We start from the raw sequence: 56,419 nt of genomic DNA, 5'->3' as shown, positions 1-56,419 counted from the left end.
AGAGCAGCTGGCGCCCGGCGACCGGGTGCCCGAGGAAGGCGTGCATGGCGAACTCCCAGCCGTAGGAGCCCGCGTTGGGGAAGACGACGAGATCACCGGCGCGCACCCGCTCCACGTACACGTCGCGCAGCAGGGTGTCCTCGGGCGTGCACAGCTCGCCCACGACGGTGACACGCGTGTGTTCGGCGGCGGGCCTCGGACACTCGTCACCCGCCTCCCACGCGTCGACGGGCAGCACCGCGACGTTGTGCACGATGTCCCAGGAGGTGGGCAGCTGGAAGTGGTTGATTCCGCCACGCAGTACGGCGAACCACTCGCCGTACGAGGCTTTGACGTCGGTCACCTCGGCCGCGTACCAGCCGCAGTCCGCGACCAGGAACCGGCCGGGCTCCAGCACGACCTTCACCCCTACGGGGGGCTCGACGAGTGCGGCGAGTTCACCGAAGCGGGCCATGTCGAAGGGGCTCTCGCCCTCGAACGCCACGCCTATGCCGCCGCCGATGTCGATGTGCCGCAGCTCGACGCCGTTGGCGGCGGCCGTACGCACGCTCCACTCGACGCACCAGCGCAGGTACGCCGCATGGGTGCCGGCGTCGAGGTTGTTGGACGCGGCGTGGATGTGGAAGCCGACGACGTCGAGGCCGGGGAGCTTGCCCGCGGCCGCCAGCACATCCGGTACGCCGGGCTCGGCGACCCCGAACTGCGAGGGCGCGCCGCCCATGTGGAGCGAGCCGCTGATCGGGATGCCGGCCGGATTGACGCGCAGCGCGACGCGGGCGGTGGTGCCTTCGGCGACGGCGATGCGGCTGATCCGGTGGAGTTCGAGCAGGCTCTCGGCGTTGATCGCCTCGACGCGGGCGCGGACGAGCGCGGTGAGGACGGGTACGGATTTGGCGGGCCCGGCGGCGACGACGGCGGGTGTGTCCGCCGACTCGGCCGTGGCCAGGGCGAGTTCGAGCTCGCTGACGGAGGCGACCTCGAAGCCGTCGACATGCGGGGCGAGGGCGCGGACGACCCCGGGGAACGAGTTGGCCTTGACCGCGTAGTAGACGGCCGCCCAGTCGGGCAGCGCGGCGCGCAGCTCGCGGGCGCGCGCGGCGGCGACCTCCCCGTCGTAGAGATACGCCGACACGGGTTCGGCGCCCCGCGCCATCTCCAGCAGTCGGCTGCGGACGGGCGCCGGCAGGACGTCCGCGGGGTGGGCGGCGAGCGGCGCGGCGGATGGCGGGAACTGGACGGACACGTCGGTTTCAACCTCGGCTGGGGGGTGGGGAATCGGACGGGCACGGGTGGGCCTCCGTACGGGGCCGGCCGTGGCCGGTGGGACGGCGCCCCGGCGGGGTGGGTCCGGGGGCCGTGCCGGGCGCCGACTTGGGCTCCTTCGGGTAGGAACAGAGCGGCCGACGACTGCGGCACACCCGAGGGAACCGACCGAAGACTTAGGCGAGCCTAACCTAAAGGCTTGCCGGGTAGATGCCAAAATGGCCCATGTGCGAGGGGCGATTTCCGGACAGGAAGCCGGCGTTCACCCGCTTCCCTGACTGGCTCGATCGCACACACTCCGGCAGCCGGGACCGGCGCCGGTCCCCACCCCCGCGCAGTCACCCGGACCGCCAGCGGCGCCGTCACGCTTCGCACGCCCCGGACCCGGCGTACGGCGACACCCGCCGCTCGGTCGCGTCGATGAACTCCTGAAGCGTCCGGCGTGAGCGGACAAGCGTGTCGATGTGGTCGTCCAGTCCCCGCTGGCGCGCCCGGAGCATCTCCAGAACGTCGTCGCAGGGCAGGAGATCGGGCCCGGCCCCGGTGGCGCAGGGCAGCAGGAAGGCGATCTCCTCGGTCGAGAGCCCCGCTTCGAGGAGCCTCCTGATCTGCGTCACGGTCACGACGGCGTCGCTGCCGTACTCGCGGTAGCCGTTGGCGCCGCGCTCCGGTTCGAGCAGGCCCTGGGCCTCGTAGTAACGCAACTGATGGGCGTGGACACTCGTCCGCCGGCTCAGCTCCCCGATCAGCATGGCGGCCCCCCTTGACCTTCACATCGGTATGAACGTTGAAGATTCTGTCACGCGCACCAAGCCACATCGAGGAGCGAAGAATGAATGCTGCTGCACCCGTGACCGTGCTGGGCCTGGGCCTGATGGGCCAGGCACTGGCCGAGGCGCTTCTGCGCGAGGGGCACCCCACGACCGTCTGGAACCGTACGGCGGCCAAGGCCGAGCCTCTCGTCGCCAAGGGCGCGAAGAGCGCCGACTCGGTCGCCGAAGCCGTCGCGGCGAGCCCGCTCGTGATCGTCTGCGTCCTGGACTACGACGCCGTGCACGGACTCCTCGACCCGGTGGCCGGCGCTCTCGACGGCCGGGTTCTGGTGAACCTCACGTCCGGCACCTCCGAGGGGGCACGCGAGACGGCTCGCTGGGCGGCGGAGCACGGCGCCGGCTATCTCGACGGCGCCATCCTGACCGACCCGGACGGTGCGGGCTCGGCGGACGCCGTCATCCTCTACAGCGGGCCCCGCGCGGTCTTCGACACCCACGAGCCGGCCCTCAGGGTGCTCGGCGGGGCCGCGACGCATCTCGGCGACGACCACGGCCTGTCGTCGCTGTACGACGTCGCGGTGCTGGGCATGATGTGGGGCGTCCTGAACAGCTTCCTCCAGGGCGCCGCCGTACTCGGCGCGGCGGGCGTCGACGCCTCGGTGTTCGCACCGCTCGCGGCCCGGAGCGTCACGATGGTCGCGGACTGGGTGCCCGGCTACGCGGAGCAGATCGACAAGGGCGCGTTCCCGGCCTTCGACGCCACCCTGAACACCCATCTGGCTTCGATGAACCACCTGGTCCACGAGAGTGAATTCCTCGGCGTGAACACGGAGTTCCCCGAGTTCGTCAGGTCCCTGGCGGAGCGTTCCGTGGCGAACGGCCACGGCACCGAGGGTTATGCGTCGATGATCGAACTCTTCCGCAAGCCCTCGGGGACGCGGGAACAGCCGACGTCCCGTGACGACTAGGAGCCGGACATGACCACACCTTCCACGCCGTTCGACCCGCGCGCGCTGCTCGCGGAGAGCCGCCTCGGCGTCCTCGCCACCATCAAGTCGGACGGCCGCCCCCAGCTCTCCCCCGTCATGCCCTTCTACGACAGGGAGGCGGGCACCCTCTACGTGTCGATGACCGAGGGCCGCGCGAAGACGGCGAACCTGCGCCGGGACCCCCGGGCCGCCCTGGAGGTCACCAGCGCCGACGGCTGGTCCTGGGCGACGGCCGAGGGCCCGGTCACGCTCATCGGCCCGGGGACCGACCCCGACGGCCGGGAGGTCGAGGCCCTGGTGGATTACTACCGCCGCGCCTCCGGTGAACACCCGGACTGGGCCGAGTACCGCGCGGTGATGGTGTCCGACCGCCGGGTGCTGATGGTGATGACGGTGGACCACGTGTACGGCGCGAAGATCGCCTGACACCGCCAGACGGCGCGGTGCCGCGCCTCCGGGGCTGAGGGGTCCCCTGGAGGCGCGGCTGTCAGCGGCCCCGGGCGGTCAGCGGCCCGGGGAGGACGCCCCGTCCGTGCGGGCCGGGCCCAGGGACGGGATCGCGCCCAGGACCTCGATCGGGATCACCGCGCCGGTGTCGGTGGCCTCGGGGCGGGTCAGATGGACCGCCAGGTTCGCGATCTGCTGGGCGCGGTGGGCGCCGCCCTGCCGGCCGGCGCCGTCGGGGGAGCCGTATGTGATCACGTTGACGGTGATGTCCGAGCCGCGGCACTCGTGGACCAGGTGCCAGGCCAGGCTCATCAGGTCCGCGTACGGGGCGCCGCCGGACAGGGCCGAGCCGCGGCCGAGGCCCTTCGTGGAGGCGATCAGGACGATCCGCCCGTGGCCCGCCTCGCGCATCCCGGGGAGCGTACGGCCGATGATCGCGTTGGCGCGGGCCCGTGTCCCGGCCGCCGCCGCGTGGTCGGACTCCTCGCCGTACCGGTCGTGGCGGTCGGCGTCCACGACGAGGACGTCCACGGCTCCGTGGCCGGTCTCGAACTCCGAGACGGCGGCGTCCAGCTGCAGTCCGTCGCTCACGTCGCAGCGCACGTTGTACAGCTCGTCGGGCGGGGTGCCGCGCTCGTACAGGAACCCGACCCAGTCGTCCTGGCGGGCGTAGGCGGCGGCGACGCTCTCGGCGCTTCCGCTGGCGCCGCTGACGACCAGTACCGAACGGCTCACGTCTGCCACTCCCCCACCGTGCGTGACCCCGCGGTCGCGCACCGAGACCGGATCCGCGCTCTTCGGCCGGTACCAGGCCGTCCACCTGCGGGCGCGCGGAGGCCGCGGCAGACGGTGACCGGCGGCGAGATTCGCCGTGTGCGGAGCGTGCGCCGGGGGCGGCTGGCCGACGGCCGATCTGCTCGCGTGGCGTGCTCCGGTGTGCGCCGCGGTGGTCTCACGCCTGGGCCCCCACATGGGGTCGTCGGATGCGGCACCCCTCAGTGCGTCCACAGCAGCCTCTCCAAGACGGGTTGGTCAGGGCGGCCCGCCCGGTCGTGCTCGTCGGGCGGTGGTCCGGGGGCCGGCCGGCCCCTCAAGGGCGCGCGCCGACGCGGGGAGCCTCGGCCGGGAGGGTGGCCGAGGCCGCCCAACTGCCCTGCTGCGCGACGATGCTGACCTCGGTCCCGCACCGCTTCGTCAGTACGTTGGCCAGACGCGAGCTGTCCCCGTGCGGCTCGGCCTGGTCGCAGGTGCCGACGGCCCCGGAGAGTTCGGCCGGGCCGCCCTGCGGGGGCACCGTCGCCGACTCGGCGGGCGTGTCCAGGATCGTGACGCTGACTCTTATGGCGACGGCGTCGTCCTCGGGTCCGGGGCGTTTGGTCACTCCGAGGTAGTAGCCGCTGACGCCCACGACGCTGATGGCGTGCCGGGCCAGATGGACAGCGATCTCCTCGCAGGCGGCGATCTTCGCCGGCGGCCAGCCGAGACCGGCCAGCTCCTTGCGGACGATACGGCGCGCGACCTGGATCTGCTCCGGTACGGCCGGTAGTGAGACGTGCATGGCATCGGTTCTCCGTGACCCCCCGCCCTGTCACGCCTCTCGGTGTGTCCGGCGGGGTCGGTTCCCGAACCCTGCGCGGCGGTCTGGGGGGTACCGCGTAGGGGAACTCCAGACCTCACCATATCCACCCGACCCCACACTCTGCAACGTGACAGAGTTCGGTCGGCGGGTATCGTGGAGCGCGCTGAACGGAGAGGAAAGAGACCCTCCCCACCCGCGGACGCGAGGAGGGCCCGGTGAGTCAGCCACGATCCGGCCCCACGGTCGCCCTGCGGTGTTTCGGGGCGGATCTGCGCCGCCGGCGCGAGGCCGCCGGCATGACGCTCCAGAGCGTCGCCGACAGGATCAAGAAGGACCGGGCGACACCGGCGCGCTGGGAGAACGCGGAGACGGTGCCGAACCCCCGCATGGTCGGCGTCCTGCTGGACCTCTACGAGACGCCCCCCGACGAGCGGACCGAGGTCCTGCACGCGCTCTCGGAGGCGAAGAAGCCCGGCTGGTGGCACCCCTGGCGCGAGGTCGCCGAGGTCGGTGTCATCGACCTGGAGTCCGCGGCGACGAGCATCCGCTCCTACGCGCCCGGCGTGCTGCCGGACCTGCTCCAGACCACGGAGTACGCGGAGGCCCTGATGAGTCTGCGCAACCCGTACGAGGACCCCGCCGTGCGCCGTCTGCGGCTGGAGCTGCTGGAGGCCCGCAAGGAGCACACCATCGGCGACGGCAAGGGCGCGGACCGGGCCAGCCTGTGGGTGCTGCTGGAGGAGGCCACCCTGCGGCGCCGGGTGGGCGGTCCCGGAGTGATGGCCCGTCAACTCGACTACCTTGAAGCCCGTATCGCCGACGTACGTTCCTCGGTGGCCATCCAGGTCATTCCGCCGCGCGTACCGCACCCCCTGGCCATCAGCCTCTGCGGCCACCTGGAGATTCTCCGCTTCAAGGAGTTCGGGATGGGGGAGAGGCTGATCCAGATCGGCCTCCATCCGTCCATGACGCTCATCACCGACGACTCCGACGCAGTTGAGAACTACCGAATGGCGGTGGATGTGACCAGCGGGTTCGCACCGCCCCGTTTCACTCCCCTGCCCCTGACGAGTAAGGACTTCGGATGAGCGACTCCGTACGCCCCGGAACCAATGTCATGCCCACCGTCCCCAACTCCGCGCGGATCTGGAACTACGCGCAGGGCGGTCAGGACAACTACCAGGTCGACCGCGAACTCGGCGATGTGATGATGGGCGACTTCCCGGAGATCAAGACGGCGGCCATGGAGTCGCGCGCCTTCCAGGAGCGGGTGGCGGACCACGTCGTCCGGGAGTTCGGCATCCGCCAGCTGCTGGACCTGGGCACGGGCATCCCCACCGGCAGCGGCACCCACGGCACGGCCCAGAAGGTGGCTCCGGAGTCGCGGGTCGTCTACGTCGACAACGACCCCGTCGTCCTGAACCACGCCAGCGCGCTGAGAAGTTCGCCCGAGGGCAAGATCCACTACTTCCAGCAGGACTTCCGCGACGTCGAGGCCGTGCTGGAGGGTGTCGCGACGACCCTGAACCTGGACGAGCCGGTCGCCCTGCTGGTGCTCTCCACCCTCGGCCACTTCCCGCCCGCCGAGGCGGCCGACCTCGTCGAGCGGTACACGAGCCGCTTCGTCTCCGGCTCCTGTCTCGCGGTGTGCGACACGATCGAGACACCCGGCGTGCTCAGGATGCAGGAGCACTACCTTCAGGCCGACCCCGAGGGCGCCTATCTCGCCCGTACGCCCGAGCAGATCGCCGACTGCGCCCGCGGACTGACCCTGCTCCCGCCGGGGCTGGGCCCGCTGCCGGAACTGGTCCTGCCGGCCGGGACCAGCGCCCCCGCCGGCGCCGAGGACTGCGTGCAGTGGGGATTCCTGGCGGTCAAGCCGTAGGGACGGGCGGGACGCGCGGGGACACGGCACCCGCGGCCCCCGGGCGCGGGTCCGGTCCGCCCCCCGGCACCGGTACCGGGCGCTGCCGGGAGGCGTCGGCCGTTTCGCCGCGCGGGGCCGCCGAGCCCGGTTAACCTCGGCTCCGTGACCACCACTTGGGAGCCCTCGGCAGCGGGTGTGCTGCGCCTGCCCTCCGGCCGTCTCGTACGCGGCCGGGGACTGCGGCACCCCCTCCCCGCGGGCCCGGCGCCCGCCTTCGCGCTCTACCTCCTCGGCAAGGAACCGCCCGCCGTCGACTGGACGTCCCGCTGGGTCCGCTGGCCGGACTTCCGGCTGCCGGCCGACCGGGCCGGGGCCGCGGCGGCACTGCGCGAGGCGCTCGACCGGGCCGGGGACGAGCGCGTCGAGATCGCCTGCGGCGGTGGCCGGGGACGTACGGGGACGGCCCTGGCCTGTCTCGCCGTCCTGGACGGCGTGCCGAACGCGGAGGCCGTCGCGTACGTCCGTGAGCACTACTCGCGCCACGCGGTCGAGACCCCGTGGCAGAAGCGCTACGTGTCCCGCTTCGGGTAGCCGCCGGACGGGCCCCGGCCCCTCAGCTCACCACCGCGCCCGACGCCAGCAGCAGGTCCGGCAGTGTGCCCTCGAAGTCCGGGGCGAGCCGGAGCGCGAGCGCCCAGCCCTCCGGGTCGTCCGAGAGGTGCTCGGTGGCCAGTGCCGCGACCGCGCGGCGGGCGGCCCGCACCTCCTCGGTGCCGGGCGAGTCACCCGGCGCCAGCGCCCTGGACAGGAAGGCGATGCTCGCACGGGCCGGGAAACCGGTCCGCACCACCTCGTCCAGGGTGACCTGCCCGAGCGCGTGCGCCTTCTCCAGCCAGCGGCAACCACCGTTGTCGATCCGCAGCGGCAGCTTCCTCAGCATCTCGGGCACCGAGGGCGGCTGCGCCCCCCGGCGCGGCCGGTACTGCGGGTGCGACAGACGCAGAGCCGCCGCGTCCGACTCCCCCGCGAGCACGGCCGGGCAGCCGTCCATCGCGGCCAGCCGGACGAGGACCCGGTCGTGCAGGGGCTCCGTGGCGTGGGCCGCCGCCAGTTCGGCCCAGGGAACCGGTCCCGGACCGACCTCCTCGTCGAAGAGTTCGAGCGCCCTCGCCAGATCGTCCCGCTCGGGGCCGGCCCCCTTCTCCGACAGGAAGTCCGCCCGCCCGGCCGGGCTCGCGGCGGCCTCGTACGCGGCCCGCAGCAGGGCCAGTCCGTCCGGTCCGGCCGCCGCGTCCAGCGCCGCGCGTCCCGTCTCCAGGGTCGGCGGCGACAGCGGGTGCGCGGACTGCCGCCTGCGGCCCGGGAAACAGGTCTCGTCCAGCAGCTCCCGTACCGAGCCGGGCCCGTGGCGCTCCCAGAGCCGTATCAGCAGGTGCAGTTCGAGCGCGGGCGTGTGGATCTTCACCCGGGGGCTGCCGAGCAGGATGCGGCACGCAACCGGGTCGCCCGAGTCCGCGCACGCCAGCAGCCAGGGCCGCCGCGCGCTCTCCCCCAGTCCCTGGATCAGTCTCCTCGTCAGCGGGATCCGGTCGGCGTCCGGGGTGTCGACGGACTCCCCGCCCTGCCGGAGCCGGCCGGACAGCACATGGCGGCGCTGGGCGGGAGTCAGATCGGTGTGGAGGAAGAGCGCGGCGTTGACCTCGGGGTCGTTGTAAGGGATCAGCTCCTCGATCACCTCCGGCGCGGTCTGCCAGGTCGAGGCGATACCGGCGAGGACGGACGCGCCCCTCGACCGGACGATGTGCGCGCGCAGTTCGGTGGACGGCCGGTGCCACAGCAGCAGATGCTGAATGGCGCGCTGGTCCATGTGCGCGACGAGCGCGCACCGCGTGCCGTGATCCGCCGCGTCGTACAGCCGCAGCCATGCCGCGCGCCCGGCCGACCCCCCACGGCTGGGGAACTCCGGTCCCAGCGGCTTCGGCCAGGGCTTGCCGCGGTGCTTCGGCTCCTCGGCGAGCGCCGCGTCGACCAGTTCGGTGACGGTGCCCGAGAAACGGGTGAGCAGCGAGTACACGGCCCGCCAGGGGGCGAAGTCCGAACCCAGCCGGGCCACTTGGGCGGCCAGGGCGGTCCGTGTCCCCGTGTGCTCGTCCGGCAGGGCGCACAGGACGGCGCGGGCCGGGCGCGTCTCCCGCAGGACGCGATCGGCCGGGACGTTTCCCGAGACCAGTCCCCGGCCGAGGAGCTGGGACAGGGCGTACTCCTCCAGGCTGCCGAAAGCCGGACTCTCCAGCATCGACCAGTGGACGGCGCCCTCGGGCAGCCTGCTGTTCCAGTTGGCCTCGAAGGCGGCGAGGGCCAGCTCCTCGGGGCAGTCCGGGTGCGCCCAGAGGGTCACCAGTGCCGTGGGGCGGAACGGCTCGGCGCGGTGCTCCGCGAGCAGGACGTCCCAGTCCAGGGCGCCCGGTGTCCCCGGCAGCTCCGCCGTGCCGCGGAATTCCCGGTCCCTGAAGTCCCCGACGAGTTCCGCCGTCGTCCCCGGGTGGCGCTCCCAGGAGCGCCTGTGCACCGGGGGAGTGGTGCTCGGGGTGGTCATCCGGGGCCCGGAGCCCGCGCCCTTGCCATCGAGGACGCCGCGCGCGTGCGCCACCAGCTCGGGAAAGGGTGACAGCAGGGCCGGTTCCAGCATCGCCTGCTGCCGGGACGACAGCAGCTTCGCCGGCAGACCGTCCTCCGCCCGCCAGCCGGGGTCGTCGGCCGTGGCCACCGCGCCCTCCCACACCGCGGCGCGCTGGGCGGGCGTACGGTCCCGGTCGTGCTCGCCGTAGAGACCTGCGGCCAGCGCGGGATCGCCGCGCCCCGCCAGCCGCCGGAACACCTCGCCTCGGTGCCCCGCGCAGGCGACGAGCGCCCTGAGCAGGTCCGGGTCCCGGGTGGCGGTCAACTCCGCCAGCAGCGGCGGCGGCAGCGGGACGGTGCTGCCCAGCAGCCCGACCGTCTCCTCCCGGACGCGCGATATCAGCGCGCGGGTCAGCTCCCGGTCGGCGAGGGCGTAGGCGGCGGCTACGACGGTGTGGTCTGTGAGGCGCATCGGGGACTCTTCCGGGCTCTGCGGGCGGCGACAGTGGCGTGGTGGGGCGGCGGTCGGGGCGCGGGGTCCGGTTTCCCGGACACACTTCTCAGGACGTCGCCGCCAGCTCCTTCATCCGGGCGAGCACGCCCACCCAGTAGCTCTGCCGGGCGGGTGTCTGCCCGACGAGATGGGTGGCGCGCAGCTTCGGCGGCATGTGGCGCAGCAGCCGTGCCACGATCTCGCCGTGCCGTTTGAGCTGGGACAGTTCGGCGTTGGCCAGCACCCGGTGGACCACGTCGGTGTCGTTCGTCCCCTCCGGCGAGACCTCCGACGCGACGGCGAGCCGCTTCTCCCAGAGGTCGACGTCCCGGACCAACTCCTTGAATCCGAGGGCCACTTCCTGCCCGGTGCCGGCCAGCCTCGCTTCGAGGCCGGTCAGCGGCACCGGGGCGAACTCGCCCTCGCCGAGATAGATCAGGCCGGACATCAGCGGCTGGCCCGCCAGGTGCAGTTTGATCAGCCGCTCCAGCGTCCGCTTGGTGATCCAGTCGCGGGCCTCGTCGTCGATGTCGTTCTTCCACCATTCGATGACGGTCTCGGCCACCTCGCCGTACGCCGCGATGAGCCACTCGTTGGCCGGGATGTCCTCGGGCCGCACCTCGTAGCTGATCGTGAAGCGGCTGGCCTGCGCCACGTTGTTCCTGCTGACCTGGAGCTTCCTGCCCAGGTGGTACGGCGGGTTCTGGAGCGCGATCTGCGCGCGCAGGCCCTCCACGGGCCGCCCGGCCAGCGTCCACTCCTGGGTGATCTCCATCAGCTTGGCGAACGCGGCCTTGTCCTTGGGCCGGTTGTACTCGTCCCAGACGATCACCTTCTCGCCGGGGCCCGAGAGCGCGCGGGTCAGCAGGGTGTCCAGCCGGCCGTCCGGGGTGGGCACGGGCACGCAGAGGTCCTCGACGTTGGTCACCGGCAGGGAGAAGTAGACCGGCTCCGCGCCCAGTTCGTCCCGTACGACGCTCTTGGTGATCTCCGTCTTGCCACAGCCGGGCGGCCCTTGCAGCAGTACGGCCCAGTTCTCCCGCAGGGCGGTGCGCAGGATGCGGCGTACGGGATCGGCCACGGTCGGCGGATTCTCGGCGCCGACCGCGGTCGCGACGGCGTCGAGGATCTCCGCCGTACGGTCGCCGCCCTCCGTGCCGTCCTTCCGCAGGTCCCGCAGCCGCATCCGCACCCCGCCGACCAGCGGCAGCCCCCAGCTCAGCGGCAGGCCGGCGACGGCGCAGTCGAGCACGTGCTCCAGGGTGCGCGGGGAGAGCAGGGCGCGCAGCCGGGGTGTCAGTCCGCTCCAGAGCCGGAAGACGTCGCCGAGGTCGAGAGCGGGGTGGCGCGCGGCGAGCGAGTGGCGCCAGGCCGTGTCGTTCGCCGTGAGGCGCACGGTGACCATGCGGTCGAGGACGGCGAGGTCGCCGCGCGCGGAGCCGGTCTCGGTCAGGGACTCGTTGTCGGAGAGGAAGACGCCGACACAGCCGAGGGCCCGCAGGTCGTGTTCGCCGAGGGTCCAGTCGCAGGCGATCTGCATGAGCTGGGACTGAATGGTCTCGCCGGCCTGCAAGGAGTCGTCGATCAGCAGCACGAAGGGCTCACCGGGGGTGAGCTGACGCATGATCAGCTGGGTGAGGACCAGCTCGCCGGTCCTCTCGTCCCGCACGGGCGCGTTCATCAGGAGGTCGTCGGGCGTGAGGTTGGCCGCCGGGACGAGGACCACACGGGTGCCGGGGTGGGCCCGCGGTATGTGACTGAGGAAGGTGGAGGTCTTGCCGATGCCGTGCTCGCCGAAGACCTGGCCGGTCTGGCCCATGGCGATCATGGCGTCGATGAACTCGGCCAGCCGCCCGCCCGGTTGACGGCCGGCCGGCCTCTCGGGGTAGGTGGCGGTGACGGGCCAGTCCTGGTCGGGGCCGGAAGGGCTCGCGGCGCGGTCGGGGTCGGTCTTGATCACGGTGGTGGAGTCCAGTCCTCGGGTGGTGGTTTTCGAGCCCGTCCGGCCATGGAGGACGAACCGGCGGAACCGCCGCGAATGCCGGGCCCGGTGCCCGGGGGCGGGCAGGGCAGGGGTCCCGGCCTCAGCTGTCGCCGGTCGTGACGCGGTGGCAGGCCATCGGCGGACTGTGTCTGTCCGGCCAGTCGTCCCCGCCGTCGGTGATCAGCCATATCCAGCTCTCGGGACGGGCGGGCGTCACCGGTGGCGCGTGACCGTCGGTGACCATGATCACCGCGTCCGGCCGTATCTCGCAGCGCCTGCCGCCGACCTCCCGGCGCCCCTCCACGTACTCGACGACATTGCCGAAGTCCGTACCTCCGCCGCCCCGTACGCGCTCTCCCGCGACGAACGGCATGACCTCGCCGTCGAAGCTCAGCCAGTGCGTCTCGACGCCGTCCGTGCGGCCGATCAGTGTGACCAGCCAGTCGATCACCCGCTGGGACATCGAGCCGGAGGTGTCGATGGCGACGACCACGACCTTCGTACGCTCCCTGCCGCGCCGCGACAGCATCGGATCGTGGCCGAGCGCGAGCAGCACCGCGCCGTGCTTCCTGGGGTAGACGAGCCGCTCGCCGTCGCGGAGTCTGGAGGCGAGGGTGTCGGCGAGCCAGCGCTTCCACCACTCGACGCGGCGGGTGGGCTCGGTCCGGCCGCGCAGCGCGCCGAGGCCGAGACGGGCCCACAGCTTGCCGACCCGGTCGCTGCCGCCCTCGGAACGGTCCGCCAGGTGCAGGATCTCCTCGCGGGCGGGCCCCTCGCCGCGCAGGGCGGCCCGCAGCACGTCCGCGAGGACGCCCTCCGCCACCTCGCCCACGGTCTCGTCGTCCAGCGGGACACCGCCGATCAGCAGGTGCGGGCAGACGGCGCCGGCGGGGACGGGCGGGGCGCTCATGCGCTTCAGCTCGCCGTAGACGGTCATGTCCGTCTCGGTGAAGTGGTCGTACGACAGCGGCTCCAGGCCCTGCGCGCGCAGATCCGCCTCGTACATGGCGTGGATCGCGTGCGGATCGATCCCGACCGGTTCCCGTACGGGATCGGGCCCGTCGCCCGCCTGTCGCGGCATCGGGCGGGTGGGCAGCCCGGCGCGCAGCCGTCGCATGACGACATGGTTGATGGAGACCTCGGCGGCCAGCGCGAACACGGCGTCCCCGCGCAGCTCCGCGTCCACGTACAGATGCCGGTGGATGAGATGCCGCGCCTCGTGGAAGAGCACGAACCGCACACCGTCCGCGCCGATCGCCGCGAAGAACTCCGGGTTGTACAGCAGCACGCAGCTGCCGTCCCCGGGTGCCACCACCGCCGCCGTCTCCACGGCGAGCGTGGGGATCTGCCGGTGGCACTTGGTGTAGAGCCAGGACGCGATCGCGCTCTCCCGCACGCCGAAGTCGAGCATCGCGGCTTCCTTCAGGCGCCGGCCGCGCTCGGTCGTCTCCGGGTCGGGCGAATCGTCCAACAGCCGCCGCCAGTCCCGGAGATCGGCGGCGCCCGAGGACGTGGACGTGGTCACGGCCGCTTCGGTCATGCGCAAGACCCTAGCGGCGGGGTCTGACACCCCGTCGCGCACCGGACGACAGGCGGCTGAGCGCGCACCGTGCCGCTCGGACATGCGCCGACCGGGACGTCCGGCGGGACGTCCCGCCGGGCATCAGGCAGGCCACTGCCATGACATGCCGTGTATCCCCGCCGGGCACTTCGGCGGCAGCATGTGCGCCGTGTGCGAGACGTCCAGCGCGATCTGGCGGCTGCTCGCCTTCTCCGCGTCGATCCGCTCGCGGTAGTAGCGGTGGCAGCTCACCGGCAGCGCGTCCGGGTGGAAGTACACATGCAGCAGATACTCCCGCAGGCTCACCCGTGTGCGGCGCTCGTGGTACGTCGAGACCTCGCGGCTCGGCGAGAGCGAGATGGTGTAATCAGCCACCACCGTCTCGTTCTTGGCCAGTTCACCGCCGAACAGGATCTCCGTCACGATGCTCCGCCGCTCCGGCAGGAACTCCATCCGGCCGAGCCTCCCGCACCGTACGGCGACGTCGACCGACGCCGTCGCCGGGTCGTCGATCACATGCACGGCGGTCAGCCGGCTCGCGCCGTCGCGGGTGGCGCGCAGCACCTGGTTCACCGACATCTGCCGTATGCGGCGCTCCGCGTCGAGATGGACGGTCTCGTGGATGACCAGGGAGGTGACGTCCTCGTTGAAGCGGGCGAACTCCGCGCCGAGGGCCTGTTCCACGTCGGAGTTCTCACCGAAGACACGGTGGGACGCGGAGAGATCGAGCAGGTCCGACGCCGTACGCCCGCGCGGCCGGGCGGGGCGCAGCAGGGAGCGGAGGGTCCCGGCGGGCAGCGCGAGGATGTCCTCCAGCGCGTCGACGGCGCGCAGGGACCTGGCCCGTTCGGGCTGGCTGCGCCCGCGCTGCCAGTAACTGAGGGTGGCGAGGCTGACGCCGATGCCCCGTGCTTCGAGCCGGTCGCGCACCCGCTCCAGGGAGAGACCGCGGCGGCGCAGCGCCTCACGGAAGACGTCGGCGAACGTCACGTCCGGCTCCCCGGTGACATCCGGGTCCACTGCCGCGCCCATGTCCCCGGCCGCGTCCCCGCCCCTGTCCGTTTCCGTGTCGGTCATGGCGGCAGCTCCGATCGAAGAGGAGTCCCGGGCGGGCCGGACCCCGTTCTCTCCGCCGATGGTATGCGGACGACGAAAGCCGCCCACCGGTAGAGGTGGACGGCTCCGCCGCCGTCTCTCCGGGGGCATCGGAGAAACGAAAACCTGGTCAGTTGGTGTTGAGGGTCAGCTTGTAGTGCGAGAGCGCGTCGGTCAGCGGCTGGAAGTACGACGAGCCGGTGGTGTTCACACCGCCGCAGTTCTGGCCGATCGGGCCGCCGGAGGTCATGCCCTGCGCCTGGTTGCCGGAGATGTAGGCGCCACCGCTGTCGCCGCCCTCGGTGCAGACCGTGGAGCTGCCGAGGCCCGTGACGACCGTGTCGGGGCCGCCGTTGGCGTCGGTGTACGTGACGGTGACGTTGTACGACCGCACGGTGCCGCAGGTCCAGCCCGTCGTCTGGCCGGACTTGCACATCGCCGCGCCCGTCGCCGCCCGCGTACCGCCGCGGACCGCCACGTTCCCGGCCTGGCCGTACGTGGTGACCTGCGTGCCGATCGAGTCCTCGGCGTCCACCGCCGCTATGCCCATGTCCACGCTGCGCGTGCCGACGGCGAAGCGCGAGTCCGTGCCCTCGGCGAACTTGACGTTGTTGTAGGCGAGGTCCGGCAGGTCCTCGATGCAGTGCCCGGCGGTGACCAGGTACTGCTTGCCCGCGGCGTCACGCGCCCCGAACCCGACCGAGCAGATGTAGCCGTTGAAGGTCATGCGGCTGCCCGGGGGCACCACCGCCTGGGTCTCCAGGCGCTCCTGGCCGCGGACGACGCGGACGGCGTCGCCGTGCCTGCTCGCGGCCTTGATGAACGAGCGGGCGGCGGCGCCGCTGTCGCTGCTCACCTCCACCGTGACGGTGTCGGACGCGAGGTCGACCGACCACGACGAGACACCGGCGGGGGCCCGCTCGACGGCCGCCGCGTCCAGCTCGGCCTTTATTCGGTCCAGCGCCGACTTGCCGTGCTCGGGCACGCGGGCGACGAGGCCGGCGTCCGCCAGCCGGGCGGCGGACCCGGCGTCCGGCGCGTTCACCGTCAGCGTGCCCGCCTCGGTGAAGAAGGCGCCGTCCGTCTTGACGCCCTGCTTGTTCACGGCGGCCAACTCGCGCTGCTGCGCGGCTTCGTGGTCGAGTCTCTCGACGGCCTCCCGCTCGGTGCCGCCGAGGGTCTCGGCGAGCGCCGAGACCATCTCGGGCTGGTACCGGGGCGCCTGACCCGCGCGGGACGGATCGGCGGCCTGTGCGCCGGTGACGGCGGACGCCGAGAGCAGGACGCCGGTGACGGCGGCGGCGAGGTACTTCCGGGAAACCTGCACGGGTGCTTCCTCTCGTTTTCGGAGCAGCGCCGAACAGCGGCATGCCAAACCTGCGGGGAGTGGGGCCCGTTGCCGCGAATTCGTGGGTGAGTGCTGGTCCGGCGACGTGGATGGGGGGTGTGTGGGGCGTCGCGGGATGAACTCTCGCTGAACGCTCCCTTTCCGTACAAGGCCCGGCCAGGGAGGTATTTTCAACAGAGTTGCGGATAACTGTTGAGAGGAAGTCGGGGGACGAGAGGTGGGCGGGCCGTCAGCCGGCCGGGTCCCCGCCCGCCCCGTCGAACGCCTGGGCGACCGCGAGACTGTCCTCGTAGACGTGGTTACGGGTGATGAGGCCGTTCTCGACGGTGAGGTGCAGCGCGAACCGGCACCGGTAGGCGCGTCCGGTGGACCGCGCCGTCTGCCGGATCTCGCCCGTCACGACGGCGTCGTGCCCGTCGACCAGGATCCGCTCGATCTCGGTGGCGGCCTCCCCGGGCACATGATGCGCGGCGATCTCACGGTAGTTGGCCGCCGCGTCGGCCCGGCTGCTCCGGTGCCGGATCCAGGGCGTCGCGGCCCGCCCGTGCTCGGCCTCGGGCCAGTCCAGCCCCCAGTCGACCTCCTCGGCGTACAGCTCCCCGATCCGGTCCGGGTCCCCGCCCCCGATCCTGCGCAGCAGCTCCTCGACCACCCGACGCGTCCGCGCGCCCGCTTCACCCGACATGACTCTCCGCCCCTCACCTGCCCCGCACCCTGTCGGCGCGGCGTGTTCACCCCACCCTGACGGGGCGGACGGACGACGGCGATTACCCCGGAGGTAACACCCCCGAACCGGCCTCCTCAAGAGGAGGAGCTGATCCCCAGCACCGCGTTGCCCTTGTTCATGCCCCTCAGCTCCACGGTGACGGTCGTGCCGCCGCCCCGGCCGAAGATGCCCCGCGCCCCCTCGGCCGAGAGCCTGACCCTGACCGCGCCGCCCGAGGGATAGGAGTGGCGCACCGTGACCCCGGTGTCGTTCCGGTCCACTTCCAGCGTGAGGTCGCTGACCTCGATGCGGGTGGCCGCCTTCGTGACGCGGACCTCGCACGCCCCGTCCGCGCAGGCGGCGAGGGACGTGCCGTCGGCGGCGGGCAGCGGCGGCGGCGCCGGTGCGGACCGCTCGCGCTCGGCCTTCCGTATCGCCGTACAGCCCGGAGAGTTGGAGGCGGACTCGAACATCCCGTCCGACCGCACCAGTTGGTCCCAACTCGGACTCGGCTCCTTGATCGCCGCCACCAGCGAGGTGACCCGCTCGGCGCGGCCGATCCTCTCCCGCGCGGAGAGGCCGGCGAGACCGTCCGGGTCGGACAGCCGTCGCACCTCGGGCCGGACGCGCTCGATCTCTCTCACATAGGCGGCCCGCAGTCTCTCCGTGTCGGGTATCCGCGTCAGCGAATCCACCGCTCCGAATTCCCGGGAAATGGTGTCCAGAGCCTCGGCCGCCGACAGGAGATAACCGGAGGCGACCGGGCCGGCCGCCCGCTCGGAGAAAGGTTCACCGGCCTCTCCCCGAAGCCGGCCGGCCTGCTTCAGGCTGTCCGCTCGCAACGCCCCCAGGGACGCCCTGCTCCGGCACATCCCGTCGGCCCACTCCCACAGGCCCGGGTTGAAGAAGGGCCCCGAGGACTTCCCCGAGAGGTCGTCGCTCCCGCCGTCGTCCGTCTCCGAACCCGCCATGGCGAAGACACCGCCCACGGCCACGACCAGCCCGGCCGCCAGGAGCACGGCCTCCCGCCGGCGCCGAACCGACCTCTTGAACATATGAGTTCCCCGCCCCCCGCCGCAGACCCCGCCGCCGGAACGAGCCTAGGTCGTGTCTTGAGCCCGGGACGCAACGCCCGCACAAGACTTTCGTCCAGAACAGAAGCTGCCATACCAACCACGCCTGGAATCCCATACGTTCGGACGTCGTCCGGTCCAGTCCGCTCCCCCCACAGGAGTCCTCATGTGTGAGCCCCACCTCACCCGCCGCGCCCTGCTGCGCGGATCCGCCGGCGCGCTCGGTGTCGGCCTCGTCGCCGCCACCGGTGCACCGGCGTACGCCGACAGCGGTGCCGACCGGGCACCGCGCGACAACTTCCACAACCCGTTCAGCGGTTACGCGATCACCGGCACCTGGCAGGAGCACATCGACCGCGGCTCGCTGGGCGGTATCGACTACGGCATGGGGGTCGGAACGCGGCTTCCGGCGGCCGGCGGCGGCACCGTCACCAACATCCCGGAGAACGGGACCGGCGGCCACACCGTGACCATCACCCACCCCAACGGCTACCGCACGCAGTACATGCACCTGTCCCAGTTCCTGCTGGGCAACGGCGCCTCCATCGCGGCGGGCGGCATCGTCGGACTCTCCGGCGGCGCGCCCGGCGCGCCCGGCTCGGGGTCGTCCACCGGCCCGCACGTGCACTGGCACATGATCGATCCGAACGGCACACGCATCAATCCGCTCACCTTCCTGGGCGGTGGCGGTGGCGGCGGGCTGCCGAAGACCTCGACGGAGCAGGACGGCGTGCCGGGCACGGTGTTCTGGCAGCGTGCCCAGAAGTGGCTCTCGATCGAGTCGGGTTACACGGGCCCCGTCGACGGCGCGCCGGGCACCCAGACGTACGCGGCGCTGCAACGCAACCTGCGCGACCACCACGGCTACGGCGGACCGATCGACGGCGTACCCGGTCAGCAGACGTACGCCGCGCTCCAGCGCCTCGCGGGCGGTTACGGGTACACCGGTCCGGTGGACGGGGTGATGGGCCCCAACTCCTGGCGCGGTGTGGCCCGTTTCCTCAACGAGGACCGCTGGGACTGAGCGGACCTCGGCCCGCGGGCGCGCCCCGTGGGACCGGCGGGTGCCACGGGGCGGGCCGCGGCGGCCGCGGCGGCGGGCGCGGCGCAGGGCGCGGATCGTACCGCGACCCGTCCCACCTGCGCGTCTGTCCGTCGGCAAAGATTGCGTATGCCGATTGTCAGTGGTGCCTTCTATGGTTCTGGTCATGACCCCTGCACTGATCGGGCGTGACCACCCCGCAGGCGTCCTCCGCGCGGAGATCGGCCGGGCGACGGACAGCCACGGGGGGCTCGTGCTGGTCGCAGGCGAGGCGGGCATCGGCAAGACCACGCTCGTCACCGCCGCCGCGCTGGAGGCCCGGCAGCGCGGCGCCCTGGTGCTCGGCGGCTCCTGCTGGGAGGGCAGCGCTCCGGGGTACTGGCCCTGGGTGCAGGTCGTGCGCGGGATGCGGCGCGGCCTCGGTGAGCAGGAGTGGGCGAAGGCCGAGGAGGCGGCGGGCGGCCGGCTCTCGGTACTGCTCGGCGAGGCCGCGGGGGACGACGAGGCCAAGGACGCCTTCTCCGTGTACGACGCGGTGACGACCGCCCTGGTCACCGTCTCCCAGGACCGCCCGGTGATCGTCGTCCTGGACGACCTGCACTGGGCGGACACCGCGTCGCTCAGACTCCTCGAATTCGCCGCCCAGCACGCCTGGTTCGAGCGTCTGCTGCTCATCGGGACGTATCGCGACGTGGAGGTGGAGGCGCCCGGCCATCCGCTCCAGCAGCTGATCCTCCCCCTGGTCGCCCGGGCCACCACCGCCGTGACGCTGACCGGGCTCGACAGGGACGACGTGGGCGCGCTCCTCACGCTCACGACCGGGCGGGAGCCGGAGCCCGCACTGGTGGACGAGGTGCACAGCCGTACGGGCGGCAATCCGTTCTACGTGGAGCAGACCGCCCGTCTCTGGCACGGCGGCAGCCCCGTCAGCACGATCGCCCCCGGCGTGCGCGAGGCGGTGCGGCGGCGGCTGTCGATGCTGCCGGGGCCGGTGGGCGACCTGCTGGCCGCCGCGAGCGTGCTGGGCCGGGAGTTCCACCGCCAGGTCCTCGCCGCCGCGACGTCGGCGCCCGTGCCGCACGTGGACCGGCTGCTGGAGCGGGCCGTGTCGGCGCGGCTCGTGGTGACGCGCGGGAGCGGCCGGTTCGCCTTCGCCCACGACCTCGTCCGCGAGACGCTCTACGAATCCCTGGACGAGGCCGACGCGGCCCGTCTGCACGGCGCGGTGGTGCGCGCCCTGGACACCGCCCCGGCGCTGAGCGAGAAGGTCGTCCCCGCGGATCTGGCCCGGCACGCCCATCTCGCGGGCGATACGGTCGAGCGCGGCCACCGCGTCGACCTGCTGCTCGCGGCGGCCCGGGACGCGTCGTGCAGGCTCGCGGTCGACGAGGCCGTCGGTCACTTCCGGCGCGCCCTGGAGGTCGCGGAGACCTCCGGCGAGGGCGATCCGCGCCGCGCCGTCCTCATCGCGCTCGACCTCGCGGGCGAGTTGCGGCACCACGGTCTGGAGGAGGAGGCCCGGCGGTATTTCGACCGCGCGGTGACACCGGCGCGCGAGCTGGGCGATCCGGAGCTGCTGACGCGTGTCGCGCTCACCCTCCATCAGCAGCAGGACCTGCCGGGCCACGGCGCGCAGGCGGGGGAGCTGCTGCACGAGGCGTACCGCGCGCTGTTCGGCGAGCGCGACGAGGACCGTTCGGCCGGGAGCGGCGGCCCCGGCAGCAACGAGATGGAGCGGATGGCGCAGGACCTCGCCGTCCGTGCCACGGACCTCGCCCGGCGGGACGACGACGACGAGGCGCTGGCCTTCTCCCTCTGGGCACGGCACGACACCATCTGGGGCCTCGGGACGTCCGACGAACGGCTCGCCCTCACCACCGAGATGTCGACGGTCGCCCGCCGCACCCAGAATCTGGACATGGAGGTGCACGCCGCCGCGATGCGGTGGGTGACCCTCCTGGAGCTGGGCGACCCGCGCTATCTGGGCCAGTTGCGTACGTACGCGGGAGTGGCCGAGCGCACGGGCAAGCGCCGGTACGAACTGGGCAAGACGCTCGACCTGGGCATCGTCGCCGCGCTCAACGGCGACTTCGACCAGGCGGAGAAGTGGTACGCGGACACGCTCGAAGCCGTGCCCGACCAGGCGGCGTACGGATATCTCACCTCCCATCTGCGCTGGGCGCTGCACCTGGCGCGGGGCCGCTTCGACGAGGCCGACGCCGTCACACGCGACCTGGACGGTGTCGACCACTTCTACGTGCTGCTGCTCGACGGGATCTCCGCGGTCGAGCGCGGCGACACGGCGCGGGCGCTGCGGCTCCTGCGAGAGGTGTCGGACCGGCCGGAGCCCGTCTCGCGGGTCTTCGCACCGCTGTGGTTCCGGCTCCTGGCGCACACGGCCGCCGCGTCGGGCGACCCCGCGCTGATCGCGGAGGCCCGGGGCGCGCTCGGCGCGCACAGCGGGCGCTGGCTCGTCGCGCTGTACGGCTGCGACATCAGCGGGCCCGTCGATCTCTGGCTGGGGCTGCTGGACGCGGCGGAGGGTCACTGGGACGCGGCGGTGGCCTCCTTCACCGCCGCGCGTGACTCCGCCGACCGCCTCCAGGCGAGGCCCTGGTCCCTTCGGGCGGCCCTGGCGCTCGCGGACGCGCTGCGGGCACGCGGCGACGACGGGGACGCCGCGGCGGAGGCCGCCCTGCGTGCCCGGACGGCGCCGGCGGCGCGGTCGATGGGGCTGCGGCATCTGGAGAAGCGCTCCCCGGAGGTGGAGGTGGTGGCCGACGGGCCCGGCTCGGCCGGTTCGCCCGACCCGCCGGACCCGCGCCCCCGGCGCGGGCCCTGGGTGCGGGGCCCCTGGGGGGACGGCGTGGGCCCGCGGGGGCCGGGCAGACCGGAGGCGGGCGCGGACGCGGGGGCCGGCGCCCGCCCCGCCGCCGCCGCCCGTGCCGCTCCCGGGGAGGCCCGGCCGGTCCCGCCCGGAGCGGAGTTCAGACGGGACGGGGCCGTCTGGGCGCTCGCCTTCGACGGGCGTGCCGTCCATGTGCCCGACGCCAAGGGACTGCGCGATCTGCACACGCTGGTCTCGCACCCCGGCACGGACTTCCCCGCGGTCCGGCTGCTCTCCCCCGACGGCGGCGAGACGGCCGCGGCGGCGCACACCATGGGCGGCGACCCGGTGCTGGACGAGCGGGCCAAGGCGGAGTACCGCCGGCGGCTCGACCAGCTGGACCAGGAGATCGACCGCGCGGGTGAACGCGGCGACGACGAGCGGGCCGCCGCGTACGACAGGGAGCGCGAGGCCCTCCTCGGCGAGCTCCGCACCGCCGCGGGTCTCGGTGGGCGCACCCGCAGGCTGGGCGACGTGGCCGAACGGGCCCGTAAGACGGTGACGGCCCGGATCCGCGACACCCTGCGCAGACTCGACGCCCTCCACCCCGAACTGGCCGCGCATCTGCGCAAGTCGGTGACGACGGGAGCGACCTGCGCCTACCGCCCCGACCGCCCGGAGGGCGACACCTCACCCCCGCTCACCTGGCGTCTCTGACCCGGGCCGCCGCCTTACCCCGGTCGACACAGACCGGTGGCCCGCGGCTCTCCCCCGGGGAGTCGCGGGCCACCGAGCGGCTTGGTCACGGCCTCACTTGCGGTTGTAGAGCCGCATCGTCCAGGTGCCGAAGACGAGCACCAGTCCGACCGACCAGCCGAGCGTCACCGCGATGTCGTGGGCCGGCCAGTTGCCCGCCATCAACTCCCTTACCGCGCTCGCGAGTTCGGAGACCGGGCTGTTGTTGACGAACGCCTGGAGCCAGCCCGGCATCGTCTTCGGGTCGACGAAGACGTTGCTCAGGAACGTCATCGGCATGATCACCATCATGCTGACGCCCATCACCGACTTCTCGGTGCGCAGCATCAGGCCGAACATCGTCCAGATCCAGGAGAACGAGAAGGAGAAGACGAGCAGCAGCGCCACGCCCGCCGCGATGCCGAGCACTCCGCCGTCGGGCCGGTAGCCGATGGCCAGCCCCACGCCCAGGATCACTATCGCGGCGATCATGTAGCGGATCACGTCACCGAGCAGATAGCCGACCATCGGGGCCGGGCGCCAGATCGGGAGCGTGCGGAAGCGGTCGAAGACGCCCTTGGCTATGTCGGTGTTGACCGCGACGCCCGAGTACATGGTGATCATCACGACGCTCATCACCATGACGCCGGGCAGCAGGAACTGGATGTACTCGGAGACCGACCCCGCCAGCGCACCGCCGAAGAGGTACGCGTACATCAGCACCATCATGACCGGGAAGACGGTCACGTCGAAGAGCTGCTCGGGCACGTGCTTGATCTTCAGCATGGCCCGCCAGCCGAAGGTGACCGACGCGGAGAGAGCGCTGGGCCTCGGCGGGCGTTCCTTGTTCACCAGCAGCGCGGCGAGGTCGTCCGCCGTGGGTGTGGTGAGTTCGAGGTCGTCGAGGTCCTGGGTCTTCGTGGCTACGGTCGTCATACCGCCGCCCCCTCCTTCACATCGGTGCTCTCGCCGAGCGGCGTACACGACGCGTCGCCGGCCGGCCTCTTCTTGTCGGTGAGGGCGAGGAAGACCTCGTCCAGGCTCGGCTGGCCGAGCGAGAAGTTGTCCACGACGATCCCCTCGTGGGCCAGCTCGGCGAGCGCCCGCCCGGCCTGCTCGGCCGCGCCCTGTTCGGTGCCGCTCCCGCCGATGGTGGCGGTGAGGGCGAGGGGGTCCGCGTCGAGCACGATCTCCGCGCGCAGTGCGGCGGCCAGCACCCGCCGGGCGTCCGGCCGCTGGGCGGCGTCACGCAGCCGCAGATGCACCGCGCCGGAGCCGACCGACGCCTTCAGGTCGCCCTTCGTGCCCTCGGCGATGACCTTGCCCTGGTCGATCACGGCGATACGGGAGGCCAGTTGGTCCGCCTCGTCCAGGTACTGCGTCGTCAGCAGCACCGTCGTCCCCTGCGAGACCACGGCCCGCACGATGTCCCAGACCTGATTGCGGCTGCGCGGGTCGAGACCGGTCGTCGGCTCGTCCAGGAAGAGCAGGTCAGGGGTGTTCAGGATGGAGGCGGCGATGTCGATACGGCGCCGCATACCGCCCGAGTAGTTCTTGACCTGCCGGTCCGCCGCCTCCGTGAGACCGAACGCGTCCAGCAACTGCCCCGCGCGGTCGCGTGCGTCGGGCTTGGTGTGCCCGAGGAGCCTGCCGAGCAGGATCAGGTTCTCCGAGCCGGTCAGGTCCTCGTCCACCGACGCGTACTGCCCGGTCAGGGCGACGCGGCTGCGGACGGCCTCGGCATCCCTCACCACGTCCTTGCCGAAGATGCGGGCCTGGCCGCCGTCGGGGCGCAGCAGCGTCGCGAGCATGCGCACGACGGTGGTCTTTCCCGCGCCGTTCGGGCCGAGCACTCCGTAGACCGTGCCCGTCGGCACGGCGAGATCGACTCCGTCCACGGCGCGGTTCGAGCCGAAGACTTTCACCAGCCCCGTGGTCTCGATCGCGAGGTCGTCTTTACTCATCGTCATTCCTTCGTCTGTCGTCGTTCGTCGTTCGTGTGCGGGCGCGGGGGGTGTGTCGTTCCGGATCGTCTTCGGCGGGTTCCGCCTTATGACTCCCGGGATCCCGGAAACTCATCAGCAGATGTACGGGCGGACGGCCCGCGCCTCGCGGAGGGCCAGGCCCCACCACCCGAGCTGGTCGAGCAGCACGCGGGCCTCGCGCTCCCTGTGCTCCTCCGCCGCCGCGCCGACGTCGAGGACGTCGTCGCCGCAGTCGAAGAGGTTGATCGACACCCCGTTGCGCAAGGTGACCGTGTGCAGCTCCGTGAAGACCGTGCGCAGCCCCTCCACCGCGTACAGCCCGCCCGACCCGTGGCCGTAGCTGACGAAGGCGACCGGCTTCGTGTGCCATTCGTCGTACGCGAAGTCGACGGCCTGCTTGAGGGAGGCGGGGAACGAGCGGTTGTACTCCGGTGTCACCACCACGAACGCCTCCGCGCGGTCGACCTCGGCCGTGAACTCCGCCACGGGCCCCGTGGGCAGGTCGGGGTAGCGCGCGGGGAAGTCGAAGTCGGCGAGGTCGACGACCGACAGCTCCAGCTCGTCCCGCTTGGCGGCCCGCTCCACGAACCACCTCCCGACGGCCTCACCGAGGCGGCCCTCGCGGGTGCTGCCGATGATGACCGCGACGCGCAGCGGCGCCGCGGCCGTGCCGGTCCCGCAGTGCTGTGCCATCCGGGCGCCGCCTCCCCCCGTCGTCCGTCGTTTCCGCCCCCACCCACCAGGCGCTAGACGTGACCGCGCGCCCGCCAGATCAGATCTGGCGGGCGCGCGAGATGAGGAATGACCAATCTAAGACGGCGGGGCAACGGAGGCCGGCTTCAACAACTCGGGAGCCCGGAGCCCTGCCGTGCGCCATGATCCCGGTATGGAGAAGCGAGCGGACTCCGGAGTCGACACGGACGCGGACGCGGACACCGACGCCGGGTGGAAGGCACGGCTGGGCTGGGCATACGGGCTGATCGCGGACGACCCCACGGTCCGGGACGCGGCGCTGACGTCACTGGCGGGCGCCCGGGTACGCGTCGGGGAGGCTCTCGACCGGTTCAACGCGTTGTTGGCGGCGGCGCGGTCCGACTACGAGGTGCCGGGCGTCCGGGAGGCGTTGGCGGAGTATCAGTGTGCCGCCGGGTACGTGCTTCCGGACGCGTTGTGGAACCGGCGTGCGAGCATCGAGTCCTGGCCGGGGCTTCCCTACGCGTTGCTTTTCCTGGAGTGGGAGGCGAGGTATCCGGAGGACTGGACCGTGCATGCCAAGAAGTGGGGCACGAAGCAGGGTCTGATACGGGACCTGGCGGTGGCCGAGCACAGCGCGCCCGTCAGGGCAAAGCTCACCGAACTCGTCCAGATCGTCGTCCGACGGCCCTACCGCTGCAAGGACCGCGACTACGTGCGCGTCGCCCGCGCCGTCGACAGCCCCGGCCTCCGGGCGGGGCTCACCGCGGCCGCCCGGAGCGGCGACCCCTGGGCCGAGCGCCATGCCGGCTACGTACTCCGGCTCCTCGACCACCCCGAACTACCCAACTCACCACACGTCTGGCGCACCTGGAACGCCGGCACCTACGCGAAAGCCACCGCCGGAGGTGGGTGCGGCGCGTAAGCCGCCGGCCCGCGAATCGTGAGGGCCCGGCCGGCGGCGGTCGGCCCGCCCCCACCCTGCCGGCTCCCATTCGGCAGGTCTCAGTCCTCGCGCGTGTGGAAGTAGTAGAAGGTCGCGACCGCGCTCGCCACCCCCACCGCCAGCCCGATGCCGGACGATCTCAGCACGCTCGCGTAGGTCAGGCTGTGCAGGAACCCCACGGACACCCCCGCCACCACACCGAAGGCCATCGCCCGCAGCTCGGGGGCCAGCGTCTTCGGAAGCCGCATCAGTACGAAGACGAGCACGGCCACCGCGAGACCGGAGACCACGCCGAGGGTGATCTGGAGCGCGTTGAGCGGGCTGCCGTGGCGCTGGATGAACGGGGCCCAGATGCCGTAGAGGATGCCGAGCGCCACCGGCACCGCCACGGTGTGCAGGGGGATACGCCGCCTCCCGCCGCCGGAGGACCGTCCCGGGAAGTGCCCCGAGAAGCGCGACGGGCGCGCGTGCCGGGGCCCGGACGTGGTCCTGGGCGTGGACGTCGGTGCCTGTGTGGCCATGGCAGAGAACTCCTCCCGCTCGTCCCTCTTCCAGAGCACACCCGCCGACCGCCCCCGGCAACTCGGACCGCCGCGCCCGCCGCTCCACCCGGTCAGGGCTGACAGCCCCGCCCCCCATGCGTCACTGTGGCCACCGTGATCTCTCCCCGCCCCGACCGGCCCACCCCCCGGACCGGCACCCGGCCGACCGTCCGGCTCACGCCTCCGGAGTGGCTGCTCAGCGGTCTGCGGCCCAAGCCCGCCCCCGTCCCCTGGGCGGCCGTCGTCCGCGCCTCCGTCGCGCTGGCCGCACCGCTCGCCGTGGGACTGGCCGTCGGCCGGCCCACATACGGCGCCCTCGTCGCCATGGGCGCGCTGTCCGGCGTGATCAGCGACACCGCCGGCGCCTACCGCCTGCGGATACTGACCATCGCGATCCCCCAGCTCTTCGGGGCGATCGGCGTCACCCTCGGCACACTCGTCTTCGGCCAGGGCTGGCTGGCCGTCGGGGCGCTGACACTCGTCGCGCTCGTCTCCGGGATGATCTCCTCGATCGGCGCGGTGGCCTCGGTCTCCGGGCTGCTGCTGCTCCTCAACGCCGTCGTCGGCGCCGGTCTGCGGATGCCCGAGCCCTGGTGGGTGGCGCCGCTGCTGCTCTCCTGCGGCGGTCTCTTCGTCCTCGCGCTGTCCCTGCTCGGCTGGCCCTTCCGGGGCCGGGTCGCCGAGCGCACCGCCGTGGCCGACGCCTACCGCGCCTCGGCCGGTCTGCTGGAGTCGGCGGGCCGGCAGGACACCGACGGGGACGGGGACTACGACGCGAAGCGGCAGGCCGTCACCGCGGCGCTGAACGAGGCGTACGACCTCGTCCTCGCCCGCCGCGCCCGCGACAACGGCAGGCGCGGCCCGCTCGTCCGGCTGCTCTCTCAGCTCAACGTGCTCATCCCGCTCGTCGAGGCCGCGCCCGCCGCCCATCTGCGGCGCCGCCCGCTGCCCGACGAGATCCCCGCCGCCGTACGGGAGTTGGCGCGGGCGGTCGAGGAGGGCCGGCTCGGCGGGGCCGACCTCGACCTGCCGCCGCCCGGGACCCCGTCGGAGCGGGCCGTCGACGCCGCGCTGCGGCACGCCGCGTCCGTCGTGCACAAGCCCGACCCCGACCCGTACAACGTCGACGACCGCCTCGGCCGCCCCGCCGCGCTCGGCGTCCGGATCCGCCGCGCCGGGCGCGACATGCTGTTCAGCGAGTCGTCCTGGCGCTACGGGCTGCGACTCGCGCTCTGCATCGGTCTCGCCCAGTCACTGGTGTCGGTGATCGACGTGCCGCGCTCGTACTGGGTCGCGCTCACCGTGACCTTCGTCCTCAAGCCGGACTTCGGCTCGGTCTTCTCCCGCGGTGTCCTGCGCGCACTCGGTACGGCGGCCGGTCTGGTGGTGGCCGCGGCCGTGCTGGGACACGTACCGCGCGGCTGGTGGGACGTGCCGGTGATGGTGGTGCTCGCCGCCTTCGTCCCGGCGGTGTCGGCGAAGAGTTACGGCTTCCAGACGGCGGCCATCACACCGGTGATCCTGCTGGTCTCCGACGTGCTCAACCACGAGGGGTTCGCGCTGGTCGTGCCTCGTCTGGTGGACAGTCTCATCGGCTGCGCGATCGCGCTGGTCGCGGGCTATCTGCTGTGGCCGGAGAGCTGGCACACCCGGATCGGCGACCGGCTCGCGGACGCCGTGGAGGACACGGCGGACTATCTGGCGTACGCGTTCGGCCCGACCACCGGCCGTACGGAGGCGGAGACCGCGGCGAACCAGGCCGAGCGGGTGCGGCGCAGGCGGGTCATCTACCGCGATCTGTCCGTCGTACGGACGGAGTTCCAGCGGGCGCTGACCGAGCCGCCGCCGACCGGCAGGCGCGCTGCGGCCTGGTGGCCGCTGGTCGTGGCGCTGGAGCGGATCATCGACGCGACGACGGCCGCTCGCGTACGCGTCAACCACGGGGCGGCGCCGCCCGGCGCGGCCGAGATCGCGGCCGCGGAGAAGCAGTTGCGGGAGCTGGCGGCGCGGGTGCGTTCCAGTGTGGTCCTGGTGGACGTGCGCGAGGAGTGGTCGGCGGCCGACGACGAAGGCGTGCTGGCACCGCTGCGGCAGGAGCTGCGCGCGGCGCAGGCGATCACGTCGCAGCGCCGTTGACGGCACCCTGCCCCCTCCGCACGCCCGCCCCCTTCAGTAGTCCGGCGCCTTCAGCGTCACCCAGACCCGCTTCCCCGGCCCCCGCCTCGGCGCGACCCCCCAGTCGTCGGCGAGCGCGGCGACCAGCGCCAGCCCGCGCCCGCACTCGTCGACGGGATCGGGCGTACGCGGCCGGGGCAGCGAGTCCCCCGCGTCCTCGACCTCCATCCGGAGCAGCCCGTCGGCCCTGCGGACGGTGACCACGATCTCCCGCCCCGGCGGCGACCCGTGCCGCAGCGCGTTGGTGACCAGCTCCGACAGCAGCAGCGCCGCCGTCTCACCCAACTCGCCCGACAGCCCCATGAGCCCGGTCAGGGCCTCCCGCGCCCGGCCGACACTGCGGGGATGGCGGGGGAGGCTGAGCCTCATGTGCTGGTCACAGTCGTGGTTCATGGGGAGGACCTTCCCCACGACACGGACTTTTACTTTCCGTGCATACAAGGTGACCGAGCGGGTTCGGCGCCGCGCTTCACCGCCCGGCGCCGGCTCGTTCCGAACGGCCCTCAGTGGCCGTGGAGTTCGTCCAGTACGCGTCGCTCGCGCTTCGTCGGACGGCCCGTGCCCCGTTCGCGAACGGCCACCGGACCGGCGAACTCGCGCGGCGGGGGCGGCGGACTGTTGTCCACGTAGCACTGCACGGCCACCGGCGCGCCCACCCGCTTCCGCACGATCCGCTTGACCACGACGAGCCGTTCGCGCTCCGCGTGCCGGACCCGGATCTCGTCGCCCGCCTTCACCGGAGCCGCGGGCTTCACCCGCTCCCCGTTGACGCGGACGTGGCCCGCGCGGCAGGCGGACGCCGCCTGGGAGCGGGTCTTCGTCAGCCGTACGGACCAGATCCAGACGTCCGCCCGTACCGACCCCTGGTCCTCGGGCACCTGAGCTTCAGCAGCCATGCTCCCGAGCTTAGAGCGTGTCCTCCTCCGGCGGCCCGGCCATTTCCGGCGGCGCCTCCAGGGCGTCGAGCACCTCGTCCTCCGACGTCTCGCGCAACTCCTCCCCGACCACCAGCCAGCGCGTGATCCCCACCGACTCCAGGAACGGCAGGTCGTGGCTGGCGATCAGCAGCGCGCCCTCGTAGGACTCCAGCGCACCCGTCAACTGCCGCACGCTCGCGATGTCGAGGCTGTTCGTCGGCTCGTCCAGCATCAGCAGCTGCGGGGCGGGCGCGGCGAGCATCATCGCGGCGAGTGCCGCGCGGAACCGCTCGCCGCCCGAGAGCGTGCCGGCGGGCTGCGCCGCCCGCGCGCCCTTGAAGAGGAAGCGCGCGAGCTGCGAGCGGATGTGCTGATCGGTGACGCCGGGCGCCAGGCGCGCGACGTTCGCCGCGATGCTCAGCTCCGGGTCGAGCACGTCGAGACGCTGCGGCAGGAACCGCAGCGGTACGAAGGTCTCGGCCTCGCCCGACAGCGGTGCCAGCTCTCCGGTGAGCGTGCGCAGCAGGGTCGTCTTGCCGGACCCGTTGCGCCCGACGAGGGCGATCCGTTCCGGGCCGCGTACGTCGAGGGTGCCCTCGCGCAGCTTCCCGAAGCGGGGCCGTACCCCGCGCAGCGCCAGGACCGTACGGCCGGCGGGTACGGCCGTGGCGGGCAGGCTCACCTTGATCTCGGCGTCGTCGCGGATCGCGTCCGCCGCCTCCTCGCGGCGCTCGCGCGCCTCGCTCAGCCGCTCCTCGTGCAGCACCCGTGACTTGCCGGCGGACTCCTGCGCGGACCGCTTCAGTCCGCCCGCCACGATCCGGGACGCCTTCCGCTGCGCGTTGAGCTTCTTGTCCTGGCGCTGGCGGCGGGCGCTCTTGATCTGCGCCTCCTCCAGCTCCCGCTTCTGCCTGCGCACGTCGGCGTCGGCGGCGCGCAGGGTGCGGCCCGCCGCCTCCTGCTCGGTGGCCAGCGCCTCCTGGTACGCGGACCAGCCGCCCCCGTACCAGCTCACCGAGCCGGACCGCAGCTCGGCGATGCGGTCGACGCGCTCCAGCAGCTCGCGGTCGTGGCTGATCACCACCAGCACGCCGGAGCGCCAGGAGTCGACGGCCTCGTAGAGCCTGCGGCGGGCGGGCAGGTCCAGGTTGTTCGTCGGCTCGTCCAGCAGCAGGACGTCGGGCCGCTCCAGGAGGAGCGCCGCCAGGCGCAGCAGGACCGTCTCGCCGCCGGAGATCTCGCCGACGGTGCGGTCGAGGTCGATGCCGTCGAGTCCGAGTGAGCCGAGCATGGCGATCGCCCGTTCCTCGACGTCCCAGTCCTCGCCGACGGTCTCGAAGTGCTCCTCGCGTACGTCGCCGTTCTCGATGGCGCGCAGCGCGTCGCGCCGCTCGGCGATGCCGAGGGCCCGGTCGACCCGGACGGCGGTGTCGAGGGTGATGTTCTGGGGCAGATGGGCGAGGCTGCCGCCGACGGTGACCGACCCCGCGGAGGGCCGCAGTTCGCCGGCCAGCAGTCGCATGAGGGTGGTCTTGCCGGTCCCGTTGGTGCCGACGAGACCGTTGCGGCCCCGCCCGACGCTGAGGGAGAGCCCGTCGAAGACGGGGGTGCCGTCCGCCCACTGGAAGGACAGCGCGGAGCAGGTCAGGGAGGCGCTGGGGGTGATGGGTTGAGACATGGGTGGTGTCCTCGCGGGGCGCGGTGGGATGGGGGACCACGTATGCGACCACCACGCGGCGACCGGGCCCGTACGAACGGGCCGGCGGGCCTGAGCCCGGGAGGGGATGCGGTCGTCCTTCGGTCCGAGGGCCGGGACGGCGGATGCATCGAGGTCGCTGCCACGCGGGCGTACGGCGGGAGACCGGCGTGGAGCCGGGGACCGTACGGCGTGCTGATCGCGAACCTCAGATGCGCAACGTCCACCTCTATCGGAGACGACAAGGACGGTGTCGACGATAAGCGACGCGGACGGCGGAGGCAAAGGACTTCCGGGCACCGGCGGAAGGACCTCCGGATCCCCCCCCCGGGGGGGGCGCGCCACGCGACCGAATGCGCCCTGTCGCCGGCCCGCCACCCGGCGCTACGGTGCCCGGCAGACCCAGACCACCCGTCCGCCCAGGGGGACCCATGGCCCGACGACTCAGCAAGGTCGGCACGAACAGCGGAAACGGCAACTGCCCGACGCTCTACGAAGTCCCGGGCACGGACGACTACGTGGTGCAGGGCGACACCGTCACCGACCCCGGGGAGCTGGCCCAGCTCCACCGTCCGACGGAGCGCGAGGGGGCGGTCGTGGTGCCCCGCGCGCTGCTCGCGAACTTCGGCCCGAAGGAGCCGGTGCGGGTCCCGGAGTGGATCTCCCCGGAGGAGTTCGGCGGGATGTTCGGCACGGTGCGGCACAGCGTGTGGGGGCTGGAGACCCGTCGGCGGTACGGCGGCGCAGGGTCCCGCACCGGTGCCGGGCGGCCGGGGCCGGGGAAGCGCTTCGAGCGCGTGCGCCTGGTGGACACCGCCGACGCCCGTGTGCGGAAGCGGGCCGGGGAGGACGACCGGATCCTGACCCGGGAACGCGCCGCCGGACTCGCCCTCCCCGAGCACGACTTCTGGATCTTCGACTCACGTGTGGTCGCGCTGCCGTGCTTCGGCGCCGACGACCGGCCGGTCCGCGTCGAACTGGTCACGTACCCGGTCGACGTCCTGCGGTACGCGCAGGCCCGCGAGGCGGCCTGGCACCACGCGACACCGTAGAGGCCCTCGATCGGCGGGCGGGCTCGGGTTCCGCCGTCGATCGCCGGGCGGGCTTGTTCAGCCCGCCCGGCGATCGAGGACGAACCGGTCGCCGTGCGGGCCCGGTCGAACCGGCCCGGCCCCGCACCTGACCCCGTCGTCCGACGGTGCGTCAGCGCGTCAGACTCCGATGTCGCCGCCGTCCTTGCGCCAGACCGCGACCACCGCCGGGCGGACCATCTTGCCGCGGCCGTCGGGCCACGCGCTCAGCGGGTTCTCGACCGTCGCGCCGTCGATCTCACCCGGGTGCTGCACCGCGACCAGGACGCGCCGGTCCTGGATGATCGGGCCGCAGGTCTCCGCGCCCCTGGGGACGGTGAGGAACTGCTTCAGCTCACCGCGCCGCTCCCCCTGCGTCGCCACGCCGAACAGGCCGTCGTGCGAGCCGAGTTGCGCGCCGTCCGTGGAGATCCACAGGTTGCCGTGGTCGTCGAACGCCACGTTGTCCGGGCAGGAGATCTGGCTGACCTTGTCCTTCGGGAAGCCGGCGAAGTACGTCGCCGGGTCCTTCGGGTCGCCCGCGACCAGGAACAGCCGCCAGGCGAAACCGTCGCCCGCCGGATCGTCCCAGTTCTCGGCCAGCTCCAGGATCTGCCCGTGCTTGTTGGCCTTGCGCGGGTTGGCCTCGTCCACCCCGGCCCTGCCCGCGGCGCCGCGGTCCGAGTTGTTCGTCAGCGCGACGTACACCCGGCCCGTGCGCGGCGAGGGCTCGACGTCCTCGGGGCGGTCCATCTTCGTGGCGCCGACCTTGTCACCGGCCAGGCGCGTGAAGACGTACACCTCCTCGGCGGTCATGCCGGGCACGTGCGAGACGTCGCCGGTGGCGAGCGGGATCCACACGCCGGAGCCGTCGAACTCGCCGTCCTCGGGGAGCTTGCCGCTGCCGTCGATGTCCTCGACCGGGCTGTCACCGGTCAGCTTCGCGACGTACAGCGTGCCCTCGTCCAGCAGCGTGAGGTTGTGGTCGCGGGCGGCGCGGCTGTTGCCCTTCTTCATCGCCTTGGACGAGACGAACTTGTAGAAGTAGTCGAACTTCTCGTCGTCGCCCATGTAGACGACGGCGCGGCCGTCGCCGGTCAGGCGCGGCTGCGCGGCCTCGTGCTTGAAGCGTCCCAGCGCGGTGCGCTTGCGCGGGACGAAGTCGGGGTCGTACGGGTCGAGTTCGACGACCCAGCCGAAGCGGTGCGCCTCGTTGGGCTCCTGCTTCAGGTCGAAGCGCTTGTCGAACTGCTCCCACTTGCGCTCGGTGGCGGCGGTACCGATGCCGTAGCGCTTGTCGGTCGCGCTCGACCCGTTGGCGAAGTACTGGTTGAAGTTCTCCTCGCCCGACAGGATCGTGCCCCACGGGGTGGTGCCGCCGGCGCAGTTGTTGAGCGTGCCGTAGACCTTCTTGCCCGTACGGTCGGCCGACGTCCGGAGCAGCGCGCCGCCCGCGGCCGGTCCGGTCAGCCGGAATTCGGACGTGACGGTGATACGGCGGTTCAGCTCGTGGCGCGGTACGACGGTGAGCTTCCCGCTGCGCGGCTGCTCGTCCACCACGACGACCGACAGACCGTGCGCGGCCCAGGCGATCTCGACCTGCTCGCGGGTGGGCTTGTCGGCGTCGTAACCCTTGAACATCAGGATTTCGTCCGTGTACTCGTGGTTGGCCACGAGGAGCTGCTTCCCGCGCTCGCTCTTGAGCGGGAGAAGGCTCAGGAAGTCGTTGTTGTAACCGAACTGCCCGGCCTGCGCCTTGGCGGTCTGCTTGTTCGGGTCGAACTCCGGCGCACCGCGCAGGATCGGGTCGCCCCAGCGGATGACGATGTTCTGCGTGTAGCCGTCGGGAACGGTCACCTTGTCGGCGGTGTTGGGCGCGACGGGGGTGAAGCGCAGACCACGGGCACCGTCGGGCTTCTTGCCGCCCTTGCCGTGGCCGTCGCCGCCGGCGGCGAGGGAGGTGGCGGAGGCCGGGGAGTTGCCGGGACCGGCGACGAACGCGGTCCCCGCGGCGGCGGCGACGGTCACCACGGCGGCGCCGCGCATGACGGAGCGACGGGAGAGGGCACCGGCGATGACGTCGCCGACGTACTCGTTGTCACTGGTGTTGGGCGTCTCGTGGAAACAGGCGTCACCGCAGCGGTAACGGCAGGTCATGGCGGAACGTCCGCCTGGGTGCGAGTTCAGCATCGGCAGCAGTTTGCGCACTTTCCCCTCCGGTGGGCTTTGCTCGGCGCGCCCTGCGCCGACAATGTGTCGGGATATGTACGGCGGCGACGCTATGCGCGTAGGCCGCCGGTTCAGCGGCCTCGGGATGAACGCCGAATGAATCTGAGCCGACCGGGCGTTCACCGGGTCTCCGGGAATCACCGGCCGGGCGCGGGCCGGGCGCGGGCCGGGCGCGGGCCGGGCATTCGTCGCCAGGCACATTCCAGGTCGCGGGGCGCCCCTGCCGGGGCGGGCGCCGGGTGGCCGCTAACCTTACGTATCCGCCGTGGCCAGGGATGCTGAGTTTCGGTCGGGGTACGTCCCCGGATCCCCTGTTCCAAGTACGGATATATGCCGCACCCAACTCATCTGAAAGGCTCGCCCATGGGCATTCGGAGCTTGCTGCGCAAGGTGTTTGGACGCGAGCGTGCGGAGAGTGACGAGTCGGTGGCCACGTCGGTGCCGGCCCAGACCGATCGCTCGCATCAGTCGGAGTCCACAACGCCCTCCGCGAGCACGACGACCACGACGGCCGAGACGGCGAAGGCCACCGCCAAGGTGCCCGCGCCCGCCAAGGAGCCGTCACCCGCCGCGGACGAAGTGACGGCGGAGAAGCCCGCGCCGAGGGAGAGGACGGAGGCGGAGAAGGCTCAGGATCTGGTCGCCGCCGCCTTCGACAACCCCAGCGTCCCGGCGCAGACGAAGCGGGAGGAGCCGAAGACCGCGACGGTCCCGGCCCAGGCCCAGTCCACGCCGGAACCGGAACCGGAGCCGGAGCCGGAGCCGGCGGTCGAACCGGAGCCCGTGAAGTCGGCGGAGCCGGTCGCGGAGGCCACGAAGCCGGCGGAGCCCGAGCCCGAACCGGTCGTGGCCGAGGCCGCACCGGAGCCGAAGCCCGAGCCGGTCGCGGAGGTCGCCCCCGAGCCGACCCCCGAGCCGGTCGCCGCCGAGGCCGCGCCCGAGCCGAAGCCCGAACCGGTCGTGGCGGCGGAGCCGGGGCCCGCACCCGTCGCCGAGGTCGTACCCGACCCGGAGCCCGCGCCCGCACCCGTCGCCGAGGTCGTACCCGACCCGGAGCCCGCGCCCGTCGCCGAGGTCGTACCCGAGCCGGTCGCCACCGAGGCCGCACCCGAGACGGCGAGCAAGCCCGCCAACTCCGCCGCGCGGGTCAAGACCAGCGCGCCAGGCCTCCTCGACTCGTACAAGGCCGCGGGCGTCGCGCTCAAGGCCGCCGGTCTGGCCGGGGAGCGGGCGAACGTCTACCTCGTGCTCGACCGTTCCGGTTCCATGCGCCCGTACTTCAAGGACGGCAGCGCGCAGCACCTCGCCGAACAGACGCTGGCGCTCTCGGCCCAGTTGGACAAGAAGTCGACCGTACAGATCGTCTTCTTCTCCACGGACATCGACGGTACGGGCGAGATCTCCCTCACCTCGTACGAGAACCGGGTGGACGAACTGCACGCCGGACTCGGCCGCATGGGCCGTACGAACTACCACCGCGCGGTGGAAGAGGTCGTCGCCCTGCACGAGAAGGCGGGCAACCCCGGCCCGGCGCTGGTGATCTTCCAGACGGACGGCGCGCCGGAGGCCAAGCAGGCGGCGGAGAAGGCGTTCGCGGACGCGGCGAAGCTGCCGCTGTTCTGGCAGATCGTCGCGTTCGGCGAGCACCAGGCGAAGGGCTTCGACTTCGCGCGGAAGCTCGGCGCGGACGAGAAGGCGCCGAACGTGGCGTTCTTCCACGCGGGCCCGGCCCCCAAGGACCTCCCGGACGCGGAGGTCTACGGCGAGCTGCTCTCGGCCCTCCCGGCCTGGTGGTCGGCCCGCAACTCCTGAGACCCGCCGGCTGATCCGCGCCGCGGCACCGGTCACCACCACGAGACGCGCCCTCCGGCCGACCACGGAGGGCGCGTCTCGTCGTCCCGCGACCGCTGCATGCGCCGCACCACCTGGCAGGTGGGCGGAGGGCGGACCGTCACACCGTGCGCGCCACCCGCAGCTCCGTGAGGTACCGCTTGGTGATCCGGCCTCCGTACCGCCCGTCGATCAGTCCCGCGACGCACCCCAGCAGTCCGTCACGGGCCGCAGGCGGCAGCGCGCGGTGGCCGGAGTAGGTGCGCAGGACGTCCAGGTACTCCGATGTCGTGTACGTCAGGTCCCACTCATGGCGGCGGACGGCGACAGCGCCGAACCGGCCGCTGCGTGCGACCTCGTGGCCGTGGTCCGAGGTGTCGACGTCGGCCGCGGCGGGGGGCCGCAGTCCCGGGGGCGTGGCCGGATCGAAGCGCTCGTAGCAGCCCTGGACCTCGATGAAGAACTCCTCGCTGCCGCCCGCCACATGCTGTGTGGCGATCACGGCCAGCGCCCCGCCGGGCCGCAGCGCGTCGGCGGCCCTGACCATGCGGACCGCCGGGTCGATCCAGTGGAACGCCGTCGCCGAGACGACCGCGTCGAACGGCTCCGGCGGCAGCGGCCACGTCTCGAAGTCCGCCGTCACCACCTCGACCGACCCGAACCGGGCCAGATTGCGCCGGGCCACGGCGGCCATTCCGGCGCCCAGTTCGACCGCGGTGATCCGGCAGCCGCGCTCCGCGAGCGGCACGGTCGCCTTCCCGGTCCCGGCGCCCACCTCCAGCACCCGGCACCCCGGCCCGGTCCCGGCCAGCGCGTCGAGGTCGTCGAAGACTCCCGCCGGATACCCCGGCCTGGCCCGGTCGTACAGCTCCGCGTCCTCGTCGAACGTACGGCTCAGACGGGTACGCCGCGCCTCGTCGGGCCTGTCGTCACGCATGCCCGCATGCTAGAGATCACCACCGGCACGGATCAACGGGCTTCAGCGGCAACGCAGTCGCCCGACGGCGCCTACAACCGCCCGCGCCGGCTGTGCTGATTGCGCTCCGCCAGCCGCGCGCTCAGGCCGGTCGGCGGCGGGGCGGGTGGGACGTAGTCGGGACACTTCGGGCTGCCGCACTCGCACTTGGGCCACACGAGCGCGGCACCCGGTCCGAGGAGGCGCGCCGCGTCGTCGTCGTTGTCGCCGTCACTGCCGCCGCTGCCGCTGCCGCTGTCTAGTTTTCGCACCACCAGCACCCCATCCGTACCGAACGCGTTCATCAACCGGGACAGAAACCGCCGCGCCTCGCTGCCGCTCACTCCGCGACCCGCTTCAGCCCTTGTTCAACGCGCCGGAGCAGCTCAGGTGTCACGGGTGCGTACACACGGGGGACGGAGTCGGGCACGAGCCGCCAGAAGCCGCCGCCGTGCACGACGGCGTCCAGCTCGGCCACATCGGCGGTGACGCGGGACGCTGTTCGAGCGTCGGGTTCGAACATAAGAGGGACGCACCTTCCGTCATTGCGCAATTACGTTCCGTGCATCAAGAATCGGCAGAAACGGCCGTGTCCAAAAGGGCTCGGCCATGGCCGGATCGCCATGGGACACAGGGGAGTTGTCATGGGCGCACGGAAACCGAACGCAGGTCAGAGGCCGTCGGCACGACAACTGCTCGCGAAGGAACTGGCGCGGTTGCGAGAGGAGTCGGGCAAGTCCTTGGCCACGCTCGGCGAGGAGACGACGTACGACCGTGCGTATCTGCACAAGCTGGAGACGGGCGCGCGGGTGGGCTCCCCGGAGGTCATCGCGGCGCTGAGCGCGGTGTACGGGGCGGGGGAGCAGTTGGTGCTGCTTTGGCAGTTGGCTCGGGAGGACGCGTTCGCGGACAAGTACAAGCGGTTCATGCAGCTTGAGGCGAAGGCGACGGTTCGGTACGAGTACGCGGCCGGCGTTATTCCGGGTCTGCTCCAGACAGAGGGGTACGCACGCGAGGTGCTTCAGGCGGCCCGCCCGCGCGACGACAACGATTTGGCGGAGCAGGTTGCGGCTCGGCTGGGACGACAGGAGTTGCTACGGGGTGACGACCCGCCGCATTACCGAGCTGTGCTCGATGAATCCGTGTTGCGACGAGGAGGGCACGACCCCGAGCAGTGGGCTACCCAACTCGCACATCTCGTGACGATCAGCCAACTGCCGAACGTCACGATCCAGGTGTTGCCTTTCTCTGCGGGGCTACACGCCCTCATGGGCACGTCGCTGACGATCCTGTGGCTCCCCGACGGCAAAGCCGTCGCCTACACCGAGGACCAGCACTCCGGCCAACTGCTGGAGTCCGCCAAAGACGTTGAAGACTTGCGGCTGTCCTACGATCTCCTGCGAGACTTGGCCCTCTCGCCCCGGGAGTCCGTGGCGTTCATCAAGCGACTGATGGAGGACGGCACATCATGCGCACCGAACCCGACATGAGCACCGCACGGTGGCGTAAGTCCACCTACAGCAACTCGGACGGCGGCAACTGCGTCGAGGTCGCCGACGGCCACCCCGGCGTCGTCCCCGTCCGCGACAGCAAAACCCCCACCGGCCCCGTCCTGCTCCTCACCCCCACCGCGTGGACCGCCTTCGTCGCCTTCGCCGGTGCGCAGGCACATGTCTAGCCCCGACCTCAGCGACGCGAGGTGGCGTAAGTCCACCTACAGCAACGGCGACGGCGGCGACTGCGTCGAGGTCGCCGACGGCCACCCCGGCGTCGTCCCCGTCCGCGACAGCAAGACCCCCACCGGCCCCGTCCTGCTCCTCACCCCCACCGCGTGGACCGCCTTCGTCCGCTCGGTCTGATACGTCTGCGGAGTGGCTGAACGCGCGTGGAACCGAGCCGAGTTGCACGCGCGGACTCCGGTCAGTCGACCACGTACCACTCGTCCTTCAGGTACCCCATGGTCGAGCTGCCGATCTCGCTCTCGGAGAAGGTCACCGAGGCCCTGACCGCCTCGGCCGGGATCTCGAACTTGTCGGGGGCCGTCTCGGTCACGCCCCCCGGATCGACCGTCGCCGTCTGGAGAGCCTTCTTCTTCTCCGGCGGGATCATCCGGAACGTGATGACGAACGTCGACTCGCACGGACCGAACCCCTGGTCCTCCGCCTGCTTCGCCGCGGGCCCTGCCACCTCGCAGACCGTGTCGATGTCCTCCCGGCCCACGGCGTGAAGGAACTCCTCGTACCGCTTGATCGCGCCGTCCTTCGTCTTGGGCGACTCGGGCGCGGGCTGCTCCGCGGACGGATCGGCGGGCGGGTCCGTCGGCGGCTTGTCCGCGCCCCCGCAAGGTTTGTCCGTGAAGATGCCCGGCAGCAGACGCTTCGGGTACGGGCCCCTCGGCCCGTTGTGCCACTTCACATGTGGCTGCGCACCCCACCACCCGGCGTACCCCGACCAGGGCTCACCGTCGACGGGGCGGACGTTCTCCCACGTGCGCCACTCGTGGCCCTTCTCCGACGCCCGGTCGACCCCGTGGACTCCGAAGGTTGGGTACGAAGCGTGTGAACCGAGTGCCGAGTACACCGTCGGATGCCCGTCGCTCAGGTTCAGGTCCGACCACTTCGTCCTGCATGGATCACTGCCGTGCTTGGCGAACGTCACAGCCTCCGGCTTGCCGTCACGCAACTGGACCGCGACGCGCTCCCAGTCGCCCTCGTGCCTGTTGCCCACCGGTTTCAGCTTGTTGTAGGGGTAGAAGAACCAGTACACGTACGCCGCACGCGCCGGGTCGGTCTCGCGCTTGTGGTACTCCCAGTAGACCGGCGCGCCGGTGCCCTCCCCCTTCCGGACCTCGTCCGGCGGGTCGAGAAAGAATCTGGCCTTCTCGTCGGTCGTGGGGAGCTGCTTGTCCCGGTGTCCGGGGCAACCCACCGGCGTCGACGAGGGTTTGCCCGGCTCGATTTCCGCGTGCTGGTAACCGCCCTCGTCGGCACCCTTGCCCAGCCTCCGGGGCTCGACCGGGTCGGCCACCGGTGGCTCGTCGCGGCAGAAACCGCCGTCGTGGTCGTAGCGCAGCACCGAGCGCTCGATGAATCGCGTCGCGTCCATCGGCATCAGCGACTCGTTGTCGTGGAGCCGTACCAGCGGCGCGAACCGAGCCGCCGCGGTCGCGGACGCCTCGGAAGGCGCCGCGCCCGTGAACTCCTTGCCCTTCTCCGGACCGCACGCGACCAGGGCCACGGAGGCCGACACCGCCACGCACACCGTCGCCCGCACTCGAACGTTCACCGGTCCCCCTTCGGGCGCCCGCCGCCGGCGGACAGGCACGTCAGAACACCACGCCGGGACCGACGGAACGGTTCCTTCCCGCGCCCAACTGCCGCACGGAATAGGGTTGCCACCCATGGAGATGGATCTCGCCGCCTACGGGGAACGCGCCCGCAACGGCCCCTGCTTCGTCTGCGCGTTCCTGCGCGGAGACCCCGAATACCGCCATGAGACCGTCTACGAGGACGACGAGCACATCGCCTTCCTCGACCGGTGGCCCACTCTGCCCGGCCGGGTCCTCGTATCACCCAAGGCCCATGTGGAACACGTGGTACGCGACTTGGACGAGGCCGCGTACACCCGGCTCATGCTCGTCGTACGGCGCGTCGCGCGCGCCGTGGAGCGGGTGCTGCGGCCGGAACGCACGTATCTGCTCTCGCTCGGCAGCCAACAGGCCAACTCCCATCTGCACTGGCACATCGCCGCCCTGCCGCCGGGTGTGCCGCCCGAGCGGCAGCAGTACCACGCCCTCATGACGGAGAACGGCGTCCTCGCGCCCGCCCCCGAGGAGATCGCCGACCTGGTCACCCGGCTGCGCGCGGCTCTCGACCGGGAACCGCCGGCGGCCGGTTGAGCGGCCCCGACACACGAACGCGTCCGTCCCGCACCGGTCGGTGCGGGACGGACGCGTTCGGTGGGTCAGCGCATGCCGGTGGTCAGCACATGAGGGACCAGCCCGTGTCCGGGCTCCACGTGTTCTTTCCGGACGCCGCACCCCTCCAGCTGAACGTGGCCGTCACGCTGAAACTCTGGTCGTAGGCGCAGGGGTCCACGGCCGCGGTGCCGGCCAGGTCCTCGGTGGCGTGCCAGCCGTCGTTGTCGGCCTTGGTGCGCACGTCCACCAACTTGGTGCCGTTGAAGCGCTGGAGCTTCACGTTGGTGACCGCGACGTCGTAGTTGCCGCCACCGGCGACGTCGGTGATCTTCGCCCGCCCCTGGTACGTGCCGGCGACGTCGTCCCACCAGACGGTGGCACAGCGCTTGACCTGCTTGCCGTAGCACTTCCATTCGCTCTCCGCCGACGCCGTCGCCGGAGTGAAGACGACGGACGCGCCGAACGCGGCGGCGACCAGCACGCCCGTGGTACCGAACCGGCCCATACGCTTGAACTTCATGAACTCCCCCTGATGTCTGTGTGATGTGCGGTTCTCAGCCGGCCCAGACGACCGGGGCGTCGCTGTACGCGTCGCCCTCGTCGAAGGAGGCCCCCGTGACCGCCTCGCCCTTCGTGGCGCTGAGCGTGCAGGTCTCGTACGACGCGCCCTTGGTGGTGAACTCGGCCGGCGCGGTCTCGTTGTCGCACTTGCCGGGGATGTCACCGATGAGGATGACGCCCGTACCGCCGCCGCCGTCCACCACGCCGTTGAGCTTCAGCGACGCGTACGCCATGTCGGTGCCGCCGACGTTCTCCACCTTCATCTTGATGAAGTAGGGAGTCATTCCCGCCGCCTTCTCACCGAAGGCGGCCATGTCGGACTCGGCGCCCTTCTCGATGGCCGTGACGGTCACGGCGACGGTGCCCTTCTTCTCGCTCGTGTACTCGAAGGGCACCACGGCCCTGTCGCCGACCTTGAGCTTGGTTCCCGGCGCCGCGACGTCACCGGCGGGAGCCTCCTCGCCGCCTTCCTCGCCCGCGCCGTCGTCGGCCGGCTCGGACGTCTCCGTCTCCGGTTCCGGTGTCGACGCCGCCGGAGTGTCCTTGGCCGCCGCCCCGTCCTCGTCGCCGTTGCAGGCCGAGAGCCCGAGCGCCAGGGTCACCACTGTGGCCGCGATCGCGATACGTCCCTTTTGCACTGCTTTACCTCACTGCTGTCGAGAGCTGCCCACTCGACAGTCCCGAAGGTTCGATTGCCTTACTGAGACCGCACGGTCGCAGGCGCCGGAATACGGCGGGCACACGCCGGGAATACGAGGTCAGCGACCCGGCTCAGCGGATTCTGGCGCGTACGGCGGACGCCTCGGCGGCCAGTTCCCGCGCGGCGGTCCCGTCCCCCGCCGCCGCCCGCAGCCCGGCGAGCTTTTCGAGGACACCGGCGAGCAGATACGGATAGTCGATCCCGCGGGCCAACTCGACGGCGTGTTCCCCCTGTTCGATGGCGGTACGCAGATCGGCCCGGTCGTCCGGGTCGTACAGCCGCGGATCGAGCAGGTCGACGAGTACGCGGGTCTCGAACATGGGGTCGTGGTTGGTGCGCGCGACCTCGACCCCTTCGAGGAAGCGGCGGCGCGCACCGGCGTACTCACCCCGGGCAAGCTGGAGACAGCCCCACGCGTGGGCGGTGTAGAACCTGCCCGAGGTCCCGATGTCCTCGACGTAGACCTCCAGTTCGGTGAACGACTCCTCCGCGTCCGTGAGCCGGCCGAGCGCGAGCTGCGCCTGCCCGAGCCAGTAGGTGTCCCGCGCGATCAGGGTCCGGATCCCCTGCTCGCGTGCCCCGGCGACGATCTCCGTGAGCACCTCGGCGGCGACGTCCGGCCGCCCCGCCTGGAGGTGGGCGAGACCGACCTGTGAGTACGCGTGGAGTGCCGCCGCCGGCTGACCGGAGGAGTTGAGCCGTTCCCACGCCTCGCGGCCGGCCCTGATCGCCTCGGTCAGATGTCCGTTGGGCACGAGGAAGAACGGTGCGTTGCTCAGCGCCTCCAGATAGCCCCGCCGGTCCCCTATCCGCTTGAACAGCTCCATCGCCTCGGTGTTGGACTCCTCGGCCGGGCCGTAGCGGCGCCTGCTGTAGCGCAGTCCGGCCATGGAGATGAGGAGCCGGGCGCGGCCCCGCGTGTTGCCGGTGGCCGTGACCAGGCGCATCGCCGTCTCGTAGCACTCCTGCCAGTCGTCGAAGTACCGCTCCGTCTCGAACAGCGCGTGCCCGCCGACGGCCAGCTCCCAGCACAGCTCGTCCCTGCCGAGCTGCGCGGCCTGCCGCACACCCGCCACCAGCGGCAGACGCTCCGAGTCCAGCGACACCATCGGCGTGAGGGACGGCGGCAGGCTCGCCTCCACCCGCTCCGGACGCCACCGGCGGGCGTCGCGCTGGAACATGTTCTGGCCCATGTGATCGCGGTCGGCGATGTCCGTGAGGGCCAGCAGCGCCCCCAGGACACGGACGACGGAGGCGTCCCGCTCCTCGGGTGGCTCCTCCAGCTCCGCGCGTTCCCTCGCGTAGGCGCGGATCAGATCGTGGAAGCCGTAACGGGCCTGGCCGTTCGGGGTTCCGGTGACGTCGAGCAGATGGACGTCGACCAGTTCGTCGAGGAGTTCCTGTGCCTCACGCAGTTCGGTGTCGGCCGCGGCGGCCGCAGCCCAGAGCGGGAAATCGGGTGCCTCCAGCAGCCCGAGGAGCCGGAACAGCCGCCGTGCCCCGGGCCGGAGCCCCTCGTAGCTCAGCCCGAAACTGGCCCGCACCTCAAGGTCGCGGTAGCGGAGGGTGTCCAGCCGGTGCTGCTCGTCCGCCAGCCGCGACACGATGTCCGCGACGCGCCAGTGCGGTCGCGACACCAGGAGCGATCCGACGATGCGCAGCGCGAGCGGCAGCCGCGCGCAGAGCCTGACCAGGTCGGACAGCTCCGCCGGGGTGGCCGGGGCCAGCTGGTGGACGGTGGTGTCGCGCAGCATGGCCAGGCTGTCGGCCTCGGACATGTCGCGGAGCCGGACCCGGTGGGCGCCGCCCAGCCCGCCCAGCCGTACGCGGCCGGTGGCGATCACACCGCAGGTGCCGCTGGGCGGCAGCAGGGGAGCGAGCTGCTCCTCGTCGAAGGCGTCGTCGAGCACCACGAGTATCCGGCGCTCCGCGAGCATGCTCCGGTAGAGGTCCGTGCGCTCCTCCGGGTCGTCCGGCACCGCGTTGGCGGGCACTCCCAGGGCGCGCAGGAAACGGCCGAGCACGGTGGACGGGTCGGCCGGCCGGGCGCGGGTCCCGGCCAGCGTCGCGAACAACTGCCCGTCCGGGTAGACGGACTTGAGGCGGTGCGCGGCCTGTACGGCGAGTGCGGTCTTGCCGACCCCGCCGGGGCCCGAGATCGTCACCACCGCGGCCGGCCGGTCGGCCTCGCGGTCCTTGCGGAGCACCGTCTCGATGTCCGCCAGCTCCGCCCGCTGGCCGCTGAAGTCACCGAGCGTCGGGGGCAGCATCCGGGCGCTCTGGGCACTCTGAGGGCCCTGGGCGCTCTGGTGCTCGCCCTTGCCGGCCGGGACCGCCGAGTCGAGCGCGGGGTCCTCGCCGAGCATCGTCCGGTGCAGCTCCCGCAGTTTCTGGCCGGGCTCCAGACCCGTCTCCTCGGCCAGGATGTCGCGGACCTGGAGGTAGGCGAGCAGCGCGTCCGCCCGTCGGCCGCATCGGTACAGCGCGAGCATGAGCCGGGCCCACATGCCCTCGCGGAGGGGGTGTTCCATCGTCAGCGCGGTCAGCTCACCGAGAAGCTCGCCGTGCCGGCCGAGCCGGAGGTCGACGTCGATGCGCTCCTCAAGGACGCCGAGCCGCAGCTCGTCGAGTCGGGCCGCCTCCGAGACCAGGGCCAGCACATCGGTGAGCCCGGCGAACGCGGGTCCCCGCCAGAGCCCCAGGGCCTCCTCGAACAGCCGTCGCGACTCGTCGGGATCACCTGCCGCCAGCACCGCCCTGGCCGTGTCCACCAGGTCCTCGAAACGCGTCGCGTCCAGCTCGTCCCGGCCGGCGCGCAGCAGATAACCGGCGCCCTCCCTGGCGATACGTCCCGGGTCCCCCAGTCGCTGCCGGAGCCGGTGGACATAGGTCTGCACGTTCTTGGCGGCGCTCTTCGGCTGCTCCTCGCCCCAGATGGCCTCCGCCAGCGCGTCGCCGGAGACCGGCCGGCCGAGCCGGCACAGCAGGACCGCCAGGACCAGCCGCCCCTTGGGCGTACCCAGTTCCAGCGGTACACCGGCACGCCGCACGGTCAGCGGGCCCAACACACCGAAGTCCACAGCCGCCCCCGCCTCTCGGTCCCCAACTGTAACGGCCACCGATGGGGCGCCCGGGGACCGCTTCCCCCGGGCCCGGCGCGGGGCGGCGTACGGGCGGGCACGCCTGGGCCGTGTCTGACGAATGGCGCCGTCCGCCCGTAGGGCGGGGCTCGCGGCGGCTGGTGCGGTGCATCGCGAGGCGGAGGATCGGACTCGTACCGGGCGTACTCGGCCGGGTCCGGCAACGCGGCGAGGTGCCGTACCAGGCGCCGCGGGCCAGGCGGGATTTGTCAGACACGGCCTAAGGGCCTGGCCGAGACCGGCAGCTCCACCCGTACCGACAGGCCCCCGCCCTCGCCGCCCGGCTCCGCCGTCACCGTGCCGCCGTGCGCCGTCACGATCGAGCGGACGATCGAGAGGCCCAGCCCCGCTCCCGGCCCCATCCGGTCGCGGCCCTCGCCGCGGCGGAACGGCTCGAAGAAGGCCGCGACCTCCTCCGGTGCCACCCGCGGGCCGGTGTTCCGTACCGTCACCGCCGTCCCCGACACCGAGACGTCCACCTCACCCTTCCCGTACGCCTGCGCGTTGGCCAGCAGATTGCCGACCACCCGGTCCAGCAGCGCCCGGTTGCCCCGTACGCCGCCGGGCTCCGACACCGTCACCGTCAGACCGTGCCGCGCCGCCTCCTCCGTCACCAGCTCGCCCCACCGGATCTCCTCCTGGTCCTCGACCTGCCGCTCGCTGCGCGCCAGGAGCAGCAGCCCCTCGATGAGCGCTTCGCTGCGCCGGTTGTTGTCGAGCAGCATCTGCTTCGTAAGGGCCAGCTCCTCCGGCGAGTTGCCGCCCGCGAGACCGACCTGTATCGCCGTGCGCTGCGTGGCCAGCGGCGTACGCAGCTCGTGCGAGGCGTTCGCGATGAAACGGCGCTGGCTGTCGAAGGCCGTCTGGAGCCGGCCCAGCAGCTCGTCGAGGGTGTCGCCCAGCTCCTTCAGCTCGTCGTCCGGGCCGGTGGTCCCGATCCGCTCGTGGAGGTTGTGCTCGGACAGCAGCCGCGCCTTGGCCGTCATGGCGTGGACGGGCCGCAGCACGCGCCCCGCAGTCCACCAGCCGACACCGACGGCGCACAGCGCGGTGACCACCAGGGCTCCCACGGACCAGAACATCAGCTCGTCCGAAGCGGCGTCACTGACGTTGTCCGTGAGCTGGTAGACGGTGACGGGCGCGAGCTGGCCGGCTTCGGTGAGGAAGTAGCCGTTGCCGGACGACGGCGGGTACGCCGGTACGACGCGGCCCGCGATCTCCGCGGCCTCCGTCTCCGTACCGGCGCTGGACAGCAGGTAGACGACGGTGAGCAGACAGCCGCCGAGGACGAGGAAGACCGCGCCGTAGACGAGGGCGATGCGCTTTCTGATCGCTCCTGTCACAGCACGTAACCCCCTCCGTCCACATCCACCGCGCGGATCAGCGCCGGATCGCCCAGCTTCTCGCCGAGTCTCCCCACACAGACGCCCACGACACCGGAGAACGGGTCCGTCTGCGCGTCCCACGCCCGCTCCAGCAACTGCTGCGCCGTCACCGCCTTGCCGTCCGCCTCCAGCAGTATCTGGAGCACGGTGAGCTCCTTCACCGAGAGGTCGAGGGCCAGCCCGTCCCGGTCCGCCGTACGGCTCACGGTGTCGAGCCGTACGCCGCGGCGCTCCAGCGTCGGCGGTAACGCCCTGGCGCTGCGCCGCCGCAGCGCCCGCACCCGCGAGACCAGCTCCGGGAACTCGAAGGGCTTGCCGAGGTAGTCGTCCGCGCCCAGGTCGAGCCCCTTGACGCGCTCCTCCATGGAGGTGGACGCCGTCAGCATCAGGATCCGGGTGCGGGAGTCCTCGGCGACGAGCCTGCGCGCGACGTCGTCGCCGTGGACACGGGGGAGGTCGCGGTCGAGGACGACCACGTCGTAGTCGTGCAGTCCCAGATAGGCCAGGGCGGCGTCACCGCTGTAGACGGTGTCGACGGCGAAACCGGCCCGCCGCAACCCCGTCGCGACCAGCTCCGCCAGGATTTCCTCGTCCTCGGCGACAAGCACCCGCATGATGATCCTTCCGCCCGGCCGCCGACGCGTTTCGGCTCTCCTTCTTAAGATGCGTTTGACGGGGGCATAGGTTGTGCCGAATCCACACTCTTTAAGCACAATCTCAGGTTTAACCGAGGTGAAGTGACCTGCGCCGGGCCGTTAGGATTTCGACCATGGCCGCCACTGGATCCGAAGAGCAGGGTGGGCGGGCGTACTACGTCACCACCCCCATTTACTACGTCAACGACGCTCCTCACCTGGGCCACGCCTACACGACCGTCGCAGGAGACGTCCTCACCCGCTGGCACCGCCAGCGGGGCGAGAAGGTGTGGTACCTCACCGGCACGGACGAGCACGGTCAGAAGATCATGCGCACGGCCGAGGCGAACGGTGTCACCCCGCAGGAGTGGGCGGACAAGCTCGTCGACGAGGCGTGGCGGCCTCTCTGGGACCACCTGAGGATCGGAAACGACGACTTCATCCGCACGACGGAGAAGCGGCACACCGACCGGGTCCAGGAGTTCGTACAGGACCTGTTCGACAAGGACCAGATCTACAAGGGCGGCTACGAGGGCCCGTACTGCGTGGGCTGCGAGGAGTACAAGCTCCCTGGTGAACTCCTCGACGGCGAAGGTGAGTTCGCGGGTCTGAAGATCTGCGCGATCCACAAGACGCCGGTGGAGATCCTCAAGGAGGAGAACTACTTCTTCAAGCTCAGCGAGTACGGCCCCAAGCTCCTCGCGCACTACGAGGCAAACCCCGGCTTCATCCAGCCGGAGTCGGCGCGCAACGAGGTCGTGAACTTCGTCAAGCAGGGCCTCCAGGACCTCTCCATCTCCCGGTCGACGTTCGACTGGGGCGTGCCGGTGCCGTGGGACGAGAAGCACGTGATCTACGTGTGGATCGACGCGCTCCTGAACTACGCGACGGCCGTCGGCTACAACGAGAACCCGGCGAAGTTCGAGGAGACCTTCCCCGCCGACGTCCACCTCGTCGGCAAGGACATCCTGCGCTTCCACGCGATCATCTGGCCCGCGATGCTGCTGGCGCAGGGACTGCCGCTGCCGGGGAAGATCGCCGCGAACGGCTGGCTGATGGTCGGCGGCGAGAAGATGTCCAAGTCGAACCTGACCGGCATCAAGCCGCAGGACCTGACCTCGCACTTCGGTGTGGACGCGTACCGCTGGTACTTCCTGCGGGCGATCGCGTTCGGGCAGGACGGCTCTTTCTCCTGGGAGGACTTCTCCGCCCGGTACACGTCCGAGCTGGCCAACGACTACGGGAACCTCGCCTCGCGCGTGGCGGCGATGGTCGGCAAGTACTACGGCGGCACGCTGCCGGAGACGACGTCCGGCGGGGTCGCCGAGCAGGCCGTGCGCGACGGGCTGGCGAAGGCGGTCACCGTGGCCGACCGGAAGATCGGCGAGGAGCTGGACTTCCAGGGCGGGATCCTGGCGATCTTCGACTTCGTGAAGCAGGTCAACGGCTACATCACGGAGCAGGAGCCCTGGAAGGTCGCGAAGGACACGTCCCCGGACGGCCAGGCGGTACTCGCGACGATCCTCTACACGGCGGCGGAGGCGCTGCGCGGGGTCGCCGTGCTGCTGAACCCGGTGATGCCGGAGACGTCGCAGAAGCTGTGGGACTCCCTCGGCGCGGATGCCGTGCTGGGCGCGCTGTCGGACCAGCGGATCCAGGACGCGGGCACCTGGGGGCAGCTCCCCGCGGGCACGACGATCACGAAGGGCGCGGTGCTGTTCCCGCGCCTGGAGGAGAAGCCGGCGTAGGTCTTCTCGCCGGGGTGGGGCGCCGTGACCAAGTCCGCGCGGCCCTCGCCCCGCCGGGGGGTGTCCTCAATCGCCGGACGGGCTTGATTCGCACCTGACGAGCTTGACCCGCCCACCGGCCCCCGACCGTGCCGGACCGGCCCCCGGTCGAGCCCTCCTCGCCGTGAGCGGCACTCCCGCCCACCCGGCGACGGACGACAACCGCCCGGCAGACCAAGCCCGTCCGGCGATTGAGGACACCCCCCCCCGGCGGGTACGCCCGGCCGCGGCTACCGGCCCAGCGAGGACACGTCGCCCATCACCACCTGGGGCTTCTTCCCCGGGTCCAGCCACCGCAGCAGCTCCTTCATACGAGCGACCGGCAGCGAGACACAGCCCTGCGTCGGCCCCCCGTGATCCACGTGGATCCAGATGCCGCCGCCCTTCCCCGCGCCCAGCGGACGCGTCCAGTCCAGCGGGGTGGTGCCCGGCCGGCGGTTGTAGTTGACGGCGACCACATGGTCGAAGGACCCCGCCAGCGGCTCGCCCTCGAAGCCGACGCCGTCGAGCGTGAAGGCCGGACCCCGGTCGTACGGCAGCCTCGTCCCCGGGTCCGGCAGCCGCCCACCCGCGTCCGTCAGGCCGAAGACCCCGACCGGGCTCCGGAGGTCGCCCTGCCGGTGGTCGTCGGTCCAGCCCTTCAGGGCGTTGCGCGCCGGCCACGGGTCCGAGACCGACCGCCACCCCTCGACCGGGTCGCGCTCGTAGAGGACCAGCACGGCCCGGTTGGAGTCCGGCGCGTCCCCGGTCACCACGACGGCCTGGCGGCTGTCCGCCGGAATCCGCGCCCGGGTCCTCGGCCCGAGCGACGGGATCTCCCTCGGCGGCACGACCCGCGCCCCGGTCCGTTCCCCCGCCGCCGGACCCGGCACCACCCGGCCCCGCTCGTCCCCCGTGCTCCCGGCGCCCCCGTTCCCGCCCTTGTCGTTCACCCCCCGCGAGGCGGACGGTCCACCGTCTCCCCCGGACCCGCCCGCGCAGCCGCTCAGCAGCAGACCGGCGGCGAGCAGAGGAGCGGCCACCCTGTGCGGTCGCAGCGCTGAGCGGTAGGACATGTAAGACCTTTCGGTTGGCAGGAGGGCCGGCGGCGCCTCGCCCCTGTCAACGCGCCGAGAACCCCACCAGGGTGCCCCGATGGCGAGAAGACGCCACGAAGACACGGCGAAGGGCCCGGAACCGTACGGCCCCGGGCCCTGCTGACGATCGAGCGCACGGACGGACCGGGCCCGTCCGCGCGATCCGGATCGAGCCGCCCGACGGACGGCCCCCGCCCGCTCCTACTTCGTGACCGGCTTGCGGAGCTGGATGTTCAGCTCCCGCAGCCGCGTCTCGTCCAGCTCGCTCGGCGCACCCATCATCAGGTCCTGCGCGTTGCCGTTGAGCGGGAACGCGATCGTCTCTCGGATGTTGGGCTCGTCCGCGAGCAGCATCACGATGCGGTCGACGCCCGGCGCGATGCCACCGTGCGGCGGCGCCCCGAGGCGGAACGCGCGCAGCATCCCCGCGAACTCCTGCTCCACGGTCTCGCGGTCGTAGCCCGCGATCTCGAACGCCTTGAGCATCACGTCCGGCTGGTGGTTCCTGATCGCGCCCGACGACAGCTCGATGCCGTTGCAGACGATGTCGTACTGCCAGGCGAGGATGTCCAGCGGGTCCTTCGTCTCCAGGTCCTCCAGTCCGCCCTGCGGCATGGAGAACGGGTTGTGCGAGAAGTCGATCTTGCCGGTCTCCTCGTCCTTCTCGTACATCGGGAAGTCGACGACCCAGCAGAACCGGAACACGCCCTCCTCGAAGTGACCGGCCCGCTTCGCCGCCTCGACCCGGACCGCGCTCATGATCTTCGAGACCTGGTCGAAGTCGCCCGCGCCGAAGAAGACCGCGTGGCCGGGGACGAGCGACAGACGCTCGGTGAGGACCTTGACGTCGTCCTCGGTGAGGAACTTGGCGATCGGGCCGGCCAGCGAGCCGTCCTCGCCGACCCGCACCCAGGCCAGCCCCTTGGCGCCCTGCTCGACCGCGTAGTCACCCAGGCCGTCGAAGAACTTCCGCGACTGGCCCGCCGTGTCCGGCACCGGCAGCGCGCGCACGTGCTTGCCCGCGAACGCCTTGAACTCGGAGCCCTCGAAGACGTCGGAGATGTCGACCAGTTCCAGCTTGGCCCGCAGGTCCGGCTTGTCGTTTCCGTACTTGAGCATCGACTCGCGGAACGGGATGCGCGGGAAGGGGGACGTGACGTGCCGACCCCCGCCGAACTCCTCGAACAGCTCGGTCATCAGCTTCTCGATCGGCCGGAAGACGTCCTCCTGCTCGACGAAGGACATCTCCACGTCGAGCTGGTAGAACTCGCCGGGCGACCGGTCGGCGCGGGCGTCCTCGTCGCGGAAGCAGGGCGCGATCTGGAAGTAGCGGTCGAAGCCGGAGATCATCAGCAGCTGCTTGAACTGCTGCGGGGCCTGCGGCAGCGCGTAGAACTTGCCGGGGTTCAGCCGGGAGGGGACCACGAAGTCACGGGCGCCCTCGGGCGAGGTGGCCGCCAGGATCGGGGTCGCCATCTCGTTGAAGCCCAGCGCGGTCATCTTGTGCCGGATGGCGGAGATGACGGCCGTGCGCAGCAGGATGTTGCGGTGCATGCGCTCGCGGCGCAGGTCGAGGAAGCGGTATTCGAGCCGCCGCTCCTCGTTGACGCCGTCGTCGGTGTTGATCGTGAACGGCAGCGGTCCGGCGGCGCCCAGCACCTCGACCTCGGCGACCTCGATCTCGATCTCGCCGGTCGGCAGCTCCGGGTTCACGTTGTCCGTGCCGCGGGCGGAGACCTTGCCGTCGATACGGACGACGGTCTCCTTGGTGAGCTTCGACAGCTCCTCGTTGGCCGGGGTGCCCGGTCGGGCGACGAGCTGGACGAGACCGTAGTGGTCGCGGAGATCGATGAAGAGGATGCCGCCCAGGTCTCGACGATTGTGCAGCCAGCCGCTCAGCCGGACGTCGGTGGAGACGTCAGAGGCGCGGAGCTCGCCGCAGGTGTGGGACCTGTACCGATGCATCGTCGTTCATCCAGTCTTAGCGTTTCGTGGGTGTGCCTGGCCGTGCTTGGCCCGCACCAGGTTACCGGCAGGGCCGGTGGGCCCCTCCCCGGATTTTCCGTGTATTCACGGGGTCCTCGCTCACATGCCCGGCCACCCGCACGCCCCTTTGACACCGCACCGACCGCCCGTACCTGTCTAAAGTGGTGCAATGCGCACCGAGGATGTACTGGCCGCGATCGCGACCGGTCTGTGGCGCTGGGACAACGCGGCCGGGCTCGTCACCCTCGACGCGGAGGCGGCTCGGCTGTTCGGGCTGCCCGCGGAGCCCACCGTCCTCAGCGAGGCGGCCATGCGCGCGCGGCTGCATCCGGTGGACTGGAACGAGACCTACGGGATCATCCGCCTCGCGGTCGCCGAGGGCACGCTCGCCGAGGCCCATGTCCGGGTCGTGGGCGAGGACGGTCAGGTCATCCGTACGATCAGGTCCCGCTCGAAGCCGCAGGCCACGCAGCGGGAGTACGGCGAGGACTACGAGCTGGTCGGCACGGTCCAGGAGATCGTCCATCCGCACGCGGGCGCGCTGACCGGCCGCAGCCCCGTCGCCGGTGACTGGCGGCGCTCGCGCGAGGCGTTCCTGCTCGACGCCGGGCGCGCGCTCGCCGAGGCGCGGTCCACCGCCGAGGTGCTGCGGGTCGCGGCGTCGCTGTCGATGCCGGGGTTCTCGCCGGACGGGCTCGCCGTCTTCGGCGTCGAGGGCGAGCGGCTGACGATCATCGGGCACCACGGGCACGAGGACGGCGCGGAGGGGCCCTTCACCGACATGTCCCTGAGCACGGACTACCCGGCGGCGGAGGTCGTACGGACCGGCCGGGCGATCTATCTGGCGACGCCCAAGGACTACCAGGACCGCTACCCCGCCACCTGGCCGCTCGTGAAGCGGTTCGGACGGCGGTCCTGGGCGTTCGTACCGCTCGTCGTCGCCGGGCGCACGATGGGCGCCTGGATGGCCGGCTTCAGACACCCGGTGACGTTCACGCCCGACGAGCGGTCCGTGCTGACGACGGTCGCCAGGATGCTCGCGCAGGCTCTGGCGCGGGCCGAGGTCACCGAGACCGAGCGCGAACTGTCGCTGGGGCTCCAGCGCTCGATGATGCCGACGCTGGGGCCGGACATCCCGAACATGAGCGTCGCCGCGCGCTACGTGCCGACCGGCGGCGGGCTCCAGGTGGGCGGCGACTGGTACGACATCATCCCGCTGCCGGGCGGCACCAAGGTGGCGCTGGTCATCGGCGACGTCCAGGGGCACGACGTACGGGCGGCGGGTCTGATGGGGCAGCTGCGGATCGCCCTGCGCGCGTACGCGGCCGAGGGGCACCGGCCGGACGCCGTGCTGTCCCGCGCCTCGCGCTTCCTGCACGGCATGTACGAGTTCTCGACGGCTCAGGGGCCGACGCACCCCGACCAGAGCGACGAGGGAGAGGACTCCGACTACACCGTGCCGCGCTTCGCGACGTGCCTGTACATGGAGGTGGACCCGGACTCCGGCACGCTCGACATCGCACGCGCCGGGCACCCGGACCCGGTGATCCGCTCTGCGGACGGCACGGCACTGATCCGGCAGACGGCGGGCGGGCTGCCGCTGGGCATCGAGGCGGACTCGGACTACCCGACGACGCGGGTGGTCCTGGAGCCCGGCGACACCCTGATGCTCTGCACCGACGGGCTGATCGAGACCGGCGGGCACGACATGCTCAGCGGCTGGACACGGCTGCGGCCCGTGCTGGAGAACACCACGGACACGTCGCTGGAGAAGCTCGCCGACGCGCTGGTCGAGGCGGTCCACGGTCCCGGCTCGCACTACACGACGGGTCCGCTCGCCGACCGCAGGGAGGACGACATCGCGCTGCTGCTGCTCTCCCGCCACAGCTCACCGGCGCGCCGGCCCCCGCGCCGTACGGTGCTGACCATCGCCCAGGCCGAACCGGAACAGGTCGCGGACGCGCGCCGCCAGCTGCGGGACCTGCTGCACGACTGGGCGGACGAGGAGCAGGTCGACTCGGCGGTGCTGATGCTCTCGGAGATGGCAACCAACGTGCTGGTACACACGGACGGCGACGCGGTGCTGATCGCCGAGGCGGCGGGGGAGCGGGGCAGACGCCGCCTGCGCGTGGAGGTCGCGGACGCGAGCGACGAACTGCCCCACCGGCGCCGTCCTGGCGAGCTGGCATCGAGCGGGCGCGGGCTGCTGCTGATGGAGATGCTGGCGGACGCGTGGGGGGTGGACCCGCGGGGAGAGGGCAAATCGATCTGGTTCGAGATCTACGAACAGCCCGATCCGCCCGCGCCCTCCCACCCGGTGGGCCGGTCAGACCCGTCCGGCGGCTGAGGAGACCCGCCCTTCGGGACGGCGACGCCCGGTCACGGCGGCCCCGCCCCGTACCGTCCCCGGACCTCCGCCACCACCCCGAACGCCGCCGCGGTCAGCGGCACCGCCAGCAGCATCCCCAGGATTCCCGCCACACTCGCCCCCGCCGTGATCGCCAGCATCACCACCGCCGGATGCATCTGCACCGTACGGCTCTGGATCATCGGCTGAAGCACATGCCCCTCCAGCACCTGCACGGCCAGTACGACCCCCAGCACCCACAGCGCGATCACCACCCCCCGGTCGGCCAGCGCGACGAGCACCGCCACCGCCCCGGACAGGAACGCCCCGAGGTACGGGATGTACGCCCCCACGAACACCAGCGCCCCGAGCCCGACGGCCCCCGGCACACGCAGGATCAGCAGGCCGACGGTGATGCACGTGGCGTCGATCAGCGCGATGAACGTCGTGCCCCGCATGAAGCCCTCGACCGCCCCGTACGCGCGCCGCGCCATCGCCTCGACGATGTCGCCGGTGCGGCGCGGCGCGACGGAGCGCAGCGCGCCCGCGACCCGGTCGGAGTCCTTGAGGAAGAAGAACATCAGCAGCAGCGCGAGGACCGCGGTGGCGATCAGCTCGCCGACGACGCTCAGTCCGGTGATCACGCCCGACGCCGCCGTCCCGCCGAACTTGCCGAGCAGATCCTTCGCGTTGGACGCCATGTCGTCCAGGGACGTCCCCGCGGCCCCCAGGTGCTTGCCCAGATCCCGCCCGGCCTGCTTCAGCGAGGAGACGATCTGGTCGCCCGTCTCGATGAGCGCGGCGACCACGATGTACCCCGCCCCGCCGACGACGGCGACCACGGCCAGACAGGTCAGCCCGGCGGCCAGGGACTTCGGCATCCGCACGGCGACGAGCCGCCGGTGCAGCGGGTGGAGCAGCGCCGTGCCGAGGACGGCGAGCAGGACGGGGGTGACGGCGGTCTTGAACGTGACGACGATCCACACCCCCACGCCGGCGACCCCGGCGACGAGCAGCAGGACGGCGCACCACGCGGCGACCCGCCGGACCTCCGGGGGCAGCAGCGCCGCGGCGACCCCGCCGGGCGTACTCCCGCCGGACGTACTCCCGCCGGACCCGCTCCCCGGCGCGCCCCCGCGCGAGTTCTCCATCCGCCCACCCGACCACGGCGCTCGCGCCGCTGTCCCACGGATGGGGCCGGGTGGGTGCCGGGGTGTCACTCAGAGGTGGTGCGGGGGGGGGGGGGGGGGGGGGGGGGGGGCCCCCCCCCCCCCCACCCCCCCCCCCCCCCCCCCCCCCCCACCCCCCCCCCCCCCCCCACCCCCCCCCCCCCCCCCCCCCCCCCCCCCCACGCCGGTACCGCAGGTGTGACCGGCCGGGCAGGGCGGGTTCAACGGTCGGCGCTGCCGCCGAGAGGCAACGCGGCCTCCCGGCCCCGCACCCT

At 72.1% G+C, this 56,419-nt stretch carries 48 protein-coding genes (1 of these 48 cut by a window edge); 17 read left to right on the top strand and 31 right to left on the bottom strand.

What is annotated here, in order from left to right; genetic code table 11:
• Together ACZ61E_RS06395 and ACZ61E_RS06390 are read right to left on the bottom strand one after the other, a co-directional pair.
• Positions 1-1,243, bottom strand: partial view of an alanine racemase gene (locus ACZ61E_RS06395; RefSeq protein ID WP_469698061.1) — the 5' portion only. Its footprint begins 2 nt before the window's first position; the window shows 1,243 of its 1,245 coding nt (coding positions 1-1,243); its start codon is at positions 1,241-1,243; only part of the stop codon is in view: it crosses the left edge, with 1 base visible at position 1.
• Positions 1,244-1,625: 382 nt separating this feature from the next.
• Positions 1,626-2,015 (bottom strand): MerR family transcriptional regulator, encoded by a 390-nt coding sequence (locus ACZ61E_RS06390; RefSeq protein WP_469698059.1) that lies wholly within the window; start codon positions 2,013-2,015, stop codon positions 1,626-1,628.
• Positions 2,016-2,095: 80 nt separating this feature from the next.
• Here ACZ61E_RS06390 and ACZ61E_RS06385 point away from each other — a divergent pair, with 80 nt between their 5' ends.
• Together ACZ61E_RS06385 and ACZ61E_RS06380 are read left to right on the top strand one after the other, a co-directional pair.
• Complete coding sequence (locus tag ACZ61E_RS06385; protein WP_469698057.1) at positions 2,096-3,004, top strand: NAD(P)-dependent oxidoreductase; 909 nt, start codon at positions 2,096-2,098, stop codon at positions 3,002-3,004.
• Between the two features lie 9 nt (positions 3,005-3,013).
• Positions 3,014-3,451 (top strand): PPOX class F420-dependent oxidoreductase, encoded by a 438-nt coding sequence (locus tag ACZ61E_RS06380; RefSeq protein WP_469698055.1) that lies wholly within the window; start codon positions 3,014-3,016, stop codon positions 3,449-3,451.
• 78 nt (positions 3,452-3,529) lie between these two features.
• Here ACZ61E_RS06380 and ACZ61E_RS06375 read toward each other — a convergent pair whose 3' ends face one another.
• Both ACZ61E_RS06375 and ACZ61E_RS06370 read right to left on the bottom strand, forming a co-directional pair.
• Entirely contained in the window at positions 3,530-4,207 is a 678-nt protein-coding gene (locus ACZ61E_RS06375; protein WP_469698053.1) for an SDR family NAD(P)-dependent oxidoreductase, read from the bottom strand.
• A gap of 355 nt (positions 4,208-4,562) precedes the next feature.
• Positions 4,563-5,030, bottom strand: coding sequence for a hypothetical protein (locus ACZ61E_RS06370; RefSeq protein WP_469698051.1), 468 nt, complete (start codon positions 5,028-5,030; stop codon positions 4,563-4,565).
• 236 nt (positions 5,031-5,266) lie between these two features.
• Between ACZ61E_RS06370 and ACZ61E_RS06365 the strand changes: the two genes are divergently transcribed.
• The 3 genes from ACZ61E_RS06365 (at position 5,267) to ACZ61E_RS06355 (ending at position 7,509) form a co-directional block, all read left to right on the top strand.
• Positions 5,267-6,139, top strand: coding sequence for a helix-turn-helix domain-containing protein (locus tag ACZ61E_RS06365; protein ID WP_469698050.1), 873 nt, complete (start codon positions 5,267-5,269; stop codon positions 6,137-6,139).
• A complete protein-coding gene (locus ACZ61E_RS06360; protein ID WP_469698048.1) occupies positions 6,136-6,936 on the top strand; it encodes an SAM-dependent methyltransferase in 801 nt (266 codons plus the stop codon). The genes ACZ61E_RS06365 and ACZ61E_RS06360 overlap by 4 nt, the downstream gene beginning before the upstream one ends.
• A 144-nt stretch (positions 6,937-7,080) precedes the next feature.
• Positions 7,081-7,509, top strand: coding sequence for a phosphatase domain-containing protein (locus ACZ61E_RS06355; protein WP_469698046.1), 429 nt, complete (start codon positions 7,081-7,083; stop codon positions 7,507-7,509).
• A gap of 22 nt (positions 7,510-7,531) precedes the next feature.
• Here the strand turns inward: ACZ61E_RS06355 and ACZ61E_RS06350 are convergent, their stop codons facing one another.
• The 7 genes from ACZ61E_RS06350 to ACZ61E_RS06320 all read right to left on the bottom strand — a co-directional run bounded on the left by ACZ61E_RS06350 (position 7,532) and on the right by ACZ61E_RS06320 (position 17,779).
• Complete coding sequence (locus ACZ61E_RS06350) at positions 7,532-10,009, bottom strand: hypothetical protein (RefSeq protein ID WP_469698045.1); 2,478 nt, start codon at positions 10,007-10,009, stop codon at positions 7,532-7,534.
• 88 nt (positions 10,010-10,097) lie between these two features.
• A complete protein-coding gene (locus ACZ61E_RS06345; RefSeq protein WP_469698043.1) occupies positions 10,098-11,990 on the bottom strand; it encodes a P-loop NTPase family protein in 1,893 nt (630 codons plus the stop codon).
• Positions 11,991-12,114: 124 nt separating this feature from the next.
• Entirely contained in the window at positions 12,115-13,554 is a 1,440-nt protein-coding gene (locus ACZ61E_RS06340) for a DUF2201 family putative metallopeptidase (protein ID WP_469698041.1), read from the bottom strand.
• Positions 13,555-13,677: 123 nt separating this feature from the next.
• On the bottom strand, positions 13,678-14,652 hold the full coding sequence (locus tag ACZ61E_RS06335) for a helix-turn-helix domain-containing protein (protein WP_469698040.1): 975 nt from the start codon (positions 14,650-14,652) through the stop codon (positions 13,678-13,680).
• A 148-nt stretch (positions 14,653-14,800) separates the two neighbouring features.
• The gene (locus tag ACZ61E_RS06330) at positions 14,801-15,997 is read right to left on the bottom strand and encodes a S1 family peptidase (protein ID WP_469698039.1); all 1,197 of its coding nucleotides are present in this window, start codon (positions 15,995-15,997) and stop codon (positions 14,801-14,803) included.
• 250 nt (positions 15,998-16,247) lie between these two features.
• Complete coding sequence (locus ACZ61E_RS06325; protein ID WP_469698037.1) at positions 16,248-16,703, bottom strand: nuclear transport factor 2 family protein; 456 nt, start codon at positions 16,701-16,703, stop codon at positions 16,248-16,250.
• Between the two features lie 116 nt (positions 16,704-16,819).
• Positions 16,820-17,779 (bottom strand): hypothetical protein, encoded by a 960-nt coding sequence (locus tag ACZ61E_RS06320; protein WP_469698035.1) that lies wholly within the window; start codon positions 17,777-17,779, stop codon positions 16,820-16,822.
• Between the two features lie 184 nt (positions 17,780-17,963).
• Between ACZ61E_RS06320 and ACZ61E_RS06315 the strand changes: the two genes are divergently transcribed.
• Both ACZ61E_RS06315 and ACZ61E_RS06310 read left to right on the top strand, forming a co-directional pair.
• Entirely contained in the window at positions 17,964-18,821 is an 858-nt protein-coding gene (locus ACZ61E_RS06315) for a peptidoglycan DD-metalloendopeptidase family protein (protein ID WP_469698033.1), read from the top strand.
• Positions 18,822-19,005: 184 nt separating this feature from the next.
• The gene (locus ACZ61E_RS06310; RefSeq protein WP_469698032.1) at positions 19,006-22,383 is read left to right on the top strand and encodes an ATP-binding protein; all 3,378 of its coding nucleotides are present in this window, start codon (positions 19,006-19,008) and stop codon (positions 22,381-22,383) included.
• Between the two features lie 93 nt (positions 22,384-22,476).
• On the opposite strand, the gene ACZ61E_RS06305 is transcribed toward ACZ61E_RS06310, so the two are convergent.
• The 3 genes from ACZ61E_RS06305 to ACZ61E_RS06295 form a co-directional block, all read right to left on the bottom strand.
• Positions 22,477-23,337: an ABC transporter permease gene (locus ACZ61E_RS06305; RefSeq protein ID WP_469698031.1), complete on the bottom strand. Its 861-nt coding sequence runs from the start codon at positions 23,335-23,337 to the stop codon at positions 22,477-22,479.
• A complete protein-coding gene (locus ACZ61E_RS06300; RefSeq protein ID WP_469698029.1) occupies positions 23,334-24,365 on the bottom strand; it encodes an ATP-binding cassette domain-containing protein in 1,032 nt (343 codons plus the stop codon). Before ACZ61E_RS06300 ends, ACZ61E_RS06305 begins: the two co-directional genes overlap by 4 nt.
• A 114-nt stretch (positions 24,366-24,479) precedes the next feature.
• Positions 24,480-25,079 (bottom strand): NADPH-dependent FMN reductase, encoded by a 600-nt coding sequence (locus ACZ61E_RS06295; protein WP_469698028.1) that lies wholly within the window; start codon positions 25,077-25,079, stop codon positions 24,480-24,482.
• Positions 25,080-25,272: 193 nt separating this feature from the next.
• On the opposite strand from ACZ61E_RS06295, the gene ACZ61E_RS06290 reads away from it, so the two are divergent.
• Complete coding sequence (locus tag ACZ61E_RS06290) at positions 25,273-26,004, top strand: hypothetical protein (protein WP_469698026.1); 732 nt, start codon at positions 25,273-25,275, stop codon at positions 26,002-26,004.
• An 80-nt stretch (positions 26,005-26,084) separates the two neighbouring features.
• On the opposite strand, the gene ACZ61E_RS06285 is transcribed toward ACZ61E_RS06290, so the two are convergent.
• Positions 26,085-26,546, bottom strand: a complete 462-nt coding sequence (locus tag ACZ61E_RS06285) for a hypothetical protein (protein ID WP_469698024.1) — start codon at positions 26,544-26,546, stop codon at positions 26,085-26,087.
• Between the two features lie 135 nt (positions 26,547-26,681).
• Between ACZ61E_RS06285 and ACZ61E_RS06280 the strand changes: the two genes are divergently transcribed.
• Positions 26,682-28,703, top strand: coding sequence for an FUSC family protein (locus ACZ61E_RS06280; protein ID WP_469698022.1), 2,022 nt, complete (start codon positions 26,682-26,684; stop codon positions 28,701-28,703).
• Between the two features lie 33 nt (positions 28,704-28,736).
• Here the strand turns inward: ACZ61E_RS06280 and ACZ61E_RS06275 are convergent, their stop codons facing one another.
• The 3 genes from ACZ61E_RS06275 to ACZ61E_RS06265 form a co-directional block, all read right to left on the bottom strand.
• Positions 28,737-29,135 carry an ATP-binding protein gene (locus tag ACZ61E_RS06275; RefSeq protein WP_469698021.1) on the bottom strand — a complete coding sequence of 133 codons (399 nt, stop codon included), beginning with the start codon at positions 29,133-29,135 and terminating at the stop codon, positions 28,737-28,739.
• A gap of 110 nt (positions 29,136-29,245) precedes the next feature.
• Entirely contained in the window at positions 29,246-29,638 is a 393-nt protein-coding gene (locus ACZ61E_RS06270) for an RNA-binding S4 domain-containing protein (RefSeq protein WP_469698019.1), read from the bottom strand.
• Between the two features lie 10 nt (positions 29,639-29,648).
• Positions 29,649-31,337: an ABC-F family ATP-binding cassette domain-containing protein gene (locus ACZ61E_RS06265; RefSeq protein ID WP_469698018.1), complete on the bottom strand. Its 1,689-nt coding sequence runs from the start codon at positions 31,335-31,337 to the stop codon at positions 29,649-29,651.
• Positions 31,338-31,786: 449 nt separating this feature from the next.
• Between ACZ61E_RS06265 and ACZ61E_RS06260 the strand changes: the two genes are divergently transcribed.
• A complete protein-coding gene (locus tag ACZ61E_RS06260) occupies positions 31,787-32,407 on the top strand; it encodes a DUF6879 family protein (protein ID WP_469698017.1) in 621 nt (206 codons plus the stop codon).
• Positions 32,408-32,566: 159 nt separating this feature from the next.
• Here the strand turns inward: ACZ61E_RS06260 and ACZ61E_RS06255 are convergent, their stop codons facing one another.
• Positions 32,567-34,633, bottom strand: a complete 2,067-nt coding sequence (locus tag ACZ61E_RS06255) for a PhoX family protein (protein WP_469698016.1) — start codon at positions 34,631-34,633, stop codon at positions 32,567-32,569.
• 384 nt (positions 34,634-35,017) lie between these two features.
• Between ACZ61E_RS06255 and ACZ61E_RS06250 the strand changes: the two genes are divergently transcribed.
• The gene (locus tag ACZ61E_RS06250; RefSeq protein WP_469698015.1) at positions 35,018-36,466 is read left to right on the top strand and encodes a VWA domain-containing protein; all 1,449 of its coding nucleotides are present in this window, start codon (positions 35,018-35,020) and stop codon (positions 36,464-36,466) included.
• A gap of 139 nt (positions 36,467-36,605) precedes the next feature.
• On the opposite strand, the gene ACZ61E_RS06245 is transcribed toward ACZ61E_RS06250, so the two are convergent.
• From ACZ61E_RS06245 to ACZ61E_RS06235, 3 genes are all read right to left on the bottom strand, one after another.
• A complete protein-coding gene (locus tag ACZ61E_RS06245; protein ID WP_469698014.1) occupies positions 36,606-37,421 on the bottom strand; it encodes a class I SAM-dependent methyltransferase in 816 nt (271 codons plus the stop codon).
• Between the two features lie 71 nt (positions 37,422-37,492).
• Positions 37,493-37,744 (bottom strand): hypothetical protein, encoded by a 252-nt coding sequence (locus ACZ61E_RS06240; protein ID WP_469698013.1) that lies wholly within the window; start codon positions 37,742-37,744, stop codon positions 37,493-37,495.
• Between the two features lie 35 nt (positions 37,745-37,779).
• The gene (locus tag ACZ61E_RS06235) at positions 37,780-37,962 is read right to left on the bottom strand and encodes a hypothetical protein (RefSeq protein WP_159392439.1); all 183 of its coding nucleotides are present in this window, start codon (positions 37,960-37,962) and stop codon (positions 37,780-37,782) included.
• 121 nt (positions 37,963-38,083) lie between these two features.
• Here ACZ61E_RS06235 and ACZ61E_RS06230 point away from each other — a divergent pair, with 121 nt between their 5' ends.
• Genes ACZ61E_RS06230 through ACZ61E_RS06220 form a run of 3 tightly spaced genes read left to right on the top strand, consistent with a single transcriptional unit; the run spans position 38,084 to position 39,298 of the window.
• Positions 38,084-38,929: a helix-turn-helix domain-containing protein gene (locus ACZ61E_RS06230; protein WP_469698012.1), complete on the top strand. Its 846-nt coding sequence runs from the start codon at positions 38,084-38,086 to the stop codon at positions 38,927-38,929.
• Positions 38,908-39,117 carry a DUF397 domain-containing protein gene (locus ACZ61E_RS06225; RefSeq protein ID WP_469698011.1) on the top strand — a complete coding sequence of 70 codons (210 nt, stop codon included), beginning with the start codon at positions 38,908-38,910 and terminating at the stop codon, positions 39,115-39,117. The genes ACZ61E_RS06230 and ACZ61E_RS06225 overlap by 22 nt, the downstream gene beginning before the upstream one ends.
• Complete coding sequence (locus ACZ61E_RS06220) at positions 39,110-39,298, top strand: DUF397 domain-containing protein (RefSeq protein WP_469698009.1); 189 nt, start codon at positions 39,110-39,112, stop codon at positions 39,296-39,298. Before ACZ61E_RS06225 ends, ACZ61E_RS06220 begins: the two co-directional genes overlap by 8 nt.
• A 61-nt stretch (positions 39,299-39,359) precedes the next feature.
• Here the strand turns inward: ACZ61E_RS06220 and ACZ61E_RS06215 are convergent, their stop codons facing one another.
• On the bottom strand, positions 39,360-40,724 hold the full coding sequence (locus ACZ61E_RS06215; protein ID WP_469698008.1) for a PT domain-containing protein: 1,365 nt from the start codon (positions 40,722-40,724) through the stop codon (positions 39,360-39,362).
• 115 nt (positions 40,725-40,839) lie between these two features.
• Here ACZ61E_RS06215 and ACZ61E_RS06210 point away from each other — a divergent pair, with 115 nt between their 5' ends.
• Entirely contained in the window at positions 40,840-41,337 is a 498-nt protein-coding gene (locus ACZ61E_RS06210; RefSeq protein ID WP_469698006.1) for an HIT family protein, read from the top strand.
• Between the two features lie 82 nt (positions 41,338-41,419).
• Here ACZ61E_RS06210 and ACZ61E_RS06205 read toward each other — a convergent pair whose 3' ends face one another.
• From ACZ61E_RS06205 to ACZ61E_RS06185, 5 genes are all read right to left on the bottom strand, one after another.
• The gene (locus ACZ61E_RS06205) at positions 41,420-41,878 is read right to left on the bottom strand and encodes a hypothetical protein (RefSeq protein WP_469698005.1); all 459 of its coding nucleotides are present in this window, start codon (positions 41,876-41,878) and stop codon (positions 41,420-41,422) included.
• Positions 41,879-41,912: 34 nt separating this feature from the next.
• Positions 41,913-42,557, bottom strand: a complete 645-nt coding sequence (locus tag ACZ61E_RS06200; protein ID WP_469698004.1) for a hypothetical protein — start codon at positions 42,555-42,557, stop codon at positions 41,913-41,915.
• A 133-nt stretch (positions 42,558-42,690) separates the two neighbouring features.
• Positions 42,691-45,687: an AfsR/SARP family transcriptional regulator gene (locus ACZ61E_RS06195; protein ID WP_469698002.1), complete on the bottom strand. Its 2,997-nt coding sequence runs from the start codon at positions 45,685-45,687 to the stop codon at positions 42,691-42,693.
• Positions 45,688-45,968: 281 nt separating this feature from the next.
• Positions 45,969-47,102: a sensor histidine kinase gene (locus ACZ61E_RS06190; protein WP_469698000.1), complete on the bottom strand. Its 1,134-nt coding sequence runs from the start codon at positions 47,100-47,102 to the stop codon at positions 45,969-45,971.
• Complete coding sequence (locus tag ACZ61E_RS06185) at positions 47,099-47,758, bottom strand: response regulator transcription factor (protein WP_469697998.1); 660 nt, start codon at positions 47,756-47,758, stop codon at positions 47,099-47,101. The genes ACZ61E_RS06190 and ACZ61E_RS06185 overlap by 4 nt, the downstream gene beginning before the upstream one ends.
• 155 nt (positions 47,759-47,913) lie before the next feature.
• Between ACZ61E_RS06185 and metG the strand changes: the two genes are divergently transcribed.
• Positions 47,914-49,527, top strand: coding sequence for a methionine--tRNA ligase (gene metG / locus ACZ61E_RS06180; protein WP_469697997.1), 1,614 nt, complete (start codon positions 47,914-47,916; stop codon positions 49,525-49,527).
• A gap of 269 nt (positions 49,528-49,796) precedes the next feature.
• Here the strand turns inward: metG and ACZ61E_RS06175 are convergent, their stop codons facing one another.
• Together ACZ61E_RS06175 and aspS are read right to left on the bottom strand one after the other, a co-directional pair.
• Complete coding sequence (locus ACZ61E_RS06175) at positions 49,797-50,621, bottom strand: L,D-transpeptidase family protein (protein WP_469697995.1); 825 nt, start codon at positions 50,619-50,621, stop codon at positions 49,797-49,799.
• Between the two features lie 222 nt (positions 50,622-50,843).
• Positions 50,844-52,607 (bottom strand): aspartate--tRNA ligase, encoded by a 1,764-nt coding sequence (gene aspS / locus ACZ61E_RS06170; protein ID WP_469697994.1) that lies wholly within the window; start codon positions 52,605-52,607, stop codon positions 50,844-50,846.
• A gap of 190 nt (positions 52,608-52,797) precedes the next feature.
• Here aspS and ACZ61E_RS06165 point away from each other — a divergent pair, with 190 nt between their 5' ends.
• Positions 52,798-54,975: an ATP-binding SpoIIE family protein phosphatase gene (locus tag ACZ61E_RS06165; protein WP_469697992.1), complete on the top strand. Its 2,178-nt coding sequence runs from the start codon at positions 52,798-52,800 to the stop codon at positions 54,973-54,975.
• A 32-nt stretch (positions 54,976-55,007) separates the two neighbouring features.
• On the opposite strand, the gene ACZ61E_RS06160 is transcribed toward ACZ61E_RS06165, so the two are convergent.
• Complete coding sequence (locus tag ACZ61E_RS06160; RefSeq protein WP_469697990.1) at positions 55,008-56,126, bottom strand: AI-2E family transporter; 1,119 nt, start codon at positions 56,124-56,126, stop codon at positions 55,008-55,010.
• Positions 56,127-56,419: the final 293 nt, after the last annotated feature.

This window comes from Streptomyces sp. NPDC104581 (assembly GCF_055583685.1).
Note: the sequence above shows the minus strand (reverse complement) of the source record. Positions and strands in the feature narration are given on the sequence as shown.

Excerpts from the sequence above, each read along its gene's own strand:
- ACZ61E_RS06185 (WP_469697998.1), bottom strand. The coding sequence starts at position 47,758 with ATGCGGGTGCTTGTCGCCGAGGACGAGGAAATCCTGGCGGAGCTGGTC.
- ACZ61E_RS06325 (WP_469698037.1), bottom strand. The coding sequence starts at position 16,703 with ATGTCGGGTGAAGCGGGCGCGCGGACGCGTCGGGTGGTCGAGGAGCTG.
- ACZ61E_RS06270 (WP_469698019.1), bottom strand. The coding sequence starts at position 29,638 with ATGGCTGCTGAAGCTCAGGTGCCCGAGGACCAGGGGTCGGTACGGGCG.
- ACZ61E_RS06175 (WP_469697995.1), bottom strand. The coding sequence starts at position 50,621 with ATGTCCTACCGCTCAGCGCTGCGACCGCACAGGGTGGCCGCTCCTCTG.
- ACZ61E_RS06275 (WP_469698021.1), bottom strand. The coding sequence starts at position 29,135 with ATGAACCACGACTGTGACCAGCACATGAGGCTCAGCCTCCCCCGCCAT.
- aspS (WP_469697994.1), bottom strand. The coding sequence starts at position 52,607 with ATGCATCGGTACAGGTCCCACACCTGCGGCGAGCTCCGCGCCTCTGAC.
- ACZ61E_RS06350 (WP_469698045.1), bottom strand. The coding sequence starts at position 10,009 with ATGCGCCTCACAGACCACACCGTCGTAGCCGCCGCCTACGCCCTCGCC.
- ACZ61E_RS06285 (WP_469698024.1), bottom strand. The coding sequence starts at position 26,546 with ATGGCCACACAGGCACCGACGTCCACGCCCAGGACCACGTCCGGGCCC.
- ACZ61E_RS06390 (WP_469698059.1), bottom strand. The coding sequence starts at position 2,015 with ATGCTGATCGGGGAGCTGAGCCGGCGGACGAGTGTCCACGCCCATCAG.
- ACZ61E_RS06225 (WP_469698011.1), top strand. The coding sequence starts at position 38,908 with ATGCGCACCGAACCCGACATGAGCACCGCACGGTGGCGTAAGTCCACC.
- ACZ61E_RS06385 (WP_469698057.1), top strand. The coding sequence starts at position 2,096 with ATGAATGCTGCTGCACCCGTGACCGTGCTGGGCCTGGGCCTGATGGGC.
- ACZ61E_RS06165 (WP_469697992.1), top strand. The coding sequence starts at position 52,798 with ATGCGCACCGAGGATGTACTGGCCGCGATCGCGACCGGTCTGTGGCGC.
- ACZ61E_RS06360 (WP_469698048.1), top strand. The coding sequence starts at position 6,136 with ATGAGCGACTCCGTACGCCCCGGAACCAATGTCATGCCCACCGTCCCC.
- ACZ61E_RS06335 (WP_469698040.1), bottom strand. The coding sequence starts at position 14,652 with ATGACCGACACGGAAACGGACAGGGGCGGGGACGCGGCCGGGGACATG.
- ACZ61E_RS06205 (WP_469698005.1), bottom strand. The coding sequence starts at position 41,878 with ATGAAGTTCAAGCGTATGGGCCGGTTCGGTACCACGGGCGTGCTGGTC.
- ACZ61E_RS06290 (WP_469698026.1), top strand. The coding sequence starts at position 25,273 with ATGGAGAAGCGAGCGGACTCCGGAGTCGACACGGACGCGGACGCGGAC.
- ACZ61E_RS06245 (WP_469698014.1), bottom strand. The coding sequence starts at position 37,421 with ATGCGTGACGACAGGCCCGACGAGGCGCGGCGTACCCGTCTGAGCCGT.
- ACZ61E_RS06265 (WP_469698018.1), bottom strand. The coding sequence starts at position 31,337 with ATGTCTCAACCCATCACCCCCAGCGCCTCCCTGACCTGCTCCGCGCTG.
- ACZ61E_RS06300 (WP_469698029.1), bottom strand. The coding sequence starts at position 24,365 with ATGAGTAAAGACGACCTCGCGATCGAGACCACGGGGCTGGTGAAAGTC.
- metG (WP_469697997.1), top strand. The coding sequence starts at position 47,914 with ATGGCCGCCACTGGATCCGAAGAGCAGGGTGGGCGGGCGTACTACGTC.
- ACZ61E_RS06210 (WP_469698006.1), top strand. The coding sequence starts at position 40,840 with ATGGAGATGGATCTCGCCGCCTACGGGGAACGCGCCCGCAACGGCCCC.
- ACZ61E_RS06160 (WP_469697990.1), bottom strand. The coding sequence starts at position 56,126 with ATGGAGAACTCGCGCGGGGGCGCGCCGGGGAGCGGGTCCGGCGGGAGT.
- ACZ61E_RS06315 (WP_469698033.1), top strand. The coding sequence starts at position 17,964 with ATGTGTGAGCCCCACCTCACCCGCCGCGCCCTGCTGCGCGGATCCGCC.
- ACZ61E_RS06260 (WP_469698017.1), top strand. The coding sequence starts at position 31,787 with ATGGCCCGACGACTCAGCAAGGTCGGCACGAACAGCGGAAACGGCAAC.
- ACZ61E_RS06370 (WP_469698051.1), bottom strand. The coding sequence starts at position 5,030 with ATGCACGTCTCACTACCGGCCGTACCGGAGCAGATCCAGGTCGCGCGC.
- ACZ61E_RS06320 (WP_469698035.1), bottom strand. The coding sequence starts at position 17,779 with ATGTTCAAGAGGTCGGTTCGGCGCCGGCGGGAGGCCGTGCTCCTGGCG.
- ACZ61E_RS06305 (WP_469698031.1), bottom strand. The coding sequence starts at position 23,337 with ATGACGACCGTAGCCACGAAGACCCAGGACCTCGACGACCTCGAACTC.
- ACZ61E_RS06240 (WP_469698013.1), bottom strand. The coding sequence starts at position 37,744 with ATGAACGCGTTCGGTACGGATGGGGTGCTGGTGGTGCGAAAACTAGAC.
- ACZ61E_RS06235 (WP_159392439.1), bottom strand. The coding sequence starts at position 37,962 with ATGTTCGAACCCGACGCTCGAACAGCGTCCCGCGTCACCGCCGATGTG.
- ACZ61E_RS06230 (WP_469698012.1), top strand. The coding sequence starts at position 38,084 with ATGGGCGCACGGAAACCGAACGCAGGTCAGAGGCCGTCGGCACGACAA.
- ACZ61E_RS06220 (WP_469698009.1), top strand. The coding sequence starts at position 39,110 with ATGTCTAGCCCCGACCTCAGCGACGCGAGGTGGCGTAAGTCCACCTAC.
- ACZ61E_RS06250 (WP_469698015.1), top strand. The coding sequence starts at position 35,018 with ATGGGCATTCGGAGCTTGCTGCGCAAGGTGTTTGGACGCGAGCGTGCG.
- ACZ61E_RS06310 (WP_469698032.1), top strand. The coding sequence starts at position 19,006 with ATGACCCCTGCACTGATCGGGCGTGACCACCCCGCAGGCGTCCTCCGC.
- ACZ61E_RS06340 (WP_469698041.1), bottom strand. The coding sequence starts at position 13,554 with ATGACCGAAGCGGCCGTGACCACGTCCACGTCCTCGGGCGCCGCCGAT.
- ACZ61E_RS06295 (WP_469698028.1), bottom strand. The coding sequence starts at position 25,079 with ATGGCACAGCACTGCGGGACCGGCACGGCCGCGGCGCCGCTGCGCGTC.
- ACZ61E_RS06380 (WP_469698055.1), top strand. The coding sequence starts at position 3,014 with ATGACCACACCTTCCACGCCGTTCGACCCGCGCGCGCTGCTCGCGGAG.